Raw genomic sequence first — 56,168 nt, forward strand, 5'->3', positions numbered from 1 at the left:
CTGCGGCTGCCCGGGGTACGGATCGACGCGGTGCCCAACAGCGTGCCCGCGCCGAGCGTGCCGCCCGCCGACCCCGCCTCGAAGGTCGTCGTCGCGGCGGGGCGGCTCACCCCGGTCAAGCGCTACGACGTGCTGGTCGCCGCCTTCGCCGAGGTGGCCGCCGCCCACCCCGACTGGAAGCTGCGGATCTACGGCACCGGCGACCACTTCGGCAACGTGAAGCAGGCGCTGGCCCGGCAGATCGAGAAGCTCGGTCTCGGCGAGAACGTCTTCCTCATGGGCACGGCCAACCCGATGGAGCCGGAGTGGGCCAAGGGCTCGATCGCCGCCGTCACCTCACGGCGCGAGTCCTTCGGCATGACGATCGTCGAGGCGATGCGGTGCGGTCTGCCTGTCGTCTCCACCGACTGCCCGTACGGCCCCCGCGAGATCATCGACGACGGGGTCGACGGCCGCCTCGTGCCCGTCGACGACGTCTCCGCGGTGGCCCGCGCCCTGCTCGAACTCGTCGAGGACGACGAGCTGCGCGCCAAGACCGCGCGGGCCGCCCTCACCGCCTCGGAACGCTTCGACCCGGTCCGGATCGCGGCCCGCCACGAGGAGATCTGGACCGAGCTGGTCGCCCGGGGCGCGAGCGGCCGCACCCACGGCGCGTTCCGCGAGACCCGCCATCGCGCGGTCGGCACGGTGGTCGACGCCGGGTACGAGCTCAAGCGCCGGGTCGGAGTCCTCGTCCGCCGGTTCCGCTGAGCCGTCGAGGACAGTGGCTGTCCGCGACGGCTGGCAGACTCGGAGCCATGTTGGAGACCTCCGCACGCCTGCTCCGCCTGCTCTCGCTGCTGCAGGCCCATCGTGAGTGGTCCGGCACCGACCTCGCGGAACGGCTCGGCGTCACCACCCGGACCGTACGGCGGGACGTCGACCGGCTGCGCGAGCTCGGCTACCCGGTCAACGCCAGCCCCGGCACGGGCGGCGGCTACCAGCTCGGCGCCGGCGCCGAGCTGCCGCCGCTGCTCCTCGACGACGACGAGGCCGTCGCCGTCGCCGTCGGACTGCGCACCGCCGCCGGGCAGGGCGTCGAGGGCATCGGCGAGACCTCCGTACGCGCCCTGGCCAAACTGGAGCAGGTGCTGCCCGGACGGCTGCGGCGCCGGGTCAGTACCCTCAACGCCTTCACCGTGCCGATGCTGCGCACCCCGGCCACCCAGGTCGACCCGGCGGTCCTGACCGAGCTCGCGAACGCCTGCCGGGACAGCGAGCGGCTCCGCTTCGAGTACCGCGACCACGGCGGCTCCACGACGCGGCGCACCGTCGAACCGCACCGGCTGGTGTGCACCGAACGCCGCTGGTACCTGGTCGCCTGGGACGTGGACCGTACCGACTGGCGTACGTTCCGGGTCGACCGGATCGAACCGAAGCCGCCCCACGGACCCCGCTTCCCGCCCCGCGAGCCGCCCGCCGAGGACCTGGCCGCCTATGTGTCCAAGGGCGTCTCCGGGGCCGCGTACGCGGCCGAGGCGACGATCCGGCTGCACGTCCCGCTCGCCGAGGCCGCCACGGTCGTCGGCCCGATGGACGGCGTCCTTGAGCCGGAGGGCGAGGGCACCTGTCTGCTGCGCGCCGGGGCCGGCAGTCTGCAGGGCATGGTCGTCCACGTCCTGATGCTGGGGCTCGAGTTCGAGGTCGTCGCCCCGAGGGAGCTCGACGACCGGGTCAGGGTTCTGAGGGACCGGCTCTCTCGCGCCGTGGAGCGCTCGGGGCGGTGAGCCGCATCCGCTCGTAGGTCACGAACTCCGGATGGTGCAGATCGAAGGCCGGGGCCTCGGAGCGGATCCGCGGAACGGCGTCGAAGTTGTGGCGGGGCGGCGGACAGGAGGTCGCCCACTCCAGGGAGCGGCCGAACCCCCACGGGTCGTCCACCTCGATTTTCGGCGCGTATCTGGCGGTGCGCCAGACGTTGTACAGGAAGGGCAGCGTGGAGGCGCCGAGCAGGAACGCGCCGATGGACGAGACCGTGTTGAGCGCGGTGAACCCGTCGGCCTCCAGATAGTCCGCGTACCGCCGCGGCATGCCCTCCGCGCCGAGCCAGTGCTGCACGAGGAACGTCAGGTGGAAGCCGACGAAGAGCGTCCAGAAATGGATCTTGCCCAGGCGCTCGTCGAGCATTCTCCCGGTGAACTTGGGCCACCAGAAGGTGAAACCGGCGAACGTCGCGAAGACGACCGTGCCGAACACCGTGTAGTGGAAATGGGCGACGACGAAGTACGAGTCGGTGACCGCGAAGTCCATCGGAGGCGAGGCGAGGATGACGCCGGTCAGCCCGCCGAAGAGGAAGGACACCAGAAAGCCGATCGCCCAGAGCATCGGCGTCTCGAACGAGAGCGAGCCCTTGAGCATCGTGCCGGTCCAGTTGAAGAACTTCACCCCGGTCGGCACGGCGATCAGGAACGACAGCAGGGAGAAGAAGGGCAGCAGGACCGCCCCGGTGGCGAACATGTGGTGCGCCCACACCACCACCGAGAGCCCGGTGATGGCCATGGTGGCGGCGATCAGGGTCGTGTAGCCGAAGATCGGCTTGCGGGCGAAGACCGGGATGATCTCGCTGATGATGCCGAAGAACGGCAGCGCGATGATGTAGACCTCGGGATGGCCGAAGAACCAGAAGAGGTGCTGCCACAGCAGCGCCCCGCCGTTCTCCGGCTGGAAGACCAGCGAGCCGAACCGCCGGTCCGACTCCAGGACGAGCAGCGCCGCGGCCAGGACCGGGAAGGCCATCAGGACCAGGATCGTGGTGAAGAGGATGTTCCAGGTGAAGATCGGCATCCGGAACATCGTCATGCCGGGCGCCCGCATCCCGACGATCGTCGCCAGGAAGTTCACCGAGGTGAGGATCGTGCCGAAGCCGGAGAGCGCGAGTCCCATGATCCACAGGTCGGGCCCGATGCCGGGGGAGCGTTCCAGGCTGTTGAGCGGGGCGTAGGCGGTCCAGCCGAAGGCGGCGGGCCCGCTCGGCACGAGCAGCGAGCCGACCACCATCAGGCCGCCGAAGAGGAACAGCCAGTACGAGAACATGTTCAGCCGCGGGAAGGCGACGTCGGGGGCGCCGATCTGGAGCGGCACCAGCTCGTTGGCGAAGCCGGCGAAGGTCGGCGTCGCGAAGAGCAGCAGCATGATCGTGCCGTGCAGCGTGAACGCCTGGTTGAACTGCTGGTTGTCGAGAAGCTGGGTGCCGGGGCGGGCCAGCTCGGCCCGCATCAGCATCGCCATCACCCCGGCGGCCAGGAAGAAGAGGAACGACGTGGCCAGGTAGAGGTGGCCGATCTTCTTGTGGTCGGTCGTGGTGAGCCAGTCGATCAGGACCCGACCATGCCGTTCCCGAGGTGATTCGACGGCCGCGTCCGCGGTGTCGATGCCCATCGATGCCTCCGGTTCCGAATCGTCCGGACATGATGCGCGCACCGGGGGCGGGGACACGGGAGGCGGCCGTACGCACTGCTCCGGTCGGCCGAGCGTGTGCGCGTCATGCGGGGAAATCGTGAATACCGTGAGGGCGTCGTTCGCCTCCGAATTTCCCTGACCAGGGCGTGGAACGGAATTCCGTGACCCCTCGGAGGGGCTGTTTCAACGGGCCTTGAATTACCGGGGAATCGGCTGGAAACTGCCCTTTCGGGTGACGGCGCTCGTGTCAAACATATGTCGAGAAGCTGTGACACAAGCGTGACCGGTAAGGGACTAACGTGAGGCACATGACATCGAAGCCGACGTTCCCCGTACCGCCCGAAGACTATGTGGGGCTCGACCAGGAGCACGCCGAACTGCTCGCCCGCGACCACGGCTGGGACGTGGTCCGCTCGCTGCCTCCGGGCTCGATCATCACGATGGAGTACCTGGAGGGCCGGATCAACTTCGAGGTGACGGACGGCTCCGTCACCCGCTGCTGGCTCGGTTAGCCGCGGACTCGCGCACCGCATGAGGAAGGGCCCCGGCCACGGCCGGGGCCCTTCCTCATGCGGTCGTGCGCTCAGCCGCCGGTGAGCGGCCGTGAGTGCGGCGGGCGGCGGCTGCCGGCCGGGGTGACCGGCGACCGCTCCGAGCGTGGGGCGTGCGCGGTGTGTCCACCGTGCCCGGCGTGCGCCGTGTGCGGACGAGGGGCGGTGAGCGGCGGGGTGAGCCGGCCGTCGCCGCGCGTGCCGGCGGACCGCCCGCTGCGGGCGCCGATGACCTCCCGGACCGGCTCCTCGGTCGCCGCGGGACGCGGCGAGTACATCGCCGGACGCGGCCCACCGGTCGCGACGGGCAGCGACGGGACCAGCCTGCGGCGGGCCCTGAGCTGCTCGCGCAGACGGTCGCGGGCGCTGAGGACCATGGCCTCCACGCGGCTGATCAGCGGCTCGCACCAGGGCAGTGCCAGCAGGATGAGCAGCCCCGCCGCCCAGCCGAGCAGCACATCGCTCAGCCAGTGCGTACCGATGTAGACGGTGGTCAGGCCGACGCCCAGCGCGACCACGGCCGAGAGGGCCGACAGATAGCGCCGGGCCCGCGGGGTGGTCGCCAGATACGCCAGGATTCCCCAGGTCACGACCGCGTTGGCGGTGTGGCCGGACGGAAATATATCGCCGCCGGCGAAGAGCTCGGCAGAGCCGATCTGCGTCGCGTAGTGGGGACCGAGGCGGCCGAGGCCGAGCTTGACCGCGCCGACCGTGACGTTGAGCAGGAGGAGCGCGGCGCCGAGGGTGAGCAGCGGTCGCAGGGTGTGCTGGCGCCAGGAGCGCCAGCCCAGCCAGGCCGCCACCATCACGGCGGTGGGACCGCGCTGGCCGAGGACGACGTAGTAGTCGAGGAAGGCGTGCAGGTCCGGCCACTGCTGATAGGGCCGGAAGAGCATGATCTTCCAGTCGAGGGTCACCAGCCACGTCGAGAGCAGCACGGCCACGACGATGGCGAGATAGAACGCCAGCGTCCCGCCGAAGAGGGCGAGACGCGTGCGGGTCATCCGCGGGACCTCTATCTTCGGCGGTTCCGGCTCCCGGTCCAGCCGGGCAAAGATGTCGGTACGCACCCAATCGACGTTACAGGGAGTGAGTGTCGACCTTGGTCGATCCGGTGTCTTCGTGATGACGATGTGATGTGGAGTAGGTCTCAGACCGGGGTTTATTCCTGGCGTCTGTCGGAGAATCCGATGACCTTCCGCCCTATTGCCGGAGGGTGACTTTCCGGAAGCCTGTTTGTACGTCGGGGAAATCCGTCAAACGGTTGTGCGGCCGGAATTCGAGGAGGCGCGCTGGGTAGGCGGAGTGGCGTACGCCACACCCGGCGGTCCGCCGGGTGAGAGCTGCACCACGCGCTCGGGCCTTGAACTCGCGTACGCTGACGGCTCACTCGCCCGTCGATGCCGGGCCGCCCCGGGAACCCGAACCCCGGCCGGTGCCCGCCGAGCGCGAGAGCTTCACTGGGAGGTACGTACATGCAGCGGACGATCACGGCCGGAGCACGACTCCGCGCCGCCGGCGGCGGCGCCAACCGCTGGGTCGTCCTCGTCGTCCTCTGCGTCAGCCTGCTGCTGGTCGCGCTGGACGCCACCGTTCTCCACGTCGCCGTCCCCTCCCTCACGGAGGACCTGCGCCCCAGCTCCACCGAGCTGCTCTGGATCGTCGACGCCTACCCGCTGATCTGCGCCTCGCTGCTGATCCTCTTCGGCACGCTGGGCGACCGGATCGGCCGGCGCAGAGTGCTCCTCCTCGGTTACGCGCTGTTCGGCGTCGCCTCCGCGGTCGCCGCACTCGCCACCGCGCCAGGTGTCCTGATCGGCGCCCGCGCCCTCCTCGGCGTCGGCGGCGCGATGATCATGCCCGCCACCCTCTCGATCCTCCGGGCGGTCTTCCCCGACCGGCGTGAGCGGGCCACCGCGATCGGCATCTGGACGGCGGTCGCCGCGATCGGCGCCGCCACCGGACCGGTGCTCGGCGGCTTCCTGGTCGAGCACTACTGGTGGGGCTCGGTCTTCCTCATCAACATCCCGCTGATGGCGTTCATCCTGCCGCTCGGCCGCTGGCTGCTGCCCGAGTCCAAGGGGCGTGGCGACGGCCCCTGGGACGTCCTCGGCGCGCTGATGGCCGCTGCCGGAGTGCTTGGCGTGGTCCTCGGGGTGAAGCGGATCGGCGCCGGCGAGAACATCCTCGAGCCGGCGACCGCCGCACCGCTGCTCCTCGGCGCGGCGCTGCTGATCCTCTTCGTACGCCGCCAGCGGCGCCGGGCGCATCCGCTGATCGACATGCGGCTCTTCTCCCGCGCCGCCTTCACCACCTCCGTCGGCTGCATCGTGCTCGCCATGCTGGCCCTGGTCGGCCTGGAGCTGATCGCCGTCCAGTACCTCCAGCTCGTCCTCGGGCTCAGCCCGCTGGAGACCGGGCTGCGACTCCTGCCGCTCACCTTCGCCGCCATGGCGGCCGGTGCCACCGGCTCGTACACCCTGCGCCGGATCGGCCCGCGCCGGATGGTCGGCTGGGGCTTCGTCCTCACCGCCGCGGCCGTGCTGCTGCTCGTCCTGATGGGCCAGAACGACCGGCCGCTGCTGCTCACCTGCGGCTTCGTCCTGCTCGGTTTCGGGCTCCAGACCACCCTCTTCTCGGCGTACGAGTCGATGCTCAGCGAGGCCCCGCCGGAGAGCGCGGGCGGCGCGGCGGCCATCGGCGAGACCTCGTACCAGCTCGGTGCCGGCATGGGCATCGCGCTCCTCGGCAGCGTGATGAACGCGGCGTACGCGCCCGGCCTGGCCGCCGTCCCCGGTGTCCCGGCCGCCGCGAGCGAGGCCGCCGCGAACTCGCTCGGCGAGGCCTACAAGGTCGCCGACCAGCTCGGCGGCACGGCGGGCCCGGCGCTGTACCACGCGGCGCGGCACGCCTTCGTGGGCGGGCTCCACGTCACGCTCTTCGTCAGCGCGGCGCTGCTGCTGCTCGGCGCGCTGATGGCCCTGCGGCTGCCGCGCGTGATGGAGTGCATGGTCGATCCGGAGGACCTGGTGGCCGAGGCCCCCGCGGAGGTACGGGTGCCGGCCACCCGCGAGCCCGTCGAACCGGCCGCCCGTGAGTCCGCCGAACGGGCCACCCGCGAGTCCGCCGAACCGGTCTGCTCGACCCCGGGACATGCCCGGCGGTCGTGAGTCCGTTCGGTGGGACGGGCCGGTCGGAACAACGGGCCGGTGAGCTCCCCGGCGCTGCCGCCGGGAGGCGCTCCCGGCTCAGCTCTGGTTGAAGAAACCGTCCTGCGCACGCCCCGCGGGGTCTCCGCTGATGATCTGCGTGTCGGCGGGGGTCAGCAGGAAGACCCGCGTCGCCACCCGCTCGATGGAGCCGCGAAGACCGAAGGCGAGACCGGCGGCGAAGTCGACCACGCGCTTGGCGTCGGAGGGCTCCATGGCCGTGAGGTTCACGATGACCGGGACGCCGTCCCGGAAGAGTTCGCCGATGCCCCGGGCGTCCCGGAACCCGTCCGGGGAGACGGTCGCGATCCGGCGGCCCTGCTCCTGCGCCGAGTCGGACGCCACCCGGACCCGGGGGTCCGTCACCCAGGCGTCGCCGCTCTCGGCAGTCTCGGCGTACTCGTCGTCGTAGTAGCGCTCGTCGTTGTCCTCGACGAGGCCCAGCCATGCACTCGCCTTGCGCACCGATCCCATGGTCGCCTCCTTTCAGCGCGGTCACTTGTGGTTCCGCATATCCCTATCGTCGTCCATGATGCGGATCGCGCGCCAAGTGGATAGTCGGCGCGCGCGGGTTTCGTGACGGTACTGGTGCAGAACGTGAGGGCCGTTTTCTGGCGAATCGTCAGGAATCTTGCGGTATACGGGGCCTGACGGAGGTTCCGCAGGGGTCGTGGAACTTAAAATATGAATGTCGGTCCAGAAGGGTGACGCCCGGAGCGTCCGGGTGAACGGACCAGGTCGATACGATGCCGCCACACCGCCGCAGACCGCTGCGGCAGCACCTGCGCGCGACTCACGGGGGAGTCTTTTGTTCGGCATAGTCAGGCCCTGCACCCATCGGCTCACCGAGGGCCTCAGGACGGAATGGATGGCCCATCTCTGCGGCCTCTGTCTGGCACTTCGGGCCGACCACGGGCAGTTCGCCCGGGTGGTCACCAACTACGACGGCCTCATCGTCTCGGTTCTGACGGAGGCTCAGACGGGTCTGGTCGACGGAGGGCGCCGGACCGCCGGTCCCTGCCCGCTGCGCCAGATGAGGACCGCACCGGTCGCGAGGGGCGAGGGCGCACGTCTCGCGGCGGCCGTGTCGCTGGTCCTCGCCTCGGCGAAGGTGCGCGACCACGTCGCCGACCGGGACGGGCTGTTGGCGCGCCGCCCGGTCGCCGCCGCGGCCCGCCGGGTCGCCAGGTCCTGGGACCGGGCGGGCGCGCGGACCGGGCGGGCGGTCGGCTTCGACACGGCCGTCCTGGTGGACGCCGTGGACCGGCAGGCCGGGGTCGAGAGCCTCGCCGGGCCCGGTACACCGCTGCTCGTGGTCACCGAGCCGACCGAGACGGCGACGGCCGCGGCCTTCGCGCACACCGCCGTGCTCGCCGGCCGGCCCGGGAACGTCGAGCCACTCGCCGAGGCGGGCCGGCTCTTCGGGCGGCTCGCCCACCTGCTCGACGCCGTGGAGGACCGGGAGGCGGACGCCGCGTCAGGTGCGTGGAACCCGCTCACCGCGACCGGCACCCCGCTCACCGAGGCCCGCCGGCTCGCCGACGACGCGCTCCACGGCATCCGCCTCGCTCTGCGGGACGCGGAGTTCGTGAACGGCCGGCTGGTGCACGTGCTGCTCGCCCACGAGCTGCGCGTCTCGGTCGACCGCGCCTTCGGCACGACGACCTGCGCGCACGGGACCGGTGCTCCGGGGGGAACGCAGCACCAGGCAGGAGCGCACCAGCCGGGGCCGTACCAGCCGGGGCCGTACGGCCCCGGTCCCGTGCCGGGCAACCCGTATGCCCCGGGGCCGGGCGGTCCCGGCGGCCCGCTGCCGCCCGAGCCGCCGAACCGGCGCCGCGGCCTGGTGGCCGGTTGCGCGGTCTGGATGGGCCTGGCGTGTACGTGCCAGCTGTGCTGCGGCACGTACGAGGACCCGTGGAGCCGGGAGCGTCGCGAAGGGTCGTGCAGCAACTGCGACTGCAGCGGCTGCGGCGACTGCTGCTCCTGCTGCAACTGCGGGGACGGGGAAGGGGACGGCAGCTGCTGCGACGGCTGCGACTGCGGGTGTGACTGCGGCTGCTGAGCGACGCTCCCTCGTCATCGTCGGCGCCGGGCCGCGCGGCACCGGGGTGCTGGAGCGCATCGCAGCCAACGCACCCGAGCTGTACGGCGGTCCGGTCCTCGACATCCATCTCGTCGACCCGTACCCGCCGGGCGGCGGGCGGCTCTGGCGCCACGGCCGGTCGCCGCTGCTCTGGATGAACTCGCAGGCCCGGCACGTCACGATGTTCACCGACGACACCGTGGAGATGGCGGGCCCGGTCCTCCCCGGGCCCACCGTGCACGCGTGGGCCGGAGGCGACGGGGACGCCTTCGTCGGCCGCAGCGCCCACGTCGGGTATCTGCGCCGGGTGTACGAGAAGGCCGTGGCCGCCCTGCCGCCCGGCGTCGTCGTCCACCACCACCCGTGCAGGGCGCTGCGCGTCGCCGGAACGCGCACCGGACGCCAGTCGGTCCGGCTGGAAGGCGTCGCCGCGCCGCTCAGCGCCGATGTCGTCGTCCTGTCCCAGGGGCATCTGGACGCCGAACCGGACGCCGAACGACGGCCGCGTCCTCGACCGGTCCGGCGCGCCGCACCCCCGCCGCTTCGCGCTCGGGCCGCACGCCGACGCCCGGGGTGCGGGAGGCTTCGCCCGGCCCGGCGCCGACAGCCTCTCCCTCCGGCAGAACGACGCCACCGCGCGGGCCGCGCCGGCGCTCCTGCGCGACCTGTGAACGCCCGGCGCCCTGCCCCCGCGTGGCCCCGTGCGGCCCGCGTGGCCCCTGCGGGCGTCGCGTCCGGGCTTCCCGACCCCGTATGGAAGGGTTGAACACCATGAGCACGGATCCCCAGCAGGACTGGCAGCACTGGCACGAGCAGCGCACCGCGGCGGTCTCCTCGTCGTACGGGCCGCTCTCCCTCACCGGCACGTACTGGCTCTCCGACTACCCGGAGGGTCGAATTCCGGCCGTTCCCGGGCGGTGGCTGGACGACGGCGACGAGGTGGTCCTCACGGCCGGCGCCGAGGACGCGGTCACCGTCGACGGAAAGCCGCTGATCGGCAGCGTCCGGCTGACCGCCGACCACGCCCCGATCCACGAGTCCCGGGCGGAGTCCGCCGGCCGGCGGCTCGTCGTCCTGCGTCGCGAAGGGCTCTGGGCGGTACGGGACTTCGATCCCGAGTCGGCGGGGCGCCGCGCCTTCCGGGGTATCGAGGCCACGCCGTACGACGAGCGCTGGGCGGTGCCCGGCACCTTCCGCGCGTACGAGGAGTCCCGCAACGTCCGGGTCGAGAACGCCGACGGGAAGGAGCGGGGACTCGGCCTCGCCGGCGAGCTCTCCTTCGAGCTCCGTGGCGTCGAGCACACCCTCCAGGTCGCCGTGGAGGACGACGGCACGCTGTGGGCGGTCTTCGCCGATGCCACCAGCGGCCGCGACAGCTACCGGTTCCGCTTCCTGCGTCCCACCGCTCCCGCCGCGGACGGCTCGGTGACGGTCGACTTCAACCGCGCGCTGCTGCCGCCGTGCGCCTTCGCGGACCATTTCATCTGCCCCTTCCCGCCCCCGGGGAACACCCTCGACACCGGCGTGCCGGCCGGGGAGCGGCGGCTCGTCGAGGCCTGACCCGGTCTTTCCTCCGCTCGGCGGCCGCGGGACGCGCCCCGCGGCCGCACCGGAGGCGGGCACGCTTCGGTCCGTGGTCTTGTGCGCGCGGGCGCCGTGGGACACCATCTCAGCCGTGCGTGTCAGGGACACATCATCCCGCTCATCACGCATGGGCCGTACCCCCAGGCCCCTCCGCTTTTCCCACAAGGAGAGTTCGTGAGGAGACCCGTGAGAATCAAGCCCACCCGAGTGCTCGCCGTCGCGGCCGGACTGGCGGCCGCCACCGCACTCGCCCTGCCCGGCGCCCACGCGGCGCCCGCTCCCGGCCCCGCGGGAGCCGCCCAGCTCGCCCGTGCGGACGCGGCCGTACTCAAGGCCGATGTCGGCGGTACGGCGTGGTACGTCGACCGGGCCGCCGGCCGGGTCGTCGTCACCGCCGACTCCACCGTCTCCGACGCCGAGATCGCCACCATCCGTCGGACCGCAGGCGCCGACGCCGGAGCCCTCGCGGTGCAGCGCACGCCCGGCGTCTTCAAGCCGCTGCTCGGACCGGGCGACGCCATCTACGGCAGCGGTTACCGTTGCTCGCTCGGCTTCAACGTGCGCAGTGGCAGCACGTACTACTTCCTCACCGCCGGGCGCTGCGGCAACGTCGTCAAGACCTGGTACGCCAACTCGGCCCAGTCCACCCTGATCGGCCCCACCACCGGGTCCAGCTTCCCCGGCAACGACTACGCCCTGGTCCGCTACGACAACACATCGCTCGCCCACCCCGGCGGTTACACCGCCGCCGACGCCTATGTCGGCGAGTCCGTCAGGCGCTCCGGCTCCACGACCGGCACGCGGAGCGGCACCGTCACCGGCCTCGACGCCACCGTCCACTACTCCGGCGGCGGCACGGTGCGCGGCATGATCCAGACCAACGTCTGCGCCGAGCCGGGGGACTCCGGCGGCGCGCTCTACGACGGCACCAAGGCCCTCGGAATCACCTCCGGCGGCAGCGGCAACTGCTCGAGCGGCGGCACGACCTTCTACCAGCCGGTGCCCGAAGCCCTCGCCAAGTACCGCGTCAGTCTCTACTGAGCTGCCGTCACATCAACGTCACAGCGGGATAGTTGAGCGTCGTACGGCCGAAAGGCGCCCTTGCGGCGTCCGGTCGGGCGGCCGAGACTCGCCCACAGCGCCGGCCCCTGGCCGCGCCTCACGGGTCCGACCCCCCACGGCGGACCCCCGATTCCCCTCTGGAGGAACGAGAAGTGAGGACCAAGCGCACCACCCCCACGAGATCCGTCCGTCTGCTCGCCGTCGCCACCGGACTCGCCGCCGCGGCCGCCGTCGCGATCCCCACCGCGAGCGCCGACACCGCCCGGACCTTCAGCGCGTCGCAGCTCTCCGCCGCGGGCGACGCCGTACTGGCCGCCGACGTGGCGGGCACCGCCTGGCACGTCGACCAGGCCACGAACACCCTCGTCGTCACCGCCGACTCCACCGTGTCGAAGGCGGAGATAGCCGAGATCAAGCGCCAGGCCGGCGCCAACGCCGGGGCGCTCCGCATCGAGCGGACCCCCGGGAAGTTCAACAAGCTGATCTCCGGCGGCGACGCGATCTATGCGTCCAGCTGGCGCTGCTCCCTGGGCTTCAACGTCCGTGACAGCGCGGGCAACTACTACTTCCTGACCGCCGGGCACTGCACCGACGGCGCGGGCTCCTGGTACTCCAACTCCGGCCGCACGACCGTCCTCGGCTCCACCTCGGGATCCAGCTTCCCGACGAACGACTACGGCATCGTCCGGTACACCAACAGCAGCGTCACCAAGTCCGGCACGGTCGGCAGCGTGGACATCACCAGCGCCGCGAACGCCACGGTCGGCATGTCCGTGACCCGTCGGGGTTCCACCACCGGCACCCACAGCGGCTCCGTCACCGGCCTCAACGCCACCGTCAACTACGGCGGCGGAGACATCGTCTACGGCATGATCCGCACCAACGTCTGCGCCGAACCCGGCGACTCGGGCGGCCCGCTCTACTCCGGCAGCCGCGCCATCGGCCTCACCTCGGGCGGCAGCGGCAACTGCTCCTCGGGCGGCACGACCTTCTTCCAGCCGGTCACCGAGGCGCTGAACGCGTACGGGGTCAACGTGTTCTAGGCCGAAACGACCTAGGCGGAGACCCGCCTTCCGTAGCACCATGATCCCATCGGGCGCCGGGCCCCGGCCGTGACACGGCCGGGGCCCGGCGCGGGGACTCGTGGTGGGGGAGAGCGCGTGACCGTCCAGCCCGGTGGGCCGATACCCGGCGACGCCCAGCGCAGGGTCCGGCGCAGCCGCCTGCTCTACACGGCCCCGATCGTGCTGCTCTGCCTGCTCACCGCCGTCCTGGGCTGGGAGATCGTCCGCGCCAACATGACGGAGGAGGCCAGGACCGACTGGCCGTGGCGGCTGCAGCTCCTCGACATGGAGCCGCTCGGCAGCCTCCTCGCGGTCGCGGCGGCCGCCGTCCTCGCGCGGGCCCAGTACGCCCGTACCGTACGGCCCTACCTGGGCTGGCGGAGCGACTGGACGACGGGCACGCTGCGCGGGAACGCCGCCGAGTGGCGGACCGGCGTCTACAACGGCGGCCAGTACACGGCGGTGGTCGAGAGGTACGACTGCAGAGTCGTGCTCGCGGGGGAGACCGACCCTTCCTCGACCCCGTGGACGGACGTTCCCGGGGCGGTGGCGACCCTGACGGCGGCCGGTCTCGTCGCGGGCGAGGACTTCCAGATCCCCACCTTCGGGACGTTCCCGCTGGTGGGCACCGGGACCTACGAGACCGTTCTGATGGGCGCGTTCTCCCGCCGCTTCGTCGACGAGGTCGACGCCCTCCACATGCGCATGCGGGTCGTGGACACGGTCGGCGACAGCCATGAGCGGGTCATGAACTGCCTCAAGGGCGCCCGTTCCGCCGGCTATCTGCCGCCGCCCTCCTGAGTCCGGATCCACTCGAGCACGGCCGGCAGCGCGTACTGGGCGGCGAAGTGACCGGCGTCCGGCTCCAGGGCGAGCGTGGCTCCGGGGATCCGTCCGGCCAGCCAGCGGGTGTGGGCGGGCGGGGAGAAGGCGTCGTCGAGTCCGTGCCAGAGCAGCGCGGGGACGGCGACGGCGGAGACGTCGAAACCCCAGGGGCGGGTGAAGGCGAGGCAGTCGTCGGTCCAGCCGTGGTGCGAGGCGCCGAGGGCCTCGCGGTAGGTGCGCAGCAGCACGGCGCGTACGGCGGGATCGGAGACGATCGGCAGGTCGTGGTCGGAGAGCTCGGCCCGCAGGTCCTCGACGAGACGCTCGGGGTCACGCCGGATGTCCGCCGCCCGGGCGGCGAGGTCCGCGTCGAGCAGCTCGGGCGACTCGGTCGCAAGGCCGTACTCGCGGACGTTGAACGGGGTCATGCCGGCGAACCAGTCGAGCCCCGCCGCGTCCGGCGGGGCGATGCCCACCAGCGCCGCGACGGCCCGGACCCGGTCGGGCAGCAGGGCCGCGCAGGCGAGCGCGTGCGGCCCGCCGCCGGACCGTCCGACCACGGCGAACCGCCCCACCTCCAGCGCGTCGGCGACGGCCGCCGCGTCCCTGGCCGCGTCGGCGACCCACCGCCCGGGGAGCCGGTCCGAACCCCCGTACCCGGGACGGTCGTAGGCGAAGAACCGGAAGCCGGGGCAGCGGTCGGCGAGATCGGGCAGCGCGGTGCCGAGCCGGCTGCCGGGTGTGCCGTGCAGAAGCAGTACGGGAGTCCCCGAGGGGTTTCCCCATTCCTCGGCCAGCAGCAGGCGGCCGTCGTCGGTGCGCACATGCTTTCCCATGGCCGGACAGCCTAGGGCGCGTCGGGGGCGCAGTCGTAGGGCGTGCCGTACGCGCCGACTTAGGGATCAGAGGGCGCGGGCGAACTCCAGCCGGTCGGCGAAGTTCACGTATCCGGCCCGCTCGAAGGCCTTGGCCATGGCCACGTTCGCGGCGTCGCAGTCCCCTCGGATCTCCGTGGCGCCGGCGGCGACCAGCACCCGCGTGCCCCGGATCACGACGGAGGTGGCGTACCCCTTGCCGCGGTGTGCGGGGGCGACGCCCACGAAGCCGATCACCGGAACGCCGGGGTTCTCGGCCGGCAGGCTGATCACGGCGACGGTGCCGTCGGCGTCGTAACCGAGCTCCCACCACTCGGGCTCGTGCTTCAGCTCGGCCGTCTCCTCGAAGAGCAGCTCGGCCGCGCGCCGTGCGCCGTGCTGCCGTACGTCGTCGGCGAGCCGGGCGTCCGCGGTGTCCGCGAGCAGCTCGGCGAGGACGGCGACGAAGGGCTCGGGGCCGAGCTCGGCGAGCGAGCGGAAGGTCAGGCGGGGGTCGTCGGCGGGCAGCCCACCGGTCTCGCCGGAGGCGGCAGGGGTCCGGAAGCCGAACCGCCGGCCGTCGCGGATCACTGCGAAGCCGGAGCCGCGCAGCAGCTGACCCCGGCGCTCCGGGTTCCGCTGGAACTGCGGTGCCTGGGCGGGGGAGTCGACGACGTGCTCCAGCTTCTTCGCGCCCAGCTCCCCGGCCTTCGCGGCCGCCGCGCCGAGCAGCGCGGACGCGGTCTCCGGGGAGTGCTCCGGCGCCTCGAACAGGACGACGGCGAGCGGGACGTCGTGGCCCGGTATGGTCCACAGCACCACGCTGCCGGTGAGCCGTCCGTCGTCCTCCACGGCGACCAGGCACCACTCGGGCCGGGTGCACGCGCTGTCGAGGAGCTGCGTGAGGTAGGTGCGGGTGGCGGCGTTGCGCTCGGGGTCGCCGGGGTGTTCGACCAGGGCGGGAAGTTCATCGGGACGGGCCGGGCGCACGAAGGTCACGGAGAGCCTTGTCGGTTCGGGGACGGTCGAAGGTGCCCCGCGAACGTAGCGGTCCGCCGGCCGGTGGGCCAGGGATTTCCGGTGCGGGCCGGGCGGGTCGGGCGGGTCGGGTGAGCCGGACGGGCCCGGCGGATCGGGCGGGTCGGGTGAGCCGGGCTCAGGCGGCGGCGCCGCCCGCGGCGCCGAGTTCCTCTGGGGTCGGCTCGGTCCCGGGCCTGCGCTTCAGCGAGGACATCACCAGCGTGATCGCGCTGCCGACGACGGCCCAGGCGGAGAGCACCAGGAGCGAGACGGTGACGTCGTTGCCCTTGAAGTACGCGATCGAGCGCGCCACCCAGGTGCCGGCGCCCGGCGGCAGGGCGGGGCCGATGGCCTTCCAGAACGGTGGCAGCATCGGCAGCGGGAAGGCGCCTCCGGCGCTCGGGTTGCCCGCGACCACGATCAGCAGGATCGCCAGCCCGACGCCGACGATGCCGAAGAGCGACTGCAGGGCGAGCGTGGCGGCGCCGACCGCGAAGACGACGAGGGCGCCCAGGCCCCACAGGGCCGCGACGCTGCCCGGCAGGGCGCCCAGGATCGGGCCGACGATGACCGCGCCGCCCAGGCCGCCGAGGATCGCGTAGAGCGCGAGGGTCCCGAGCCGGATGAAGGCGCGCTGGAGGTTCGCGGGCCGTGCGCCCGCGCTGATGGCGAGGACCGCGGCGCAGATGTAGCCGCCGACGCACCAGCCGACGACGAGGTAGAAGGCGGAGAGGCCGTCGAAGTCCTCCGGGGAGGCGGGGGCGACGTCGACGGTTCGTACGGTGCGCTGGTTGAGCCCCTCGATCCGGGTGAAGAGCGACTCCAGGGCGGAGGCGAGCACGGTGCCGCCGCCGGAGGCGACGAGCAGGGTGTCGGTGTTCCTGGCCGGGTTCACCAGGAGGGCGCCGTCGATCTCCCGGTTCAAGATCTGGTCCCGGGCCTCGGCCTCGTCCGTGACGGTCCGGGGATCGAGCGGTTCGCCGGGGAGCTTCTCCAGCTGCCCCACGAGCTGGGCGGAGACCTGTGGGGGTGCGACCACGCCGAAGGGGACGTCCTTCGGCTTCGGGTCGTGGAGCGCCCCGACGTACGAGGCGATGAACAGCAGCTGGAGGGCGAAGACGCCGACGACGAGCAGGGCGGTTCGGGGGGTGACGGCACTCTTCAGTTCATCGACGAAGCTCATGCCCCCACGCTCAGGGGAGAGGGGTGTCTGTGCAGGTGGGACGGGGCTGAACGGATGAGGTGCGCGGCGTATCGTACGGACGTTCGAAATGGTCTATGGTGAGGAAGTGGGGGGTGGGAACGTACGTGCGAATTGATGTGGGAGGTGTGCATGCCGGGGTTCACGCATCTGCACACCGCATCGGGCTTCTCCCTGCGGTACGGCGCGTCGCACCCTGAGCGGCTGGCGGAGCGGGCGGCGGAGCGGGGTATGGACGCGCTCGCCCTCACGGACCGCGACACGGTCGCGGGCGTGATCCGTTTCGCGAAGGCCTGCGAGGCGGCGGGCGTGCGTCCGCTCTTCGGCGTGGACCTGTCGATCGCCCCGCCCGCCTTGCCCGAGACGGGCGACAGCGGCGCGAGCCGGCGTGTGTACGCCGTGAACGGCTTCGGGCGGGGGGTGTCGGGGCGCGGCGGTGCGGGTGCGGGTGCGTCCGGTACGGGGCCGGGCGGGTCCGGCACCGCCCATCCGGCCGGGCCGCCCCTGCCGGGGGCCGGCCCGGGCTCCGCCCAGGCCGCCGCCACCGATACGGGCCTCCCGGGCGCCGTGCCGTCCGGCGTGGGTGCCGAGGCCCTTGACGCTTCCGCCCCGGCAGGGGCGTCCCGCCCCACCGACGGTTCCCACCCGGCCGGCGCCGCGTCCGGACCGGTGTCCGGCTCCGGTGCGGCGGCCGGTGCCGCGGCCGACCGGCCGGTCTACGGCCCTGTGGCCGGCTCCGGTGCCGTGCCGGGACCGGCGGTCGGTTCCGGGACTGGATCCGGACCTGCGGTCGGACCGCTGTCCGGACCTGCGGTCGGATCCGCGCGTGGCCTCGGTGCCGCGCCTGGGCCGACGGCCGGTTCCGGCGCTGCGGCCGGGCAGGTGTCTGGGCAGGTCTCCGGGTCTGCGTCCGGTTCCGGTTCCGGTGCTGCGCCTGGGCCGGCGGCCGCTTTCGGGCCTGAGTCCGGCTCCCGGGGCGTGTCCGGGCCTGTGGTCGGTTCCGGTGTCGCGTCCCGACCCGTGGCCGGCTCCGGTGTCGCGTCTGGACCTGCGGTCGGTTCCGGTGCCGTGGCCGGACCGGGGTTCGGTGCCGCGTCCGGCTCCCGGGGCGTGTCCGGACCTGCGGTCGGTTCCGGTGCCGCGTCCCGACCCGTGGTCGGTCCCGGTGTCGCGTCTGGACCGGCGGTCGGTTCCGGTGCCGCGGCCGGGCCTGCGGTCGGTTCCGGTGCCGCGGCCGGACCTGCCGTCGGACCGGGGTCCGGTGCCGCGTCCGGCTCCCGAGGCGTGTCCGGGCCTGTGGTCGGTTCCGGTGCTGCGGCCGGACCCGCGCTCGCGGCCGGGGCCGTGGTCGGTTCCGGTGTCGCGGCCGGGACTGCGTCCGGTTCCCGTGTCGCGTCCGGGCGTTCCGGTGTCGGTGATCCGGCCCGTGGGGGCGGTACCCGTGGGGGTGGTGGGTGGCCCGGGCGGGGGGAGGTTTCTGCGCGGCGCGTGCCCGTGCGGGGCGGGGCCTTCGTCGAGGAGTCCGCCTCGCGGGCTGTTTTCCTCGCCCGGTCCCGCGCCGGTTGGGCCGCGATCTGCCGCATGGTCAGCGCCGCGCACGCCCGCGAGACCGGTGGCCCCCTGCTGGCCTGGGACGACAACCACGGCGACGGCCTCGTCGTCCTGCTCGGGCCCGCCTCCGACGTCGGGCAGGCGCTCGCCGCCGGGCGTCCCGACCGGGCCGCCCGGCTCCTCGTGCCCTGGCGTGAGCGATACGGCGACGCCCTCCGTCTGGAGGCCGTCCACCACGGCCGTGCCGGCACCGGGCCCGGCTCGCTGCGGCTCGCCGCCCGTACCGTCGGCTTCGCCGCCGAGCACGGCGTCCGCCCCGTCCTCGGCAACGCCGTCCGCTACGCCGACCCCGGCCAGGGCCCCGTCGCCGACGTCCTCGACTCGGCCCGCCGCCTCGTCCCCGTCGACCCCCGCAAGGAACTCGACAGCGGCGAGGCCTGGCTCAAGGGCGGCGACGGCATGCTGGCCGCCGCCGAGCGGATCGTCGAGGCCGCGGGCTTCCGCCGGGACACCGCGTACCGGCTGCTCGACCAGACCCAGGCGGTCGCCGCCGACTGCCTGGTCGACCCCCAGGACGACCTCGGCATGGGCTCCGCCCACTTCCCCGAGCCGTCCCTCGTCGGCGCCGAACGCCGCACCGCCCAGCGCGTGCTGGCCTCCCGGGCCGCCGCGGGCATGGTGCTGCGCGGGTACGAACGGCGCCGCGACTACTGGGACCGGATGCACCGCGAGCTCGACATCATCGCCCATCACCACTTCGCCACGTACTTCCTGACGGTCGCTCAGGTAGTTGACGACGTGAAGAGGATGGGGATCCGGGTCGCCGCCCGCGGCTCCGGCGCCGGCTCCCTCGTCAACCACCTCCTCGGCATCGCCCACGCCGACCCCGTCGAGCACGGCCTGCTCATGGAGCGCTTCCTCTCCAAGAACCGCACCGCGCTGCCCGACATCGACATCGACGTGGAGTCCGCCCGCCGCCTGGAGGTCTACCGCGCGATCATCGACCGCTTCGGCACCGAGCGGGTCGCCACCGTCTCCATGCCCGAGACCTACCGCGTCCGCCACGCCGTACGGGACGTCGGCGCCGCCCTGTCCATGGACCCGGCCGAGATCGACCGGATCGCCAAGGCGTTCCCGCACATCCGAGCCCGGGACGCCCGCGCCGCCCTCGACGAACTGCCCGAGCTGCGCGAACTGGCCCAGGAGAAGGAGAGGTTCGGAAAGCTCTGGGAGCTGGTCGAGGCCCTCGACGGCCTGCCCCGCGGGATCGCCATGCACCCGTGCGGGGTCCTGCTCTCGGACGCCTCGCTGCTCACCCGTACCCCCGTCGTGCCCACCAGCGGCGAGGGATTCCCCATGTCCCAGTTCGACAAGGAGGACGTGGAGGACCTCGGACTGCTCAAGCTCGACGTCCTCGGGGTGCGGATGCAGTCCGCCATGGCGCACGCCGTCGCCGAGGTGGAGCGGGCCACCGGCACCCGGCCGGACATCGACGCGATCCCGCCCGCCGACCCCGCGACGTACCGGCTCATCCAGTCCACCGAGACCCTCGGCTGCTTCCAGATCGAGTCGCCCGGCCAGCGCGATCTGGTCGGCCGGCTCCAGCCCAGCACCTTCCACGACCTCGTCGTCGACATCTCGCTCTTCCGGCCGGGTCCGGTCGCCGCCGACATGGTCCGCCCGTTCATCGAGGCCCGCCACGGCCGGGCGCCCGTCCGCTACCCGCACCCGGATCTGGAGGACGCGCTGAAGGAGACGTACGGCGTCGTCGTCTTCCACGAGCAGATCATCGAGATCGTACGGATCATGACCGGCTGCGGGCGGGGCGAGGCGGACCAGGCGCGGCGCGGGCTCTCGCACCCCGAGTCGCAGGGCCGGATCAAGGTCTGGTTCGCGCAGCGGGCGGAGGAGCGCGGGTACGGCCCCGAGGTCGTCGCCCGCACCTGGGAGATCGTGGAGGCCTTCGGCTCGTACGGCTTCTGCAAGGCGCACGCCGTCGCCTTCGCCGTACCCACGTACCAGTCGGCCTGGCTCAAGGCGCACCACCCGGCGGCCTTCTACGCCGGGCTGCTCACGCACGACCCGGGGATGTACCCGAAGCGGCTGCTGCTCGCGGACGCCCGGCGGCGCGGGGTGCCGGTGCTGCCGCTGGACGTGAACCGGTCCGCGGCCGCTCATCGAATCGAACTGGTGTCCGGTAATGCGCCGGAGCGGTGGGGGCTGCGGCTCGCCCTCGCGGACGTGCACGGCATCAGCGAGGCCGAGAGCGCGCGGATCGAGGCCGGACAGCCCTACGCCTCGCTGCTCGACTTCTGGGAGCGGGCCCGTCCCCGTAAACCGGTGGCCGAACGGCTCGCCCAGGTCGGCGCGTTGGACGCCTTCGGCGCCAACCGCCGCGATCTGCTGCTGCATGTGACCGAGCTCCACCGCACCCAGCGCGGAGCCGCCTCCTACGGCGGTCAACTCCCCCTCGCCCAGGGCCGGAAGACCGCACCCATCGGCCTGCCCGACCTCGACGAGTCGGAGCGGCTCAGTGCCGAACTCGGGGTCCTCGGCATGGACGCCTCGCGCCACCTCATGGCCGACCACCACGCCTTCCTGCGCGAACTCGGCGTGGTCTCCGCCAAGCGGCTGCGTGAGGCCCGGCACGGAGAGACGGTCCTGGTCGCGGGTGCCAAGGCGGCCACCCAGACCCCGCCGATCCGTTCCGGCAAGCGGGTCATCTTCTCCACGCTCGACGACGGCACCGGCCTGGTCGACCTCGCCTTCTTCGACGACTCCCACGAGGCCTGTGCCCACACCGTCTTCCACTCCTGGCTGCTGCTCGTCCGGGGCGTGGTGCAGCGGCGCGGCCCCCGCAGCCTCAGCGTGGTCGGTTCCGCGGCCTGGAACCTCGCCGAACTGGTGGAGGTGCGTGCCTCCGGCGGCCTGGAGGCGGTGGCGGGACGGCTCGCCGAACAGCCCGAACGCACGGGCGGAACCGACGACGGACGCCGGATCACGATGGAGACCGGATACGAGATGAACCCCTGGGCGGACCTGAAACCGGCCGGCGAAGGGGTTCCCAGTGGAAGGAAGCTGTGGCACCGGAGTCCGGGGAGCGCGGGATGATCCTCTGTGTACGGTTCGGGCTCGATGCCCAGGGGGAGGCGATGCTTCCCCGGCTGGTCGGGCTGGTCGGCGAGTTCACCCCGGTCGTCGAGGCCTGCCCGCCCGACACCCTGCTCGCCGACGTCCGCGGCGCGTTGCGCTACTTCGGCTGGACCCCGACGGAACTCGCCTCGGTGGTGCGGGTCAGAGCGCTCGCCCTGTACGGCGTGGACTGCGTCATCGGGGTCGGGCCGAACCCGATGCTGGCCCGGATGGCGGCCCGCGAGGCGCGCCCCGGTGTCACCCGGGTCGTCGAGGATCCGTCCGTCTTCCTCCGGGACCGCCCGGTCGCCGCGCTCGACGGGGTCGGCCGCACCACCGCCCGTACCCTCTGCTCGTACGGACTCGACTCCGTCGGCCGGGTCGCGGACGCGCCGCTCGCCGTGCTCCAGCGGCTCGTCGGCGCGAAGGCCGGACGTGCACTCGCCGAGCGGGCCCGGGGGATCGACATGTCCGTGGTCGTACCGAACGCGGCCTCCCGGTCACTCGCGGCCGAACGCACCTTTCCATACGACGAGTTGGACCCGACGGCCCAGCGCAGGGCACTGCTCTCGCTCACCGAGGAGCTGGGTGCCCGGATGCGCTCGGAGCGGCAGGTGTGCCGCTCCCTGGCGGTGACCGTGCGGTACGCGGACCGGTCCACCACCACCCGTACGCGCACGCTGGCCGAACCGACCGCGCACTCGGCGGCGCTGGCCGCCCTCGTGTACACGATCCACGGCTCCTTCGGTCTCCAGCGAGCCCGGGTGCGGGGGATCGCGCTGCGCGCGGAGGGGCTCGCGCCCGCGGAGGGGGCCGCGCGGCAGCTGACCTTCGACCCGGCGGACGAGAAGGCGCGACGGCTGGAGGCGGTGGCGGACAGGGCGCGGGCGAAGTTCGGACCCCGTGCGATCGTGCCGGGCTCGCTCGCGGCCTGACGCCGGGTCCGTACGCCCGGTGTGTCCTTCCGTCCTTCGCGTACTCCGTACTGACGAGAAGTCACTTTTTACCGACGCGTAACTTCCCAGCCGAGGCTACCCGTGCGTAGCTTGGCTGGAAGCAGAGCATCCCCACTTGTGGTCCGGGCCGCAGGGCTTACTGCCATCGTTCGTCACAGATTTCCCTTGAGCCGCAAGGAGATCGCACGATGCTGCCCTGGAAACACGCGCTCAGAGCCCTCTCGGTCCTGCTGCTGACCGCCGCCGCGACCCTCGCCCCCACCGCCGCCTCGGCCCAGGCCTCCACCACCTCCAGCAGGGGCTGGAACGACTTCTCCTGCAAGCCCTCGGCCGCCCACCCGCGCCCGGTCGTGCTGGTCCACGGCACGTTCGGGAACTCCATCGACAACTGGCTCGCCCTCGCGCCGTACCTCGTCAACCGAGGCTACTGCGTCTACTCGCTCGACTACGGCCAGCTGCCGAACGTCCCCTTCTTCCACGGCCTCGGCCCCATCGACAAGTCCGCCGAACAGCTCGACGCCTACGTCGACAGGGTTCTCGCGGCGACCGGCGCCGCCGAGGCCGACCTCGTCGGACACTCGCAGGGCGGGATGATGCCGCGGTACTACCTGAAGTTCCTCGGCGGGGCCGGGAAGGTCAACGCGCTCGTCGGGATCGCCCCCGACAACCACGGCACGACCCTCCTCGGCCTCACCAAGCTCCTGCCGTACTTCCCCGGTGTCGAGGACTTCGTCACCGAGAAGACCCCGGGCCTCGCCGACCAGATCGCCGGCTCCCCGTTCATCACCAAGCTGAACGCGGGCGGGGACACGGTCCCGGGCGTCACCTACACCGTCATCGCGACCAAGTACGACGAGGTCGTCACCCCGTACCGCTCGGGATTCCTCGACGGTCCGAACGTCACCAACGTCGTCATCCAGGACAAGTGCGCGCTCGATCTCTCGGAGCACGTGGCGATCGGGACGCTGGACCGGGTCACGTTCCACGAGGTCGAGAACGCCCTCGACCCGGCCCACGCGACCCCGACCACCTGCCTGTCCGTGGTCGGCTAGCGGCGACCGGCGCGGCGGCGCGTCGCACCGAAGAGCACGGCCGCGCCGATCGCCAGGACGGCGGCGCCACCCATCGCCAGGTACGGCGTGGTGGCGTCGCCCCCGGTCTCGGCGAGGCGCTCGCCCGAGTCGGAACCCGCGGCGGCGGGCTGGTTGGGCGCGGCCGGCTCCGTGGCGGCCGGCTCGGCGGTCGCGGACTCGGTGGCCTCGGCCGGCGCGGAGCTCGCGGGCGCGGCGGCCGTCTCCTTCGCCCCGGTCTCGGCATGCTCGTCGCCGTGGCCGCCGTGCTCGACGGAGGACTCGTCCTTCCCGGCCTCGAACTCCTCGTCGGTCGGCGCGGTCGCCGCCGGCGCGGTCGTACCGCCGTCGTCCTTCCCGAACACGACGTCCGAGCAGGTGTAGAACGCCTCGGGGGAGTCGGAGCGCTGCCAGATCGAGTAGATCAGGTGGCGGCCGGACCTGTTCGGGATCGTGCCGTCGAAGACGTAGTCTCCGCTCTCCATCCGCGGGTCGGTGACCGTCGCGAACGGCTTCGCCTCCAGGTCCGACCACTTCAGCGGCTTCGAGGGGTCGTAGCCGTCCTTCGTCACGTACAGCTCGAAGGAACCCCGGTGCGGGGCGGTCCCCTTGTAGCGGAAGGTGTGCTTCCCGGAGGCGAGGGTGCTGGCCGGCCAGTCGGCACGGGCCAGGTCGAGACCGCGGTACTTGTCGTTGCCGGCACTGCACAGCTTGCCGTCCGGGATCAGCTCGCGGTGCTTCCCGGCGGCGTTGGCGATGTTCACTGCGTTCCAGTCGTAGAACGCCTGCGCCCCGCTCGCCGCGACGGCCGCCTTGCAGGCGGCCGACTTCGGGCTCTCCGGCCCCTCCGCGTAACAGGCGGACACCCGGCTCACGGGGTCCGTCATGGACCCGTGCGCGAAGACCGGGCCGGCGGCGAGCCCCGACAGGGCCAGCGCGGCGGTGACGGTCACGGCCGAGGCGGCGGTACGGCGAGAGGTCATGGGGGGACAGCTCCTTCACGAGGGTGGGGCGTGGGGGGACGCTCAGAAAGCTAGCCGCCGGAAACCCCGGAAAAGGCCGTGGAGAGCGGGAGACGCCGATCCTTAGGACGCCTTTAAGGCGGGGGTAAGAGCGGGCTCAGGAAGCACCCGGTGCCCGGCTTCGGGGCGCTGGTCGGAGCAGCCCTTCCGTCCGTGAGCGTCCGTCCGCATCTGAAGGAGCGGGCGTTGTCAGTGCGTCGATCTACGGTGTCGCCATGGCTCCTTCCTCCGTGAGGAGGACTACGAAGCCGCAGAGTGGGAGGGACGCTGTGGGAGACGCGGGCGGGTTCGTGTCCAACGCGAGTGTGCACGCCGAGCTGGACTACGCCGTGCCCGAGGGCCCAGCCGGCTATCGGCGCCTGGTGGAGGACTGGTTCGCCGACGCCGCCCGGACCTTGGGCGGGGATGCGCTGGACCCCTTCGCGAACGGCCTCGATCTCTCGGGCCGTGGAGCGGTGCTCCGGAAGACGGGCGCACGGTACGGCGAGCCCGGGGAGCTGTGGGGCAGTCTGTGGACGGCGAAGATGGCGCGGGGTAATCGCACGCGTTCCGGCCGGGTCTGGTCGCCGAAGGAGTGGGGGGCGTTCCTCGACGGTCTCGAGAAGGAGCCGCTGGAGGTGACGCTCGAACTGGCGCGGCTCGGTAGGGACGGCTATCCCGCGGGCCCGTGGCTGACGGTCACCGCCGAGCGGGACTTCGAGGCTCCCGAGTGGGTGCAGCTCATGGCCAACCGATCGGCCGAGGAGTTCTTCGCCCCGGACCGCTCCGCCGAACTCCAGGGGCGGTGGACGGACTTCCTGCACCGCCGACTGGAATCCGCCGGGCAGACGTGTCTGTTCGGATGCGTCACGGACGACGTCGGCATGACGACGCACCGCACGGCGCTCGAAGAGTGCTTGGGGCTGTTCCAGAACGAGACGATCCCGGAACTCGACACGACCCTGCGCGGCTACGCGTGGACCACGGTGTGCTCTCCCGGTGTCGCGGAGCGTCTCGGCGGCGCGGAGGCGCTGCGTGCCTCAGGGGCGTTCGCGCGGGTCACGGTGCTTGCCGACGGCGGATTGGTGCTGCAGGCGACCGAGGACATGAGGGCGTACACGCCCGACCGGATCGCCCGGGTCTTCCGGCAGCTCCGCCCGGTGTTGCCGCCCGGAAGACCGGTGGGCGGAATCTTCGACACGACTCCCCGGATCGTCTTCGAGGCGCCCTGACCGGACATCATGTCCGGTCAGCAGGAACCGGATGCACGCCCTGCTTCAGTCGGCCGATCCGCACACGATGCCGGTGAGCTCACTCCTCCGGCTCGGCCGCCACGATGCCCAGCAGTCCGGGAAAACACTGCTCGATATCGGCCCGCCGCAGGCTGGCCATCCGGCTGTTGCCCCGGTCGACCTGCCGGATCAATCCGGCCTCGCGCAGTGCGCGGAAGTGGTGCGTGACGGTCGCCTTGGAGACCGGCAGCCCGAAGGAGCTGCACGTCCGCGCCGTGCCGTCGGGTTCGGCTGCCAGCTCACGCACCACGCGGCGGCGCAGCGGATCGGCCAGCGCGGAGAGTACCGGGCCGAGCTCGATCTCCTCGACGCTCGGGTGACCTTCACCGTCGGGCATTCGAAGCATCTCCCTTGAGGTATGAGTTGCATCGTACCTGCCGGATCGGTAGCGTCCGGCAGGTACGAGATTGATTGTACCTATCAGGGAGAGAGCCCCTCATGACCCAGCCGTTCGCACTCGTCGGCACCGCTCGCCCGAAACCCGAACGCGTCGAGGAGCTGAAGCAGCTCCTGCTCTCGTTCGTCGAACCGACCCGGCAGGAGTCCGGCTGCCTGGAGTACCACTTCCACGAAGATCGCGACGACCCCGGTGTGTTCCTCTTCTACGAGGCCTGGCGCTCCCAGGCGGATCTCGACGCCCACCTCGCCCTCCCGCACATGCAGGCCTTCTGGGAGCGGCGCATGGACTACCTGGAGACCGACTTCGACATCCGCTTCCTCGACATGCGCAGCCCCTACCAGGGGGCCGGCGGGGCCGGAGCACACTGAGGCGTTCCCCCCTTCCGGGGTGCGTCACGCCGGTTCGACGGGCAACCACAGCTCGCAGGTCGCGGTCGTGAAGTCGTCCGAGCGCTCGAGGGTGGCGACGATCGAGGGACCCGGGCGCAGCCGCCACGGGTTGGAGGGGAACCAGTCGGTCGCGGTCGCCGCCCACGTCGTCTGCAGGGCCTGCGGGTGCGGTCCGCTGGTACGGAAGACCGCCCACATCCCGTCCGGCACCTCGATGGTGTCGAGGCCGTCCGGGGTCCGGGTGTCCCGCTCCACCGCGACCCCGTGCAGGTACGTCAGTTCGCTGCCCTCCCTCGCGTCGGGGTCGAGCCCGTCGCTGACCTGCAGCAGACCTGCCGGTTCGGTGTCGCCGAGGGCCTTCAGCCGCAGGTGTTCCTCCTGGGGCAGAGCGGCGATGTGCTCCTGGATGTGCGGGTTGACTCCCTCGTGGATGAGCGGGACCCGGGTGGCGTGTCCGACGAGGCGGAACGCGGGTCGGTTGACGAGGCGGGTGTCCATGGGGACGCTCCCTTCGACGGTCAGGCGGAACCTGAGCTGCGGTTGTGTGCGCAAGGGGCCTCCGTCGCGGCGTACATCACCGGGGCCGGCGCCGTGGACCGCCCGGAACGCCCGTCCGAACGCCTCACTCGAGCCGTATCCGTGCCGGACCGCGATGCTCAGCAGATCCCCCTCGCCGCGGACGACGTCGGCGGCGGCGACGGTCATGCGCCGCCGCCGCACGTACTCCGACAGCGGCATGCCGGCCAACGACGAGAACATCCGGCGCAGGTGGTACTCGGTCGTACCGAGTGCCCCCGCCAGCGCCTGGATGTCAGGCTCCTCCGCGAGGTGCTCCTCGACGAGGTCGACGAGCTGGTTGAGTGCCGAGATCACAAGGCCTCCTTTCGACTCCAACCCTGGCAAGGCCCACCCCGGCCCCGCCCGACAGATCCGGACCGATCCGATCATGCGGCCCGGCCCCGTGCGCGCCCCACCGACCCGCGGCTCCCGAGGAGGAGCGCCACGCGATACTCGTTGCATGTGGTTCGAGGAGGCCCGGGAGGCGGAACAGGCCGGGGACTGGGAAAAGGCCGTCGCACTGGTCCGCGCCCGTGCCGAGTGCTACTCCGCCGACCACACCGCGCACGACGCCCATCTGTGGCACATGAGCCTGCTCGTCCGCGCGGAGCGTTTCGCCGAACTGACGGCGCTGGCCTCCACGGACGTTCACGCGCGCCGCGCGCTCAACAGGTCGCTCCACGAGCGGGAGATGGACGGGGCGCTGCGCGACCGTGCCGAATGCGGCGACCGCGACGCCCTGTACCGGCTTGTCGGGATGCTATGCGAGACAGGCCGGGGTGAGGAGGCCTGCCGGGTGGTCGACGTGCTCGGCCCGGAGGACGCGTACGCACTCCGGCTCGTGGCCGGCTCGCGAGGCCCGTCCAGGTGAAGCCCGCCGCGCGTGACCGTGCTCAGCCGCCCAGGCGGCGGTAGCGGCGTTCCGGCCGGCCCGTGCCGCCGTAGCGGAGGGTGACCTCCGCGCGGCCCGTCTCCGCGAAGTACTCCAGGTAGCGGCGCGCGCTGACCCGGGACAGGGAGCCCGCCTCCGCGCACTCGGTCGCCGACAGGCCCTCCGGGTGGGCCCGCAGGATGCCGTCCACCAGCTCCGCGGTGTGGGCGGCGAGGCCCTTCGGGAGTTCGCGCGAGCCCGGCGGGCGGGTGCCGAAGATCTGGTCCACGTCCTCCTGCCGCGCCTCGTCCAGCTCGTCCAGCCGGCTCCGCAGCGAGGCCACGTGCCGCAGCTGCTCCTGGAGCGCCGACTGGTTGAACGGCTTGATCAGATAGTGCAGCGCCCCCGCCCGCAGCGCCGAACGGATCATGCCCGCGTCCCGCGCCGCCGTGATGAACAGGGCGTCGACCGCGAGACCCGCCCCGCGCAGCTCGCGCAGGACCGAGATTCCGTCCATGTCGGGCAGGTAGATGTCGAGCAGGACGAGGTCCGGGCGCAGCCGGTCGGCGAGGCGCAGCGCCTCACCGCCGCTGTGCGCGACCCCGACGACGGAGAAGCCGTCCACGGCCGACACATAACGGCCGTGCAGCTTCGCGACCATGAAGTCGTCGTCCACCACCAGCACCTTCGTCACGCCGACACGCTAGGTCGCGACCACAAGGACCACAACGTCCGTTGATTGCGGAAGAGAGACAGGTTCTTAACGCGCGGGCAACATGTGGGCCACTTCACAAACCTATCGAGAGGCGGCACACGTGCGTCTGCGCACCCCCCTCGCCCTGCTCGGGGCCGCGCTGCTGGTGTTGGTGGGGCCGCCCCTGCTCGCCACCGGCAGCGGCTCCGACACGGGCACCCGGATCCCGGGCCTGCGCTTCATGGTCCCCAACACGCCCGGCGGCGGATACGACATCACCGCCCGCACGGCGGCGAAGAACGCCGAGGACGCCGGTCTCACCACCGGCATCGAGGTCTTCAACCTGCCCGGCGCCGGCGGCACCGTCGGCCTCACCCGGCTCGTCGGCGAGCACGGCAACGGCAGGCTCGCCATGTCCATGGGCCTCGGCGTCGTCGGCGCCGTCCACACCAACAAGACCCCGAAGACCCTCGCCGACACGACCCCGATCGCCCGGCTCACCATGGAGCAGGACATAGTCGTGGTGGGCAAGAACTCCCCGTACAGGACCATCCAGGACCTGCTCACCGCCTGGAGGAAGGACCCCGGCAAGCTGCCCGTGGGCGGTGGCTCCGCGCCCGGCGGGCCCGACCACCTCGCGCCGATGCTGATGGCCAGGGCCGCCGGCATCGCCCCGAAGAGCGTCAACTACATCCCCTTCGACGGCGGCGGCGAGCTCCTCGCCTCCATCCTCGGCGACAAGGTCGCCTTCGGCGTCTCGGGCGTCGGCGAGTACCTCGACCAGATCGAGTCCGGCGAGCTGCGGCTCCTCGCCGTCACCGGCGCGGAGCGGGTCCCCGGCCTGGACGCCCCCACCCTGCGCGAGGCGGGGCTCGACACCGAGTTCATCAACTGGCGCGGCATCGTCGCCCCGCCCGGCCTCTCCGACGCCGAGCGCGACAAGCTCGTCGGCCTGGCGACCGAGCTGCGCGACTCCCCGCAGTGGCGCGAGTCGCTGAGGAAGAACGGGTGGAACGACGCCTTCCTGCCCGGGGAGGAGTTCGGCACCTTCCTCACCGAGGAGAACGCGCAGGTCGCGTCGGTGCTGAAGGAGCTGGGACTGTGACGACGACGACCACCGGCAGACGAGCCTCCTCCTGGCTGCGCGAGCACTCCGAACTCGGCGTCAGCGCCCTCCTCTTCCTCATCGGCGTCCTGGTCCTCACCGACGCCCTCACCATGACCGTCGACATCGCCCAGCGCGGGCCCGTCGGCCCGAAGACCGTCCCCGTCGTCGTCGGCGCCGGTCTGCTCGTCGTCGCCGTCCTCCTCGCGATCGACGTCCTGCGCGGCGGCCGCGGCGAGTCCGAGGGCGGCGAGGACGTCGACCTGTCCGAGCCCGCCGACTGGCGCACGGTCCTGCTCCTCGCCGGGGTCTTCCTCGCCTTCGCCGTCCTCATCGGCCCCGTCGGCTTCCCCGTCTCCGGAGCCCTGCTCTTCTGGGGCGCCGCCTACGCGCTCGGCAGCCGCCACCTCCGGCGCGACCCGCTGATCGCCGCCGGGCTCTCCCTCCTCACCTACGTCGTCTTCGACAGCCTGCTCGGAGTTCCGCTGCCCGGCGGCCCGCTGATGGGAGTGCTCTGACCATGGACTCACTGAACTCCCTGATCGACGGATTCGGTACCGCCCTCACCCCGATGAACCTGCTGTGGGCCGCCATCGGCGTGCTCCTCGGCACCGCCATCGGCGTCCTGCCCGGCATCGGCCCCGCCATGGCCGTCGCCCTGCTGCTCCCGGTGACGTACGGACTGGAACCGACCGGCGCCTTCATCATGTTCGCCGGCATCTACTACGGAGCCATGTTCGGCGGCTCCACCACCTCGATCCTGCTCAACACCCCCGGCGAGAGCGCGGCCGTCGTCGCCGCCCTGGAGGGCAACCCCATGGCCAAGGCGGGACGTGGCGCACAGGCGCTCGCGGCTGCCGCCATAGGCCACTTCACCGGCGGCATGATCGGCACGCTCCTGCTCGTCGCCCTCGCCCCGACCGTCGCCGCGCTCGCCGTCGACATCGGAGCGCCCGACTACTTCGCCATCATGGTCCTCGCGTTCATCGCCGTGACCTCCGTCCTCGGCTCCTCCCGGATCCGCGGCCTCGCCTCGCTCCTCATCGGCCTCACCCTCGGCCTGGTCGGTCTCGACCAGATGACGGGGCAGCAGCGCCTCACCTTCGGATCGCTCCAGCTCGCCGACGGCATCGACGTCGTGATCGTCGCGGTCGGCCTCTTCGCCATCGGCGAGGCACTCTGGGTCGCCGCGCATCTGCGCCGGACGGCGGGGGAGGCCATCCCGGTCGGCCGGCCGTGGCTCGGCAGGGACGACGTGCGGCGCACCTGGAAGTCGTGGCTGCGCGGCCCGGTCATCGGCTTCCCCTTCGGCGCGATCCCGGCCGGCGGCGCCGAGATCCCGACCTTCCTCTCGTACGTCACCGAGAAGCGGTTCTCGAAGCACAAGGACCAGTTCGGCAGGGGCGCCATCGAGGGCGTGGCGGGACCCGAGTCCGCCGCCTCCGCCTCGGCGGCCGGGACGCTCGTCTCGATGCTGACGCTGGGACTGCCGACGACCGCCGTCGCCGCCGTCATGCTCGCCGCTTTCCAGCAGTACGGCATCCAGCCGGGACCGCTGCTCTTCGAGCGCGAACCCGACCTGGTCTGGGGGCTGATCGCCTCGCTCTTCGTCGGCATGGTCCTGCTGCTCGCGCTCAACCTGCCCCTCGCGCCCGTCTGGGCCAAGCTGCTCCGCATCCCGCGCCCCTACCTCTACGCCGGCATCCTCTTCTTCGCCGCCGTCGGCGCGTACGCGGTCGGCGGTGAGGCGCTCGATCTCGTCATCCTGCTGATCGTCGGCCTGATCGGCTTCGGCATGCGGCGCTACGGACTTCCCGTCCTGCCCGCCGTCATCGGCGTCATCCTCGGCCCGGCGGCCGAACAGCAGCTCCGCCGTGCCCTCCAGATCAGCGACGGCTCGCTCACCGGCCTGGTGAACACGCCCTTCTCGGTGGCGGTGTACGCCGTCATCGCCGTCCTCCTGGCCTGGCCGCTGCTGAGGAAGGTGGTCGTCCGCCGTCGTAACGTGTCGGCATGACAGAGATCCGCCGTGCGACGAGCACCGACGTCCCCCGGGTGAAGGCCGTGACCGACACGGCCTATCACCACTACATCGAGCGGATCGGCCTCGTGCCGGGCCCCATGGAGGCGGATCACGCGGCGGACGTCGCCGCCGGGCGGGTGTTCGTGGCGGGCGACCCGGTGGTCGGCCTCGTGGTCCTCAGCGCCGAGGCCGACCACCTGTATCTCGACAACATCGCCGTCCACCCGGACGCCCAGGGCACCGGTCTCGGCCGACGGCTCCTGGCGTTCGTGGAGGACCGCGCCCGCGCACTCGGGCTTCCCGAGGTCCGGCTCCGCACGAACGCGATGATGTGGGAGAACCAGAAGCTTTACGAGCGGTACGGCTACGAGGTCGTCGAGCGGCGACTGGACGGACCGTACGACCGTATTCATTACCGCAAGCGTCTCAACTCGCCCCCGATAGGGTGAGTTTCGGCCACTTCGGGGCTTGATCCGATATCCCTGGCGGGCGATACACCCCCCACCCCGAAGGGATCACCCCCATGCGCATCCGTCTCGCCCTCTCGCTGGGCTCGCTGCTGGTCGCCGCCGCGGCCGGTGCCGCCCACGCGGCCGCCGACGACCTCTCCGTCGACGCGTACGGCACCGTGACCGCCGACGGAACGGTCACCGTCTCCGGCACGTACCGCTGCCTCGACGACAGCGCGGGACCGGTCTTCGTCAGCAGCACGCTGGTCCAGGCGGACCGTTCCGCCGGAATCGGCGGCACCCGCGCCGTCTGCGACGGCCAGGTACGCGACTGGTCCAACACGGCCGTCCTCAAGGAGCCCGGCTACCGGACCGGCGCGGCCCGAGTGAAGGCGACCCTGATGCAGCTCACGCCCTCGGGACCGCTGGGCGTACCCCTGCCCGGCTTCCTGGCCGTGCAGGAGTCGGACGTCATCCTCGGCTGACGCCGAGCAGCCGGACGAGCCCTTCGCGGCCGAGCAGTTCGAGCTCGTCGAGGGCGTCGACGGCGCGGGCCGCCGCCTCCGGGTCGGAGGCGGCGAGGCCGCTCGCCCGGAACTCGTCCTCGTCGAGCCGCAGCACCTCGCTGCCGTCCGCCGACACCCACAGATCCAGGTCCAGGTCCTCGACCACCACCTCCGCCCCCACGACCTCGGCGGGCCGGGTGACGTCGCAGTACCAGCCCTTGAGCGTCCCCTCCGAGGAGCGGACCTCCTTGACCGCGTACCAGCGGTCGCGCCAGTAGTGCTCCACGAACACGTCACCCGGCTCGAACCGTACGAAGCCGAAGTCCCGCACCCCCTCGGCCGCCCACGGGGCGCGGACCGACAGCCGGGTGCCGTCGTCCGAGAGGACCTCGGCGGGGTAGCGGATCTTCGTGCGGCCCGCCTTCACGAGCACGACCTCAACCGAGCGTGCGGGCATGACGTACCTCCGTCGCGCAGATCTCGTACCCGAACCACGTGTTGATCGCCAGCATCGGCCCGTTGCCCGCGTCGTTCCCGGTGAACGCCTCCGTACAACCGGCGGCCCGGGCCCGGTGCAGGGAGTGGTTCTTGGCGAGCTTGGCGAGGCCGCGCCCGCGGAAGGCCGGGTGGGTGCCGGTCATCCCGGAGTGGTACCGTCCCCGGCCGTCGGTCTGGGCGGCGCTGAACGCGGCGGGGCGGCCGTCGACGACCGCGACGGTGGTCAGCTCGGCGTCGAACAGCGGATGGTTCCAGGTGGTCGCCAGCCAGTGCTCGTAGTCCGTCAGCTCGGCGCCGACGTCACCCGGCTCGTCGGCCGTGGTCAGCGCGTCGAGGGTGAACAGCGGACGGGGATCGGCGGCGAACGAGGCGGCACTGCGCAGCTCGACACCGGCCGGCGGCTCGGCGAGCGGCGGCAGCTCGGCGGAGCCGAGGTCGAGGCGGAGGAAGTGCGCGGAACGGCGGGCGGCGTAGCCACGCCGCTCGGCGAAGCCGCGGAACTCCGGTCCGTCCAGCACCCAGCTGAAGGCCGAGGTCGCCCCGCACCGCGCGAGGTGCTCCTCGGCGGCGCGCACGAGCAGCGTGCCGGCGCCGAGCCCCCGCTTCTCCGGGTGGACGTAGATGTTGACCGAGCCGACGCCGGGCTCCGGCGCGTCGTGAACGAGGCCGAGCTGGGCGGTGCCGACGATCTCGCCGCCGATCTCGGCGACGAGCGGCCGGCTGTGCGCGTCGGGATGGGCGTGGGCCCAGTCGAAGGCCACCTGGGCGGCGTTCGTCAGCATGAAGGGGAGAGCGGCGCGCCGGACGCGCGCGAAGTGCTCGGCGTCCTCCGGTCGTACGTCACGGACGATCACAGTCATGGTGCCGCACGGTACGGGCCGATGTGGCGCGGCCGCCTCCCATTTTCCCCCGGGGCGGGGGGAGAATCGGGCCGTGACATTGCGAATCACCGTGGACACGGACTCGTCGACCGCCCCGTACGAACAACTGCGCGCCCAGATCGCGGAGCGCGCCCGCTCCGGCGCGGTGCCGGTCGGCTACAAGCTGCCGACGGTACGCGGCCTGGCGGAGGAGCTGGGCCTCGCGGCGAACACGGTCGCCAAGGCGTACAAGTCGCTGGAGGCGGACGGCGTCATCGAGACCCGGGGCCGGCACGGCACGTTCGTCGCGGCGGCGGGCGACGCGGCGGCCCGCCTGGCGGCGGGCGCGGCGGCGACGTACGCGGGGGAGGCGAGGCGCCTCGGCCTCACCCACGAAGCCGCGTCGGCGGCGGTGGCGGACGCGCTGAGGGCGGCGTACGGAGACTGAGCCGTCCCGGGCGGGGCGTCCGGCAGCGATCGGTCCCGCAGCTCGTCCCGCACGGCGGAGGGCGTACGCACGGCGTGGCGGGCCCTTGCACCGCCCCCGGCGCTCCGGGGCCAGGGCCCGCAGGGGCCCGTCCTACAGGTACAGCCCCGCGTCCGGGATGCGCGGCTCCGGGAGGCCGGGGGCCGAGGTGCCGCGCCGCAGGGCGTACAGCTCCGCCAGAGTCGCGCCGTCGCGGCCCACGCCCTCCTCGCCGCCCAGCCACCCCACCGCCTCGCTCCGGGTCAGCCCGCCGACCTCGATCCGCGCCAGGCAGCGGCCGGGGCGGACCACCGCCGGGTGCAGCCGCTCCAGGTCCTCGTTGGTCGTGACGCCGACGAGGACGTTCCGGCCCTGGCCGAGCAGCCCGTCCGTCAGGTTCAGCAGCCGGGACAGGGCCTGCCCCGCAGTGTGCTTCGCCTCGCCGCGGATCAGCTCGTCGCAGTCCTCCAGGAGCAGCAGCCGCCACCGCCCCTTCGCCGTGCCCTCGTCCTCGCCGATCGCGATGTCCATCAGATAGCCGACGTCGTTGAAGAGGCGCTCCGGGTCCAGGACGCAGTCCACCTGGCACCAGTCCCGCCAGGAGCGGGCGAGGGTGCGCAGCGCCGAGGTCTTCCCGGTGCCGGGCGGCCCGTGGAGCAGCAGCAGCCGGCCCGCGATGTCGTCCGGGGTGACCTTCATCAGCCGGTCCATCGCGTCGGCGACGGGCGCCGTGTAGTTCGGCCGGATCTCCTCCCAGGTCCCGGCGCTGATCTGCCGGGTCGTGCGGTGCGGGCCGCGCCGCGGCGACACGTACCAGAAGCCCATCGTCACGTTCTCGGGCTGCGGTTCGGGCTCGTCCTTCGCCCCGTCCGTCGCCTCCTTGAGGATCCTCTCCGCCAGCTCCGGCGCGGTCGCGGTGACGGTGACGTCCGCGCCGCGGTTCCAGCGGGAGACGAGCAGCGTCCAGCCCTCGCCCTCGGCGAGCAAGGCGGCGCGGTCGTCGTCCTTGGCCGCGCGCACCACCGTCGCCCCGGCGGGAAGGAGCGTCGCGGCGGGCTTCACCCGGTCCAGGGACGTGCTGTGCGAGTGCGGCTGCTCGCCCGTGGCGAAGCGGCCGAGGAAGAGCGCGTCGATGACGTCGGACGGCGAGTCGCTGTCGTCGACGTTGAGTCGGATGGGCAGCGCCCGATGCGGCTCGGACGGCGCGGAACCGTCGGGCGGTAGGGACCCGGGCGGCGTGGAACCCTCGGCTGGCGTGGCAGACATGGCGACCATGATCCGGCAACCGGGCATTCCGTGCACGGTGTTTTGAACGGGACGATCCGGGGCCCGCCACGGCCCCGGATCCTCAGAGCCCGTACCGCCCCGCCGAGCGGAGCGCGGCACGGGTACGGCGTACCAGCGCGTAGCCCTTGGTCAGCGCCCGGTCGGCGGCGAAGGTGCGGGTGATCGCCCGGCCCTCCACGAGGCGTTCGAACTCCTCGATCCCGGTGGACCGCCGGACGGTCAGCCGCTCCAGCGCGTACGGCCCCTGCCGGCGCCGCGCCGCCGCGTTGCCGACCGCGAGCGCCTGGGCGTACCCGGCCGCGCGGACGGTGCGCCGTACACGACGGTCGGAGTAGCCGTACGGGTACGCGAACGACATCGGCGCGCGGCCGAGTTCTTCCCGGACGAGCTCCCTGCAGCGCAGGGTCTCGTACCAGAGACGCCGCTCGTCGACCTGGTCGAGCTGCGGATGGGTGTGGGTGTGGCCCCCGATCTCCGTGCCGGCTGCCGCCAGTTCGCGCACCTGGTCCCAGTCGAGCATGGTGTCCAGGGCCCCGCCCTCCTCGTGCCGGCCCCGGAGCCAGCCCGTCGAGACGAAGAGCGTCGACGCGAAGCCGTGCTTGGCGAGCACGGGCAGCGCGTGCCGGTGCACCCCCTCGTAGCCGTCGTCGAAGGTGATGAGGACCGGACGCGCGGGCAGGCTCCGGCCCGTGCGCCAGGCGTCGGCCAGCTCGGCCGTGGTGAGTGCGGTGGACCCGCGGTCGGCGAGGACCGTCATCTGTGCGGCGAACGCCTCGGGGGAGACGGACAGCCGACGGGTCGCCGGAGCGGGCTCGTGGTCCACCGCGTGGTACATCAGAATCGGTACGGGTTCGTTCACGCGGCCACCTCCGGGGCTTCCCGGCGGTCCGGGATCGGCCCGGACGAGAACGTGGCCCCGTCCCCGCGCGCCCTCAGCGCCCCCCGTACGTAGCCGACGGCCGCCGTCGTCACGCCCGCCACGATGGCGCCCGCCCGGCCCGCGCCGCCCGGGCGGCCGAGCAGCGCGTCGCGCAGTCCGCGGACGACGCCGGCCGGCAGCACCCGGGTGGTGTACCGCCGTTCCGCCTCAAGCCCCCTGCCCGCGCCCACACTCCGGGACACGAGCGCCTTGGAGAGCCCCTCGGCATACGTCCGGGTACGGAAGTAGCCGAAGCGCTCGCGCGCGGACGGGACCTTGTGGTGGATGACGGACCGGTCGTCGATCAGCAGGACGGCGTCGGGGAGGGCCTGCGAGAGCCGGATGCACAGTTCGGTCTCCTCGCAGCCGAGCGGCCGGCGGTCACCGTCCCGCCCGATGCCCGTGGCGAAGCCGCCCGCCGCGTCGAAGGCCGTACGCCGGAACGAGGCGTTGCCGCCCAGCACGTTGCGCACCCGGGCCCGCCCCGGAGGCAGGCCGCGGTACGTGCAGCCGACGACCCAGTCGAACTCCTCGGGGAACCAGTCGGGCCGCCGGCCCGACGCCCAGGCCGGCACGGTCCGCCCGCCGACCGCCATGACCCGGGGGTCGTCGTACGCCTCGGCGAAGAACCGCAGCCAGTCCCGCTCGGCCACGGCGTCGTCGTCGAGGAAGGCCACGAACTCGCCCAGGGCGGCGGCGATTCCGGTGTTGCGTCCGGAGGAGAGGCCGCGGGGGCCCGCGTTGGCGAGCACCCGCACCTCCTCCGTCCGATGCGCCCCGTCCGTGAACCGCGCGGAAAGCCGGGCCCGCAGCCGCTCGTTGTGGTCGACCACGAGCAGGATCTCCCGGGGCGGATGCGACTGGTCCCGCACGGAGTCGACCGCCGCGAGGATGTCCTCCCAGCGGTCCTCCGTGTAGACGCAGATCACGACGGAGAACCGATGGTCGGTCAAGATGTCTCCCCCCGGGGAACGTTGACCGAGAAGGCGTTCGGCTTGCGGCGCGCCGCGCGTCTGACGCCCTTCTCCTTCAGGATGACCTTGAGGACCCGGATGCCGTCGCGTACGGCGTTGAGGTTGCTGACGCCGTGGATGCGCAGGTACTCGTGGCTGGGGACCTCCTGGACCTTGAGGCCGGCCTTGACGACCCGGATGTTGATCAGGGTCTCGATCTCGAAGCCGGTGCAGTCGAGGGTGACCTTGTCGAGGCAGTGGCGCCAGAAGGCGTTGTAGCCGTAGCAGAGGTCGGTGTACCGGGCGCCGAACTTGCGGTTGACCAGGGCGCAGAGGGCCCAGTTGCCCAGCCGGCGGACGGGCGTCATGTCGTCCGTGCCGCCGCCGTTGGCGAAGCGGGAGCCCTTGGCGAAGTCGGCGCCGCCGACCAGCGCGGAGACGTAGGAGACGATCTCCTGTCCGTCGGCGGAGCCGTCCGCGTCGACCATGACGATGATGTCGCCGGTGCAGGCGGCGAACCCGCTGATGAGCGCGTCGCCCTTGCCTTTGCCGACCTGCTTGACGACCTTGACGTCGGGCCGGAGTTCACGCGCCACACGGACGGTGTCGTCGGTGGAGTTTCCGTCGACGAGAACCACTTCGTGGATCCAGTCGGGCAGCGACTTGAAGACGTACGGAAGGTTCTCCGCTTCGTTCATCGCGGGGATGACGACACTCACCGGCGGGGTGATCGCCAAATGCGAGGTGATCGCCTTGTATTGGGCTGCTATTCGGCTCTGGTCCACCGCTTCGTGGTCGACGGCCGGGTGCAGGAATGAACTCATGAGTGGTGTTTCCCTCTCGTCCGGTGGACCGCCCGCCCCCGGGCTGTCCCGTGGTCTGTCCGGTTACGAAAGGGGGGTACTCACCCTGTCCGCACAGCGGACAACCGCAGGACGGCATGGGTGAGTCGGCATCTCAGAACGCGCGGCAACGCGACCCGGCGCACGTATGCGTACACCGGGCACTGCCCCCCCTACCGCGCCCCGTTCCGGACCCTCGCGACGCTGAAGCCCTCCCCTGAGCCGTTGAGCGCGTCGGTCCGATGCGGGTGAGATGTACGACGGTATTGATGAATAGGACTGTATGGCAAGCCCTGGATCTGCGACTCCATATTCTATTGATTGATGCCCTTCGGCGGTCGGATACGGAACCGTCCCGATCGGTTTTTCGCAATCCGCTTGTCTGGTGGTGTTATTGGGACCGAATGAAACTCGTGCGCATTGTCGTGCGAATTCATTTCGGCACAAGATCCATCAGATGGCTTGATCTCGACGCTCCCTGACGGGGCGTCGGCGGCTACTCGCCAAATCTTCTTGGCATGGACACTTCCAGCGGGCCCGGTGCGCTGCTACTACCTAGTAGCGCAGAGATCCTGCTACAGGGAGGTTCCATGAAAAGGTCCCGATTCGTGGCATTCTCGTCCTCGCTCCTGCTCGGTGCCGTCCTCGCCCTCACCGGGGCGGGTACCGCGCAGGCAGCCGAAACCGCAGCTCTCGACTACGTGGCGCTCGGTGACTCCTACTCATCCGGCGTCGGTGCCGGGAGCTACGACAGCGCCAGCGGCGACTGCAAGCGCTCCACCAAGGCCTTCCCCGTCCTCTGGAAGAACGCGAACTCACCCTCGTCCTTCGCGTTCACCGCTTGCTCGGGCGCCCGAACGGGTGATGTCACGAGCGGACAGCTCGGACCCCTCTCCACCGCCACCGACCTGGTCTCCATCACGATCGGAGGAAACGACGCCGGCTTCGCCGACGTCATGACCACCTGTGTCCTCCAGTCGGAAGCCACCTGCATCAACCGCGTGAATCAAGCCAAGGCCTACGTCGACAGCACCCTCCCGGGGAAGCTCGACGCCGTGTATTCGGCCATCAGATCCAAGGCTCCGAACGCCCGGGTCGTCGTCCTCGGCTATCCGCGCTTCTACAAGATCGGCGGCAGCTGCGTCGCCGGTCTGAGCGAGAACGAGCGTCGCGCCATCAACGAAGGGTCCGACATCCTCAACGCGGCCACCGCCAAGCGCGCGGCCGACCACGGCTACACCTTCGCGAGCGTCGTCCCCGCCTTCACCGGACACGAGATCTGCTCCGGCTCGGCCTGGCTGCACAGCGTCAACTGGCTCAACATCGGGGACTCGTACCACCCCACCGCCTCCGGTCAGTCCGGCGGCTACCTGCCCAGCTTCAGGGCTGTGGCCTAGGGCTGTCCCCGGGGTAGGTGACCCCGCCCGTCGGGGTCGCCTGCTCGCAGGTCACCGAGAACGCCACCCAGTCCGAGCTCTTCCCGGCCGGGGAGCGCACCTCCATCCGGATCCGGTCCCGGCGGGTGTCGTCCTCCCGGTGCGTCAGCTCCGTGTGCTCGACGCTCCGCTCCTCCGGTCCGCCGGCCGGGAACTCCAGCCGCCGCCAGCCCTCCTCCGCCGAACTCTCGCCGCTCTCCGTGACCCAGCGGTACTCCACCGACGCGGGTGTGCGGCTCACCGTGAGCGTCGCGGCGAAGGCGGGAGCCCGCTCCGCCGGCGGCGGGCAGGGGCCGCTGTAGCTGTCGCGTACGGCCCGCACGTGGACCAGGACCGTCGGCGCCGGCGGCGCGGTGGTCGGCGTGGCCGTCGTGCGGGTCGGGGTGGGCGTGGTGCTGGGGGGACCGGTCGAGGGAGTCTTCGTCGGCGGTGGACTCGTCGCCGGGGAGCTGCTCGTCGGTCCTCCGCCGGGCCCCGGGTCGCGGTCCCCCTCGTTCCGCAGCAGCGCGTACGTCAGCCCGCCCACGGCCAGCAGCAGAAGGACGATCCCCGCCGTGAGGACGGCGACGGCCCGTCCGGAGCGGTCCGGGGTTCCCGGGTCCGAGGCGGGCGGCGGAACGGGCAGGGGCAGCGGTGGGGTGCGGTCGCCGCTCGCGCCCCGCCGGTCCTGCTCGTACGGCTCCGAGGCTGCCGGCCGCGCAGACCCCGGCCCGCCCGGCGCCGCGAGCCCCGCGCCCGACGCCGCGCTGCCGCCCGCTCCCACGATCCGCAACTGCCGCTCCGCGGCGGCGGCTTGAAGGCGCTCGCGCGGATCCTTGCGCAACAGGCCTTCGATCACCGGCGCGAGCTCCCCGGCCCGGCGCGGCGGCGGCAGTTCCTCGTCCACCACGGCGCGCAGCGTGCTCAGCGGGGTGTCCTGACGGAACGGCGAGTGGCCCTCCACGGCCGCGTAGAGCAGCACGCCGAGCGACCACAGGTCCGAGGCGGGGCCGGGGGTCCGCCCCAACGCCCGCTCGGGCGCCAGGAACTCGGGTGACCCGATGAGCTCTCCCGTCATCGTGAGGGGAGACGTCCCCTGCACCGAAGCGATGCCGAAGTCGGTCAGCACCACCCGGCCGTCGTTGCCCAGCAGGACGTTGCCCGGCTTCACGTCCCGGTGCAGCACCCCCGCCTCGTGCGCCGCCCCCAGGGCCGCCAGCACCTCGGCGCCGACGAGCGCGGCGCGCCGCGGCGGCATCGGGCCCTCCGCGTCCAGGACGTCGGACAGGGTGAGCCCGGGGATCAGCTCCATCACGATCCAGGGGCGGCCGTCCTCGGTGGCCACGTCGTAGACCGTCACCACGTTGCGGTGCGAGATCCGGGCGGCCGCCCAGGCCTCCCGCTCCAGCCGGGCGTACAGCCGGCGCTCGTCGTCCCCGGTCAGGCCCGCCGGGGCCCGGACCTCCTTCACCGCCACGTCACGGCCGAGGACCTCGTCCCTGGCGCGCCAGACGGTGCCCATGCCGCCCTGCCCCAGAACGTCCAGGAGCCGGTACCGCCCCGCGATCACGGTCATGGCGTGTCCCCATCCTTCGACGGCCCCGGTGGAGCATTCCTGCCCCTCGGCCGTGTACTTCGAACACCACGGGGAAAGTGTGGGGTGATCTTGGTGGTGGAGATCACACACCGTCAGATCACCCCGGTGAGGGCCGTGCGTGCAGGATGGTTCGTGGCGGTTCGGCAGGTGTTCGAGCGCTGTCCAACTCGCCCTGGAATCAGATGGATTCGGACAGTAATCGTCAACACCCGTACGAGTGCGGTGAATCCTGCCGTCGGGATACACGGGTGTCACAGCGGGGCGATAGGGTTAACCTGCCCGGGCCGGGTGCCCTCGTCAGGGTGGGGAGTGACATGGAACAGATAGCAATGCGCAGCAGGCCGCGAGTGCCTGCCATCACGTGCGGGAGCAGCGCGACCAGTTCGCGGCTCGACCGTCATCTCGCGGTGCTCGGCGGCCCCGTCGTGCCCCAGCGTGAGGCGGCCGAGGCGACGCTGCTGATGCGAGAGCTGACGTCCCGTGACGTCGCGCACAGCCACCGCAGCAAGAGCGCGCGCGTCTCGCTCTTCGCCCCCCTGCGCCGCCTGCGCCGCAGCCTCTTCGGCAGCCGCGGCTAGACGGCGCCCCTTCGGGGTCGTGGGCATCTGATCCGCAGAGCTTGGGGTCACCCGGGAGAAGCTCTGCGGGAGGATGGACACACCCATGCGACGGCGTCCGCCCACCCCGCGACCCTCAGGCCACGACGCCGTCCTCCCGCAGTGCCTCCCGCTCCGCCGGACCCACGCCCAGCTCACCGAGTACCGCATCCGTGTCCTCCCCCAAAGCCGGGATGCGGCCCATCCGGGCTTCCGGGCCGTCCGGGAAGGTGACGGGAGGCAGCAGGGCCCGCAAGGGCCCGACCGCCGATCCGACGGTCCGCCAGCGGTCCCGCGCCGCCAGCTGCGGATGCTCCGCCAGATCCGCGACCGTGTTCAGCCGTGCGCACGCGATCCCGGCCGCCTCCAGGCGCGCCAGGGCCTCCGCAGCCGTCAGCGGCGCCAGCGCCTCCGCCACCGCCGCGTCCGTACGCGTACGCCCGGCCACCCGCGCGGTGTTGGTCGCGAACTCCGGATCGTCCGCCAGATCCGGCCGCTCCAGCACCTGTTCGGCCAGCCGGCGCCACTCGCGGTCGTTCTGGACCGACAGCAGCACCAGGCTCCCGTCGACCGTCGGGTAGGCGTCGTAGGGCGCGATGACGGCGTGCGCCAGACCGGTGCGCGCCGGTGCCGTGCCCCCGTGCATCCCGTGGTGCAGCGGATGCCCCATCCACTCGGCCAGCGAGTCGAGCAGCGACACCTCCACCGGCCCGCCCCGGCCGGTCGTCCCGCGACGCACCAGCGCGGCGAGGACGCCCGCGTACGCGTACATCCCCGCCGCGATGTCCGCCGCGGGGATACCCGACTTGACCGGCTGTTCCTCCGTCCCGGTCACCGACACCAGGCCCGCCTCGCACTGCACGAGCATGTCGTAGGCCCGCTTGTGCGCGTACGGTCCGCCCGGGCCGTACCCCGAGACGTCGACCGCGATCAGCCGCGGGTGCGCGGCGCAGAGGGTGGCCGCGTCCAGGCCGAGCCGGGCCGCCGCCCCCTGCGCCAGGTTCTGTACGAAGACGTCGGCACCGGCGACCAGCCGGCGGACCAGGTCGAGACCCCGCCCGTCCTTGAGGTCGACCGCCACCGACTCCTTGCCGCGGTTGCACCACACGAAGTGCGAGGCGAGCCCGCGCGCCGCCGTGTCGTACCCGCGTGCGAAGTCACCGCCGTCCGGGCGCTCGATCTTGATGACACGGGCGCCCAGATCGGCGAGCTGACGGGTGGCGAAGGGGGCGGCGACGGCCTGCTCGACCGCGACGACCGTGATCCCGTCCAGGGGGAGTGGCTGCATGCTCATCAGCCCTCCCTACCCTCTGGCCACCGCCGTTGTCACCGTCACCCTCGTCACCCGTCGGCCGCCCGTGTCACCCCCGGGCGTAGCGGCGCACGGCCGCCGGGGCGAAGGCGGCGATCAGCGCGAGCGACCAGAGCAGCGAGCCGGCCACCGGATGCGTCACCGGCCAGGCCGCGTCGGCCGGGACGGACGCGTTGCCGAAGAGGTCCCGTACCGCGGTCGTGACGGCGGAGATCGGGTTCCACTCGGCGATCGTCCGCAGCCAGCCCGCCATGTTCTCGGTCGGGATGTACGCGTTCGAGAGCAGCGGCAGCATGAACGTGGCGCTGCCCAGCTGACCGGCGGCCTCCTCGCTCCGCGAGGCGAGGCCCAGCAGGATCCCCACCCAGGTCGCGGCGAACCGGAAGAGCAGCAGCAGGCCGAACGCGCCGAGCGCCTCCGCGGCGGAGCCCTCGATCCGCCAGCCCATGGCGAGCCCGACGAGGATCATCGGGACCATGCCGACCGCGCTGACCGCGAGATCGGCGAGCGCCTGCCCGAGCGGGACGGCGGCGCGGCTGACCGGCATCGTCCGGAAGCGGTCCATGACGCCCCGGTGCGAGTCCTGGGCGGCCTGGAACATCCCCGTCATGACGCCGCCCGCCGCCGTCGCCACGAGCAGGCCGGGCACCAGGTAGGCGCGGTACTCGGTGCCAGGCATGGCGAGCGCGCTGCCGAAGACGTACCCGAAGAAGAGCAGGAAGACGATCGGCATCGTCTGCGTCATGACGACGATCGCCGGGGCCCGCCGCACCTTCGTCAGATGGCGGCCCAGCACCGCGGTTCCGTCGTGGACGAGCGCGCTCATGCCGCGAGCTCCTTCCGGTCGGTGAGGCGCAGGAACACCTCGTCGAGGGTGGGCGGACGCAGGGACGCGTCGACGATCAGGACCCCGGCCGCGTCGATCTCGCGGACGATCCGGGGGAGCGTGAGCGTGGTGTCCGTGGTGACCGCGCCGACCGTGCGGCGCTCGGCGTCGAGGACCGGCGCGGAGCCGGTCAGCCGGTCGAGCACGGCCGCCGCCGCCTCCAGCAGGGCGGGGTCGGCGACCACGACCTCCGCCCGGCTGCCGATCGTCGCCTTGAGTTCGGCCGGGGTGCCGCGGTGCGCGGCCCGGCCCCGGTCGATCAGCACGATGTCGTCGGCGAGCCGGTCGGCCTCCTCCAGGTACTGCGTGGTGAGCAGCACGGTCGTGCCCTGGGACGCCAACCCCCGTACGGCGTCCCAGATCTCGTTCCGGCTGTGCGGGTCGAGCCCGGTCGTCGGCTCGTCGAGGAAGAGCACCCGCGGCGGCACGAGCAGGCTCGCCGCCAGGTCGAGCCGGCGCCGCATCCCGCCCGAGTAGGTACGGGCGGGACGGTCGGCGGCCTCCGTGAGGCCGAACCGCTCCAGGAGCTCGTCGGCCCGGGCGCGCGGGGCGCGCAGCAGCCTCGCGAACAGTCGCAGGTTCTCGGCGCCGGAGAGGTCGCCGTCCACCGAGGCGTACTGGCCGGTGACCGCGATGTGCCTGCGCACCCCGGCCGGGTCGCGCACCACGTCGCACCCCGCGACCCTTGCGCTGCCCGCGTCGGGTGCGACCAGTGTGGTCAGCACGCGGACGGCGGTCGTCTTGCCCGCTCCGTTGGGGCCGAGGACACCGCAGACCGTGCCTTCGGGGACGGCCAGATCGAGTCCGCGCAGTGCGCGGACCTCACCGTAACGCTTCGCCAGTCCCTCACTAAGTACAGCGTACGTAGTAGTCATGGTCCGACCGTACCTCACTACGTACGCCGTACGTAACTACGATGGTGGCGAGGTGATGATCGATGGCGGGCCGAGCGGCCGAACCGGAAGTGATCTGGGCGCGCCCCGAGCGCACGGGCCGTGGCCCGAAACCGGCGTACACCAGGGCCGACATCGTGGCCGCGGCGGTCCGCATCGCCGACGCGGACGGCATCGACGGGCTCTCCATGCGACGGATCGCGGCCGACATCGGCTGCGGCACGATGTCGCTCTACAACTACGTGCCGCGCAAGGAGGACCTGTACGAGCTGATGGTCGACGCCGTCAGCGGTGAGTACGACCTTCCGGAGCCCCCGAGCGGCGACTGGCGCGCGGACATGTTCCGGGTGGCCCGCGAGGCCCGGGGCATCCTGCGCCGCCACCCCTGGGTGATCCGGCTGATGACGACCGGGTACGCCTTCGGGCCCAACGCGCTGCGCTTCCTCGAAGGGAGCCTGGCCTGCCTGGACGGCCTCGACCTGCCCGGCGGCACCAAGATGGAGCTGATCGCGACGGTCAACGGCACCGTGATGACGATCGTCGCCAACGAACTCGCGCTCGCCGAGCGCGCCCGCGGACTGCCCTGGTCCGAGGAGCAGGAGCAGGCGGTGCGCGGGGCCTACCTCATGGAGCGGCTCGCGGGCGGCGCCTATCCCCGGCTCGCCGCCGTGTTCGGTGCCGCCGGCGCCGAACGCCCCGATCCCGAGGAGATCTTCGACCGGACGCTGGCGCGGGTCCTCGACTCCTTCGCCCCGGGGTGACCCGGGAAGCGCGCTAGAGCAGCGCGAACTGGCCCTCCGGGCCCTCCTCCTGATGGTCCAGTACGGAGGCGGGGCGGCGGGCCGTGTCCGGTACGGGCAGGACGCCCGCGTCCCGGAGCGCGGCCGCGGAAAGCCACGGCCCCTCCGCGAGGAGCGCGGCGCGCGCCCGGTCCCGCTCGGCGAGCAGCGCGAGGACGGTGACGAGCTCCAGCAGCTCCGAGGTCCACTCCTGCGGCCAGGCCGCCGGACCGATGGCCTCCAGGCTGCCGGGTTCGGCGGGTGCGGTCCGGTGCGCGAACCACTGCTCCAGCATCCGTACGCCTCCGACCTGGAACTCCCACGCCTCGGCGGGTACGGGCGAGATCCGGCCGTCGTCGAGGCTCAGGGTCTCCTCCCCGGGCTCGTACGCAAGCGTGCCCGGCCGTGCCGGGATCGGCGCGCGCACATAAGGGCGCCGGCCCCCGGGCAGACGGGGCCGTTCGCCGCCTCGGACGCCCCTCAGCTGGATGTCCGTGAGCCCCCTGCCCAGTTCCACACCCGTGGACCAGACGTCCGGGCGGGCCGGGAGCGGGACACGGCAGCCGGCGGGCGACGGACGGGCGGCCGCTACGGCCCAGGCCAGGACTTCATGGGCGGTGACCCGGCAGCGGTACCGCTCGCCCAGCAGAGGCAGCAGCCCGGGCGCGACGTTCGGCTCCTCGGCCCCGGGGCGACGGAACAGCGGGCGGATCCGGCCCGGGCGCCCGGCCGGGGAGCGTCCCGCGGGGAGCGCCGCCGTCACCAGCAGCGCGGGACCGGCCGCGCCCGGCACGTACCCCTGCTCGACGGCGAAGAGCTGCCGCTCGTCGGCGACCCGCCAGAGCTCGGGACGGGCGGTGTCGATGAGGCGGTGGTCGGGGAGCAGCCACTGTTCGTCGAACGGGCCGTGGGCGAGCCGTACCGGTTCGGGGCAGGTCCCGGACTCGCGGGCGAACCGGACGGTGCCGGTCCGCTGCCCCGGCAGCGCCGCCACGGAGCTCGACGGCGTCCGCGCCCGGCTGGGCCGGAACAGTTCCTCGCGTTCGGCGCCCTCCGCCCCGACCAGCCGGTCCCAGCGAGCCCGCAGCGTGCGGGCGTCGGGTGCCACGATCCAGGACCGCCCGAGTCGCAGCGGCGCGACGGACCAGGGCATCAGCTCGTCCAGGAGGGGCGCGTCGTCCAGCGGTACGTCTTCGGTCACGCCCCGGATGCTAGCGAGCGGGCTCAGTGCGCCTCCACCGTCACCGTGAAGGAGAACCGGTCGCCCCGGTACCGGATCCGGGCCACGTCCACCACCCGGCCGTCCCCGTCGTAGGTGACGCCCGTGTAGTGCAGGATCGGCGAGAGCAGCGGCACCTGGAGCAGCGCCGCCGTCTCCGGGTCGGCGAGCCGTGCCTCGACCGTGTCCGTGATCCGGCTGATCCGGACCCCCATCACGTCCCGCAGCACCTTCGTCATCGGCCAGCGCTCCAGGTCGGCCGGGTCGAGACCGGCCGCGACCTCCGGCCGTACCGCGTTCTCCGCCCAGTTGGTGGGCTCGCCGCTCTCCCCGTCCCGCCGCAGCCGCTTGTAGGCGACCACCTCCGTGACGTCGGGGAAGAACTCGGCGAGGTCGCCCGGCACCGGCTCGGTGCCGTGGCCGAGGACGGTGGTCCGCTCGCCGGACTGCTGGGCCACGATCGCGTCGATCGAGCCGAGCAGCCGGCGCGGGGTGGAGCGCCGCGCGCCGGGCTCGATGAACGTGCCCCGCCGCCGGTGTCTGCTGATCAGGCCCTCCTCCTCCAGCTCCTTGAGGGCCTGGCGCATCGTCAGCACGCTCACGCCGTAGTGCGCGGCGAGCTGCTCCTCGGTGGGCAGCCGCAGCGAGGCGTCGGGCGTGCGGCCCAGTATGGAGGCGCGCAGCGACTGCGAGACCTGATACCAGAGCGGCAGCTTGCGGTTCAGGACCAGCGAGTCGGGGGCGAAGGCGGTCACGGCGTTCTCCGTACGACGACAACGAGGCTCGGGGACGGCGAGGCTCGGGGACGACGAGACTCTACGGCCGGAAGTGGCGCTCAAGACCCTGCCATACGTCGTCGTAGCCCTTCTGCAGGTGGTCGGCCGAGGCCGCCTGCTCGGTGGCGGTGACCGGCCAGCGGGTCTCGAACATGAACGCCAGGCCGTCGTCGATCTTCTGCGGCTTCAGTTCGGCGGCGCTGGCCTTGTCGAACGTCTCCCGGTCCGGGCCGTGCGCGGACATCATGTTGTGCAGCGAGCCGCCTCCCGGGACGAAGCCCTCGGCCTTGGCGTCGTACGCGCCCTCGATCAGGCCCATGTACTCGCTCATCACGTTCCGGTGGAAGTACGGCGGACGGAAGGTGTCCTCGCCGACCAGCCAGCGCGGCGCGAAGACCACGAAGTCGACGCCCGCGAGCCCGGGGGTGTCGGTCGGGGAGGTGAGGACCGTGAAGATCGACGGGTCCGGGTGGTCGTACGAGATCGTCCCGATGACGTTGAAGCGGTGCAGGTCGTAGACGTACGGGGTGTGGTTGCCGTGCCAGGCGACGACGTCGAGCGGGGAGTGGCCGTAGGTCGCGGACCAGAGGTTGCCGCAGTACTTGTTGACGACCTCGACCGGACCCTCGACGTCCTCGTAGGCGGCGACGGGGGCGCGGAAGTCGCGGGCGTTGGCGAGGCCGTTGGCGCCGATCGGGCCGAGGTCGGGGAGCTGGAACGGCGCCCCGTAGTTCTCGCAGACGTAGCCGCGGGCGCTGTCGTCCAGGAGCTCGACGCGGAAGCGGACACCACGCGGGATCAGCGCGATCTCGCCGGGGTGGACGGCGAGCAGGCCGAGTTCGGTACGGAGGAGCAGGCCGCCGCGCTCGGGAACGATCAGCAGCTCGCCGTCCGCGTCGCTGAAGACCCGCTCCATCGGGGCGTTCGCGTGGTACAGGTGCACGGCCATGCCGATGCGCTGGGCCGCGTCGCCGTTGCCGCCGAGCGTCCAGAGACCGGCGAGCCAGTCCGTGCCCGGCGCCGGCTCGGGCAGCGGGTTCCAGCGCAGCCGGTTGGGGTCGGCCACGGTCTCGGTGAACGGCGCGGAACGGACGGCGCCGTTGTCGATCCGGGTGAACGGGGGGTGCGCGGCCGAGGGGCGGACGCGGTAGAGCCACGAGCGGCGGTTGTGGGCGCGCGGCTCGGTGAAGGCGCTGCCGCTCAGCTGCTCCGCGTAGAGGCCGAGGGGTGCGCGCTGCGGCGAGTTGCGTCCGTGCGGCAGTGCTCCCGGTACGGCCTCCGAACCGTGCTCGTTCCCGAAGCCGGTGGAGTACTGGAGTCCGTCGGCCGTCTTTCTCGCCCGCTCGGTGTTCTCCGTGGTCATCGCACGCTCCTGTCCTGACGCCCGAAACAATCCTATGCATGACCGTAGGATTCCGCGCCCGCTCGCGTCAACGGGGTCCGGCGAGGTCTCGGTTCGACGTGATGCGTGCACGAGGGGTTCCAAAAGATGAACATTGCTCTACTCTCACGCCCATGTCGTGGACCCACAGGCTCCTTGTCGCGCTCTCGGCCGTTCTCGCGGCGCTCGCCGCCGCCCTGGTCACCGCCCCCGGGGCCCAGGCCCACGAAGAGCGGCCCGTCACCTTCCCCGACGGCTCCGGCAGCGTGCCGGTGCTCCGCACCGGGGAGCCCGATCTGCTGGTCTGCAAGACCGACCGGGCCGACTTCACCCGCCGTGTCTCCGGTTTCCCGGCGGAGCTGAAGGACCGGAACCTGGCCCTGTTCGACCGGTGCACGCGGAGCGGCTTCCGCCATCTCCAGCAGGCCGTCGACGCCGTCGACCGGCCCGGCATGACCATCGCCGTCCTGCCCGGTCTCTACGAGGAGGAGCCCTCGCAGCCCGCCCCCACCGGCGCGTGCGCCGCGCTGAAGGCTCCCGAATCGGCACTCGGCTACCAGATCCTGTCGTACGAGCAGCAGAAGCAGTGCCCGCACAACCAGAACCTGGTCGCCATCCTCGGCAAGAAGGACCTCCAGATCGAGGGCACCGGAGCCTCCCGCCTGGACGTGGTCATCGACGCGAAGTACACGAAGCTCAACGCCCTGCGGGCCGACGGCTCCGACGGCGTCTACTTCCGCAACTTCACCGCCCAGCGGACCACCTTCAACTCGCTGTACGTGCTGGCGGCCGACGGCTTCGTCATCGACGACGTGCTCACCCGGTGGAACGACGAGTACGGCTTCCTCACCTTCGCCTCCGACCACGGCCTCTACAAGAACTGCGAGTCGTACGGCAACGGGGACTCCGGCATCTACCCCGGCTCGGCCTCCGACATCAACGACGGCCGCGGCTACGACGTCCCGCGCTACTCCATCGAGATCACCGGCTGCCGCAGCCACCACAACATGGTCGGCTACAGCGGCACGGCCGGTGACTCCGTCTACGTCCACGACAACGAGTTCGACCACAACATGGGCGGCGCGTCCATGGACTCCGCCTTCCCCGGCCACCCCGGGCTCCCGCAGAACCACGCGCGGTTCGAACGGAACCTGATCCACGACAACAACCAGAACTACTACCGGTACGTCGCCGACGGCACCTGCGCCAAGCCGCCCGTCGAGCGCGGCTACGAGCAGGGTGTCGTCTGCCCGCAGATCTCCATGCCGCCGGGCACGGGCATCATCACGGCGGGCGGCAACTGGAACCTGTACGAGGACAACTGGGTGTACGGCCACCAGCGCGCCGCCTTCTTCCTCAGCGCCGTCCCCGCCTTCATCCGGGGCGAGTCCGCCTGGGGCAAGCAGAGCGACACCTCGCACCACAACCGGTACGCGGGCAACCACCTGGGCGTGGACAAGGCGGGCGCCTCCCGGCCCAACCGCACGGACGTGTGGTGGGACGGCCAGGGCGGCGGCAACTGCTGGCAGTCCGAGGGCGGGGCGTCCGGGGCGTCGACCCCCGGCGCCCTGCCCGAGTGCGGGAAGCGCCGGGGCGAGGTCTCCGGGAACACGGACCGGCTCGTCGGCGAACCGGCCAAGCTGGCCCACCTCCTGGTGTGCGCCGACTACAACGTGCAGGCGCGCCGGCTGCCCGCGGGGTGCGACTGGTACGGCGCGCGGGGCATCCAGCGCGTCGAGACCCAGCTCGCTCTGGGGACCGCCGTCGTGCTCGCCCTCGTCGGGGGCGGCCTGTGGTGGCGCAGGCTCCGCGGCAGCCGTGCGGCGGGCGTGGCGACCGCCCTGGGCCTCGCGGGCCTGGTCCTGGACGTGGCCGGCTCGACGCTGGGTCTCGCCCCCGGCCCCCTCCCGGCCGTGGCGCTCCTGCTGATCGGCGTCTGGTGGACGGTGGTGGGCCTCACCCTTCGCCCCACCCGCCCCGCCTTCGCCTGGACCACCCTCGCCCTGGGTGCCCTCACCCTTCTCGACGCCTTCGACAAGGCCGTCCTGATGATCCCCTGGATCCCCCTCAGCCCCGCCTGGCTGCGCGGCCTCCTCGCCGTGGTGTGGGTGCTGTGGGCGGTGGTGGTCGCGGGCCGGCGCGCTCCCGGGGAAGCGGGCGACCAGGAACCCACCCCTGACCCCGGACCTCCGCCGGTCACCGCGACCGCGCGCGGGGGCCGTGAGAGCCGTGAGAGCCATGACGGGTCCGAGGGCCGCGAGGGCCGCGACGGCCGTGACGGGTACGGCGCCCGCGACGGGGGTGCGTCGTGAGGCGGCGCCGGCCTGCCACGGCGACCACCCCGCGCCGGCCGTCCACCCCGCGCCGCCGGTCCACCCCGCGCCGCCGGTCCACCCCGCGCCGCCGGGCCGCCGCCCTCGCGGGCGTCGTCCTGGCCGTTGCTCTGGCCGCCACCGGGTGCGGAGGGCGGGCCACCACCCACCACAAGCCCGGCACCAGCCATCAGGAGGCCACCGCGGGCAGCGGCACGCTGCTCACGGCGAAGGACGAGGGCGGGCACCGGCTCCGGGAGGTGCCGGCCGAGGGCGCGCCCTCCGTCCGGGTCGAGTCGCGGTCCGACACCGAGGGCGGCTGGAACATCCACCTCGCCGTGGAGAGGTTCCGATTCACCCCGGAGAGCGTCGGCGGCGCGGCCATCCCCGGTCGCGGCTACGCCCGTCTCCTCGTCGACGGCAAGGAGACCGACCGGGTCTACGGCCCCTGGCACCACGTCCCTCCCGGCGCCCGCACCCTGACCGTCCGCCTGCACGCGGACGACCACACCGCCTGGGCGGTCGCGGGCAGACCGGTCGAGACCACCGTCGCCCTCTCCGCCGCCCCCGCCTCGACCGCCCCTGCCCCGACCGCCCCCGCGACCGGCCGGACCGTCGAGATCACCGTCGACGGATCGTCCGTACAGCCACCCCCCTCCCGCATCGAGCTGAAGAAGGGCGAGCGGCTCACCCTCCGTGTCACCGGCGACCGCGCCGACACCCTCCATGTCCACGGCTACGACCGTGAACTGCCCCTCGCCCCCGGCACTCCCGGCTCGCTCACGCTCACCCTCGACCGCACCGGCCTCTTCGAGGTCGAGACCCACGACTCGGGGCTCCTCCTGACCCAACTCGTCGTCCGATGACCACTCCCGTCCGCCTTCTCGCCCACGGCATCGGCTCCCAGCACGACCTCCCGCTCGCGCCCTTCTACGCCTACGCGGGCGCCTTCGCCGCGCTCTTCGTCTCCTTCCTCGCCCTGGGCCTGCTCTGGCCCACGTCCCGCTTCCGCGGAGACCGGGCGGGCCGACCGCTGCCCGCCGCCGTCCAGCGCCTCGCCGACGCCCCGGCCACCCGCACCGCCCTTCGCGCGGCCGGAGCGGCCGCGGCCCTCACCGTCGTGCTCCACCTCCTCCTCAGTCCCGACGACCCCGACCGCAACCCCGCGCCCGGTGCCGTCTACGTCCTCCTCTGGGTGGGGCTCGTCCCCGCCTCCCTCCTCCTCGGCCCCGTCTGGCGCCTCCTCAACCCCCTGCGCGCCCTCCACGCCGTGCTCCCGGCCGCACGCGACCCCCGCCCCCTGCCTCCGGGCCTCGGCATCCGGCCCGCCGCCGCCGGACTCCTCCTGTTCGCCTGGCTCGAACTCGTCGCCCCCGACCCCGCGTCCTCCACCACCCTTCTGGCCTTCCTCGCCATCCTCACGGCGCTCGGGCTCCTCGGCGCGGCCCGCCACGGCCCCGACTGGTTCGCCCACGCCGACCCCTTCGAGGTCTACTCCTCCCTCCTCGCCCGGCTCTCCCCGCTCGGCCGCCGCGCCGACGGCCGGCTCGTCGTGCGCTCGCCCTTCGACAGCCTCGACTCCACGCCGCAGACCCCCGGACTCGTCGCCACCGTCTGCGTCCTGCTCGGCTCCACCGCCTACGACGGCTTCTCGGACAACCCCCGCTGGATCACCACCCTCCAGACCTCACCCCTCGGTCCGACCGTCACCGCCACCCTCGGCCTCCTCGCCGCCGTCGCCCTCGTCGCCGCCCTCTACGCCCTCTGCGCCGGCACCCTGCGCCTGATGTCCCGTGAACTCGCCACACCTCTCACCTCCTTCGCCCACTCCCTCCTCCCCATCGCCCTCGGCTATCTCGTCGCCCACTACTTCACACTCTTCGTGACGGAGGGGCCACTTACCGTCATGATGGCAGCGGGCACTGACAACGCCCCCGCGCCCGCCCCGCCCCTGGGCCCGGGCGCCCTCGCCACCCTCCAGGTCGCCGCGATCGTCACCGGGCACGTCCTCGGCGTCGTCGCCGCGCACGACCGCTCCGTGCGGCTCTTCCCGCCCGCCCGCGCCGTGGCCGGGCAACTGCCCCTGTTCGCGCTGATGATCGCGTACACCCTCGGAGGCATCGGACTGCTCATCGCCTGACCCGACCAGGAGCGGAGCGGCATCATGGACCCCGTGCCCCAGCCTTCCCTCCGCCGCACCCCCGTCCAGCAGCGCAGCGCCGAGCGCCTCGCCCGGATCCTCGACGCCTGTGCCGAACTCCTCGACGAGACCGGCTACGAGCAGCTGAGTACGCGTGCCGTCGCCGCCCGCGCGGGCGTCCCGATCGGATCCGTCTACCGCTTCTTCGGCAACAAGCGCGCGATGGCCGACGCTCTGGCCCACCGCAACCTCGACCGCTACGCCGAGCGGATCGGCGCGCGCCTCGCCGGGGCGGGCAAGGCCGACGCGTACAGCGCGATCGACAGCGTCCTGGACGAGTACATCGCGATGAAGCGCACCGTTCCCGGCTTCGCGCTCGTCGACTTCGGAGTCCCCGCCCCGACCACCACCGCCACTGCCGCCGCCTCAGCCACGGACACGGGCGGTGGGCTCCCGGGCGGAGAGGGTGACGCGGGCCAGACCGAGGACGCCAACCACCTCGTCGCCGACCGTCTCTGCGGCCTCCTCGCCACCCACCTCGACCGCACCGCCGACGACGCCCTGCGCCGCAAGGTCCTGGTCGGCGTCGAGGCCGCCGACGCGCTGCTCCAGCTCGCCTTCCGTACCGCCCCGTCCGGCGACCCCGCGCTCATCGCCGAAACCCGCGAGCTCCTCTACGCCTACCTCGCACCCTCGCTGAGCTGACCCCTCCCCACCGTGCGTACCGGTCGGTATGCTCGCGGGTGCCCGCGCGTCACCGCCGTCGCCCCAGGGAGCCGTCATGTCCACCGCCCTGCGTATCTGCCCGCTCTGCGAAGCCACCTGTGGGCTGACCCTCACCCTCGACGGCACCCGGATCACCGGCGCCCGCGGAGACCGCGACGACGTCTTCAGCCAGGGGTTCATCTGCCCCAAGGGCGCCTCCTTCGGCGAGGTCGACGCCGACCCCGACCGGCTCACCGGGCCCCTCGTCCGCAAGGACGGCACCCTCCAGGAGGCCACCTGGGAGGAGGCGTTCGACACGATCGCCGCCCGGATCCGACCGCTGATCGAGACGTACGGACCGAACGCGGTGGGCCTCGTGCTCGGCAACCCGAACGTCCACACCATGGCCGGCGGCCTCTACCCGCCCCTGCTGATCGGCGCCCTGCGGACCCGGAACCTCTTCACCGCCTCCACCCTCGACCAGATGCCCAAGCACGTCTCCAGCGGGCTGCTCTTCGGCGACCCCTTCGCCATCCCCGTCCCGGACCTGGACCGCACCGACCATCTCCTGATGCTCGGCGCCAACCCCCTGGACTCCAACGGCAGCCTCTGCACCGCCCCCGACTTCCCCGGCAGGCTCAAGGCGCTGCGCAGGCGCGGCGGCACCCTCACCGTCGTCGACCCGCGCCGCACCCGTACCGCCCGGCTCGCCGACCGTCATGTCGCCATCCACCCCGGCACCGACGCCCTCTTCCTCGCCGCGCTGGTCCACACCCTCTTCGCGGAGGGCCTCGCCGACCCCGGCGTCCCGCTCGCCGACCTGGTCGAGGGCGTGGAGGACGTACGAGAGGCGGTAAGGGAGTTCACGCCGGAGGCCGTCGCCGCCGCCTGCGACCTGGAGGCCGCCACCATCCGTACCGTCGCCCGGGAACTCGCGGCCGCGCCCACCGCCGCCGTCTACGGCCGGATGGGCAGCTCCACGGTCACCCACGGCACGCTCGGCAACTGGCTCGTCGACGTCCTGAACGTCCTCACAGGCAACCTCGACCGCCCCGGCGGTGCGCTCTTCCCGCTCGCCGCGACCGCTCCCGCGCCCCGGCCGGCGGGCCCCGGCAAGGGCTTCGCGCTCGGCCGCTGGAGCAGCAGGGTCTCCGGCCACCCCGAGGCCAAGGGCGAACTCCCCATGGCCGCGCTCGCCGAGGAGATCGAGACGGCGGGGGAGGAACGTATCCGCGCGGTGATCACCATCGCCGCCAACCCCGTCCTCTCGGCGCCCGACGGGCTGCGCCTCGACCGGGCGCTCGGCTCCCTCGACCTGATGGTGGCCGTCGATCCGTACCTCAACGAGACCACCCGCCACGCCGATGTCGTCCTGCCTCCGCCGCCGCCCTCGCGGAGCGCCCACTTCGACTTCTCCTTCAACGGTCTCGCCGTCCGCAAC

Annotated in this window: 52 protein-coding genes and 2 pseudogenes (2 of these 54 cut by a window edge); 31 read left to right on the forward strand and 23 right to left on the reverse strand. The window is 72.5% G+C overall.

The window, feature by feature from the left end; all coding sequences use genetic code 11:
- Together ACF1G2_RS19750 and ACF1G2_RS19755 are read left to right on the forward strand one after the other, a co-directional pair.
- Positions 1-750, forward strand: the 3' portion of a protein-coding gene (locus ACF1G2_RS19750) for a glycosyltransferase (protein WP_391799509.1). 528 nt of this gene lie to the left of the window's left edge; only the last 750 of its 1,278 coding nucleotides appear in the window; its start codon lies off the left edge, out of view; its stop codon occupies positions 748-750.
- Between the two features lie 47 nt (positions 751-797).
- Positions 798-1,766, forward strand: a complete 969-nt coding sequence (locus tag ACF1G2_RS19755) for a helix-turn-helix transcriptional regulator (RefSeq protein ID WP_391799510.1) — start codon at positions 798-800, stop codon at positions 1,764-1,766.
- On the opposite strand, the gene ctaD is transcribed toward ACF1G2_RS19755, so the two are convergent.
- Positions 1,714-3,417, reverse strand: coding sequence for a cytochrome c oxidase subunit I (gene ctaD / locus ACF1G2_RS19760; protein ID WP_391799511.1), 1,704 nt, complete (start codon positions 3,415-3,417; stop codon positions 1,714-1,716). The genes ACF1G2_RS19755 and ctaD overlap by 53 nt on opposite strands.
- Before the next feature lie 329 nt (positions 3,418-3,746).
- Here ctaD and ACF1G2_RS19765 point away from each other — a divergent pair, with 329 nt between their 5' ends.
- Positions 3,747-3,950 (forward strand): I78 family peptidase inhibitor, encoded by a 204-nt coding sequence (locus ACF1G2_RS19765; RefSeq protein WP_391799512.1) that lies wholly within the window; start codon positions 3,747-3,749, stop codon positions 3,948-3,950.
- Positions 3,951-4,021: 71 nt separating this feature from the next.
- On the opposite strand, the gene ACF1G2_RS19770 is transcribed toward ACF1G2_RS19765, so the two are convergent.
- Positions 4,022-5,059: a phosphatase PAP2 family protein gene (locus ACF1G2_RS19770; RefSeq protein ID WP_391799513.1), complete on the reverse strand. Its 1,038-nt coding sequence runs from the start codon at positions 5,057-5,059 to the stop codon at positions 4,022-4,024.
- Positions 5,060-5,464: 405 nt separating this feature from the next.
- Between ACF1G2_RS19770 and ACF1G2_RS19775 the strand changes: the two genes are divergently transcribed.
- Complete coding sequence (locus ACF1G2_RS19775) at positions 5,465-7,159, forward strand: MFS transporter (RefSeq protein ID WP_391799514.1); 1,695 nt, start codon at positions 5,465-5,467, stop codon at positions 7,157-7,159.
- Between the two features lie 78 nt (positions 7,160-7,237).
- Here the strand turns inward: ACF1G2_RS19775 and ACF1G2_RS19780 are convergent, their stop codons facing one another.
- Positions 7,238-7,672 (reverse strand): cell division protein SepF, encoded by a 435-nt coding sequence (locus ACF1G2_RS19780; protein ID WP_383226299.1) that lies wholly within the window; start codon positions 7,670-7,672, stop codon positions 7,238-7,240.
- A gap of 334 nt (positions 7,673-8,006) precedes the next feature.
- On the opposite strand from ACF1G2_RS19780, the gene ACF1G2_RS19785 reads away from it, so the two are divergent.
- The 6 genes and pseudogenes from ACF1G2_RS19785 (at position 8,007) to ACF1G2_RS19810 (ending at position 13,795) form a co-directional block, all read left to right on the forward strand.
- On the forward strand, positions 8,007-9,263 hold the full coding sequence (locus ACF1G2_RS19785) for a DUF5685 family protein (RefSeq protein WP_391799515.1): 1,257 nt from the start codon (positions 8,007-8,009) through the stop codon (positions 9,261-9,263).
- A pseudogene (locus tag ACF1G2_RS19790) lies at positions 9,247-9,786 on the forward strand (FAD/NAD(P)-binding protein); the annotation flags it as partial. The gene ACF1G2_RS19785 and the pseudogene ACF1G2_RS19790, both read left to right, overlap by 17 nt.
- A gap of 269 nt (positions 9,787-10,055) precedes the next feature.
- The gene (locus tag ACF1G2_RS19795; protein ID WP_391799516.1) at positions 10,056-10,844 is read left to right on the forward strand and encodes a DUF1684 domain-containing protein; all 789 of its coding nucleotides are present in this window, start codon (positions 10,056-10,058) and stop codon (positions 10,842-10,844) included.
- Between the two features lie 210 nt (positions 10,845-11,054).
- Entirely contained in the window at positions 11,055-11,909 is an 855-nt protein-coding gene (locus ACF1G2_RS19800; protein WP_391799517.1) for a S1 family peptidase, read from the forward strand.
- Positions 11,910-12,082: 173 nt separating this feature from the next.
- The gene (locus ACF1G2_RS19805) at positions 12,083-12,973 is read left to right on the forward strand and encodes a S1 family peptidase (RefSeq protein WP_391799518.1); all 891 of its coding nucleotides are present in this window, start codon (positions 12,083-12,085) and stop codon (positions 12,971-12,973) included.
- 117 nt (positions 12,974-13,090) lie between these two features.
- The gene (locus ACF1G2_RS19810; protein WP_391799519.1) at positions 13,091-13,795 is read left to right on the forward strand and encodes a hypothetical protein; all 705 of its coding nucleotides are present in this window, start codon (positions 13,091-13,093) and stop codon (positions 13,793-13,795) included.
- On the opposite strand, the gene ACF1G2_RS19815 is transcribed toward ACF1G2_RS19810, so the two are convergent.
- From ACF1G2_RS19815 to ACF1G2_RS19825, 3 genes are all read right to left on the reverse strand, one after another.
- Entirely contained in the window at positions 13,774-14,655 is an 882-nt protein-coding gene (locus ACF1G2_RS19815) for an alpha/beta fold hydrolase (protein WP_391799520.1), read from the reverse strand. The two genes, ACF1G2_RS19810 and ACF1G2_RS19815, sit on opposite strands and share 22 nt — an antisense overlap.
- A gap of 66 nt (positions 14,656-14,721) precedes the next feature.
- Positions 14,722-15,672, reverse strand: a complete 951-nt coding sequence (locus tag ACF1G2_RS19820) for a GNAT family N-acetyltransferase (RefSeq protein WP_391799521.1) — start codon at positions 15,670-15,672, stop codon at positions 14,722-14,724.
- Positions 15,673-15,829: 157 nt separating this feature from the next.
- Complete coding sequence (locus ACF1G2_RS19825; protein WP_391799522.1) at positions 15,830-16,876, reverse strand: DUF3533 domain-containing protein; 1,047 nt, start codon at positions 16,874-16,876, stop codon at positions 15,830-15,832.
- A 150-nt stretch (positions 16,877-17,026) separates the two neighbouring features.
- Between ACF1G2_RS19825 and ACF1G2_RS19830 the strand changes: the two are divergent.
- The 4 genes and pseudogenes from ACF1G2_RS19830 to ACF1G2_RS19845 all read left to right on the forward strand — a co-directional run.
- Positions 17,027-17,240: pseudogene (locus tag ACF1G2_RS19830) on the forward strand (PHP domain-containing protein); the annotation flags it as partial.
- A gap of 938 nt (positions 17,241-18,178) precedes the next feature.
- Complete coding sequence (locus ACF1G2_RS19835) at positions 18,179-21,556, forward strand: DNA polymerase III subunit alpha (protein WP_391799838.1); 3,378 nt, start codon at positions 18,179-18,181, stop codon at positions 21,554-21,556.
- Positions 21,553-22,512, forward strand: a complete 960-nt coding sequence (locus ACF1G2_RS19840; RefSeq protein WP_391799523.1) for a hypothetical protein — start codon at positions 21,553-21,555, stop codon at positions 22,510-22,512. Before ACF1G2_RS19835 ends, ACF1G2_RS19840 begins: the two co-directional genes overlap by 4 nt.
- Positions 22,513-22,721: 209 nt before the next feature.
- Positions 22,722-23,585, forward strand: coding sequence for an esterase/lipase family protein (locus ACF1G2_RS19845; RefSeq protein WP_391799524.1), 864 nt, complete (start codon positions 22,722-22,724; stop codon positions 23,583-23,585).
- Here ACF1G2_RS19845 and ACF1G2_RS19850 read toward each other — a convergent pair.
- Positions 23,582-24,586, reverse strand: coding sequence for a lytic polysaccharide monooxygenase (locus tag ACF1G2_RS19850; RefSeq protein WP_391799525.1), 1,005 nt, complete (start codon positions 24,584-24,586; stop codon positions 23,582-23,584). The genes ACF1G2_RS19845 and ACF1G2_RS19850 overlap by 4 nt on opposite strands.
- 329 nt (positions 24,587-24,915) lie before the next feature.
- Here ACF1G2_RS19850 and ACF1G2_RS19855 point away from each other — a divergent pair, with 329 nt between their 5' ends.
- The gene (locus tag ACF1G2_RS19855; protein ID WP_391799526.1) at positions 24,916-25,836 is read left to right on the forward strand and encodes a hypothetical protein; all 921 of its coding nucleotides are present in this window, start codon (positions 24,916-24,918) and stop codon (positions 25,834-25,836) included.
- A gap of 79 nt (positions 25,837-25,915) precedes the next feature.
- Here ACF1G2_RS19855 and ACF1G2_RS19860 read toward each other — a convergent pair whose 3' ends face one another.
- Entirely contained in the window at positions 25,916-26,233 is a 318-nt protein-coding gene (locus tag ACF1G2_RS19860; RefSeq protein WP_391799527.1) for an ArsR/SmtB family transcription factor, read from the reverse strand.
- 101 nt (positions 26,234-26,334) lie between these two features.
- On the opposite strand from ACF1G2_RS19860, the gene ACF1G2_RS19865 reads away from it, so the two are divergent.
- Positions 26,335-26,664 (forward strand): putative quinol monooxygenase, encoded by a 330-nt coding sequence (locus tag ACF1G2_RS19865; RefSeq protein ID WP_391799528.1) that lies wholly within the window; start codon positions 26,335-26,337, stop codon positions 26,662-26,664.
- Between the two features lie 24 nt (positions 26,665-26,688).
- Here the strand turns inward: ACF1G2_RS19865 and ACF1G2_RS19870 are convergent, their stop codons facing one another.
- Positions 26,689-27,558 (reverse strand): GyrI-like domain-containing protein, encoded by an 870-nt coding sequence (locus ACF1G2_RS19870; protein ID WP_391799529.1) that lies wholly within the window; start codon positions 27,556-27,558, stop codon positions 26,689-26,691.
- A gap of 145 nt (positions 27,559-27,703) precedes the next feature.
- Between ACF1G2_RS19870 and ACF1G2_RS19875 the strand changes: the two genes are divergently transcribed.
- Positions 27,704-28,114, forward strand: a complete 411-nt coding sequence (locus ACF1G2_RS19875; RefSeq protein ID WP_391799530.1) for a hypothetical protein — start codon at positions 27,704-27,706, stop codon at positions 28,112-28,114.
- 22 nt (positions 28,115-28,136) lie between these two features.
- Here ACF1G2_RS19875 and ACF1G2_RS19880 read toward each other — a convergent pair whose 3' ends face one another.
- Entirely contained in the window at positions 28,137-28,808 is a 672-nt protein-coding gene (locus tag ACF1G2_RS19880; protein ID WP_391799531.1) for a response regulator, read from the reverse strand.
- 121 nt (positions 28,809-28,929) lie between these two features.
- Here ACF1G2_RS19880 and ACF1G2_RS19885 point away from each other — a divergent pair, with 121 nt between their 5' ends.
- The 5 genes from ACF1G2_RS19885 (at position 28,930) to ACF1G2_RS19905 (ending at position 32,870) form a co-directional block, all read left to right on the forward strand.
- The gene (locus ACF1G2_RS19885; RefSeq protein WP_391799532.1) at positions 28,930-29,913 is read left to right on the forward strand and encodes a Bug family tripartite tricarboxylate transporter substrate binding protein; all 984 of its coding nucleotides are present in this window, start codon (positions 28,930-28,932) and stop codon (positions 29,911-29,913) included.
- The gene (locus ACF1G2_RS19890; protein WP_391799533.1) at positions 29,910-30,431 is read left to right on the forward strand and encodes a tripartite tricarboxylate transporter TctB family protein; all 522 of its coding nucleotides are present in this window, start codon (positions 29,910-29,912) and stop codon (positions 30,429-30,431) included. Before ACF1G2_RS19885 ends, ACF1G2_RS19890 begins: the two co-directional genes overlap by 4 nt.
- Before the next feature lie 2 nt (positions 30,432-30,433).
- Positions 30,434-31,930, forward strand: coding sequence for a tripartite tricarboxylate transporter permease (locus ACF1G2_RS19895; protein ID WP_391799534.1), 1,497 nt, complete (start codon positions 30,434-30,436; stop codon positions 31,928-31,930).
- Entirely contained in the window at positions 31,927-32,385 is a 459-nt protein-coding gene (locus tag ACF1G2_RS19900) for a GNAT family N-acetyltransferase (protein WP_391799535.1), read from the forward strand. The genes ACF1G2_RS19895 and ACF1G2_RS19900 overlap by 4 nt, the downstream gene beginning before the upstream one ends.
- A gap of 74 nt (positions 32,386-32,459) precedes the next feature.
- Complete coding sequence (locus ACF1G2_RS19905) at positions 32,460-32,870, forward strand: DUF6299 family protein (protein WP_391799536.1); 411 nt, start codon at positions 32,460-32,462, stop codon at positions 32,868-32,870.
- Here ACF1G2_RS19905 and ACF1G2_RS19910 read toward each other — a convergent pair.
- Positions 32,857-33,348 carry a DUF402 domain-containing protein gene (locus ACF1G2_RS19910; RefSeq protein WP_391799537.1) on the reverse strand — a complete coding sequence of 164 codons (492 nt, stop codon included), beginning with the start codon at positions 33,346-33,348 and terminating at the stop codon, positions 32,857-32,859. The genes ACF1G2_RS19905 and ACF1G2_RS19910 overlap by 14 nt on opposite strands.
- Positions 33,329-34,249, reverse strand: a complete 921-nt coding sequence (locus ACF1G2_RS19915; RefSeq protein ID WP_391799538.1) for a GNAT family N-acetyltransferase — start codon at positions 34,247-34,249, stop codon at positions 33,329-33,331. Before ACF1G2_RS19915 ends, ACF1G2_RS19910 begins: the two co-directional genes overlap by 20 nt.
- Before the next feature lie 73 nt (positions 34,250-34,322).
- Between ACF1G2_RS19915 and ACF1G2_RS19920 the strand changes: the two genes are divergently transcribed.
- Positions 34,323-34,697, forward strand: a complete 375-nt coding sequence (locus ACF1G2_RS19920) for a GntR family transcriptional regulator (protein ID WP_352189921.1) — start codon at positions 34,323-34,325, stop codon at positions 34,695-34,697.
- A gap of 132 nt (positions 34,698-34,829) precedes the next feature.
- On the opposite strand, the gene ACF1G2_RS19925 is transcribed toward ACF1G2_RS19920, so the two are convergent.
- The 4 genes from ACF1G2_RS19925 to ACF1G2_RS19940 all read right to left on the reverse strand — a co-directional run bounded on the left by ACF1G2_RS19925 (position 34,830) and on the right by ACF1G2_RS19940 (position 38,698).
- Positions 34,830-35,990 carry a DUF5925 domain-containing protein gene (locus tag ACF1G2_RS19925; RefSeq protein ID WP_391799539.1) on the reverse strand — a complete coding sequence of 387 codons (1,161 nt, stop codon included), beginning with the start codon at positions 35,988-35,990 and terminating at the stop codon, positions 34,830-34,832.
- Between the two features lie 73 nt (positions 35,991-36,063).
- Positions 36,064-36,837 (reverse strand): polysaccharide deacetylase family protein, encoded by a 774-nt coding sequence (locus ACF1G2_RS19930; protein ID WP_391799839.1) that lies wholly within the window; start codon positions 36,835-36,837, stop codon positions 36,064-36,066.
- A gap of 20 nt (positions 36,838-36,857) precedes the next feature.
- The gene (locus tag ACF1G2_RS19935) at positions 36,858-37,874 is read right to left on the reverse strand and encodes a glycosyltransferase family 2 protein (protein WP_391799540.1); all 1,017 of its coding nucleotides are present in this window, start codon (positions 37,872-37,874) and stop codon (positions 36,858-36,860) included.
- Positions 37,871-38,698, reverse strand: a complete 828-nt coding sequence (locus ACF1G2_RS19940) for a glycosyltransferase family 2 protein (RefSeq protein ID WP_391799541.1) — start codon at positions 38,696-38,698, stop codon at positions 37,871-37,873. Before ACF1G2_RS19940 ends, ACF1G2_RS19935 begins: the two co-directional genes overlap by 4 nt.
- A gap of 608 nt (positions 38,699-39,306) precedes the next feature.
- On the opposite strand from ACF1G2_RS19940, the gene ACF1G2_RS19945 reads away from it, so the two are divergent.
- Complete coding sequence (locus tag ACF1G2_RS19945) at positions 39,307-40,113, forward strand: SGNH/GDSL hydrolase family protein (RefSeq protein WP_391799542.1); 807 nt, start codon at positions 39,307-39,309, stop codon at positions 40,111-40,113.
- Here the strand turns inward: ACF1G2_RS19945 and ACF1G2_RS19950 are convergent.
- Positions 40,097-41,707: a serine/threonine-protein kinase gene (locus ACF1G2_RS19950; protein WP_391799543.1), complete on the reverse strand. Its 1,611-nt coding sequence runs from the start codon at positions 41,705-41,707 to the stop codon at positions 40,097-40,099. The genes ACF1G2_RS19945 and ACF1G2_RS19950 overlap by 17 nt on opposite strands.
- 335 nt (positions 41,708-42,042) lie before the next feature.
- On the opposite strand from ACF1G2_RS19950, the gene ACF1G2_RS19955 reads away from it, so the two are divergent.
- Complete coding sequence (locus ACF1G2_RS19955) at positions 42,043-42,306, forward strand: hypothetical protein (protein WP_391799544.1); 264 nt, start codon at positions 42,043-42,045, stop codon at positions 42,304-42,306.
- 115 nt (positions 42,307-42,421) lie between these two features.
- Here ACF1G2_RS19955 and ACF1G2_RS19960 read toward each other — a convergent pair whose 3' ends face one another.
- The 3 genes from ACF1G2_RS19960 to ACF1G2_RS19970 all read right to left on the reverse strand — a co-directional run bounded on the left by ACF1G2_RS19960 (position 42,422) and on the right by ACF1G2_RS19970 (position 45,397).
- Entirely contained in the window at positions 42,422-43,618 is a 1,197-nt protein-coding gene (locus tag ACF1G2_RS19960; protein WP_391799545.1) for a CaiB/BaiF CoA transferase family protein, read from the reverse strand.
- 67 nt (positions 43,619-43,685) lie between these two features.
- Positions 43,686-44,462, reverse strand: coding sequence for an ABC transporter permease (locus tag ACF1G2_RS19965; RefSeq protein WP_391799546.1), 777 nt, complete (start codon positions 44,460-44,462; stop codon positions 43,686-43,688).
- Positions 44,459-45,397, reverse strand: coding sequence for an ATP-binding cassette domain-containing protein (locus ACF1G2_RS19970; protein WP_391799547.1), 939 nt, complete (start codon positions 45,395-45,397; stop codon positions 44,459-44,461). The genes ACF1G2_RS19965 and ACF1G2_RS19970 overlap by 4 nt, the downstream gene beginning before the upstream one ends.
- A 62-nt stretch (positions 45,398-45,459) precedes the next feature.
- On the opposite strand from ACF1G2_RS19970, the gene ACF1G2_RS19975 reads away from it, so the two are divergent.
- Complete coding sequence (locus ACF1G2_RS19975; protein ID WP_391799548.1) at positions 45,460-46,176, forward strand: TetR/AcrR family transcriptional regulator; 717 nt, start codon at positions 45,460-45,462, stop codon at positions 46,174-46,176.
- 13 nt (positions 46,177-46,189) lie between these two features.
- Here ACF1G2_RS19975 and ACF1G2_RS19980 read toward each other — a convergent pair whose 3' ends face one another.
- The 3 genes from ACF1G2_RS19980 to hmgA all read right to left on the reverse strand — a co-directional run bounded on the left by ACF1G2_RS19980 (position 46,190) and on the right by hmgA (position 49,552).
- Positions 46,190-47,404, reverse strand: a complete 1,215-nt coding sequence (locus ACF1G2_RS19980) for a type ISP restriction/modification enzyme (protein WP_391799840.1) — start codon at positions 47,402-47,404, stop codon at positions 46,190-46,192.
- Between the two features lie 14 nt (positions 47,405-47,418).
- A complete protein-coding gene (locus ACF1G2_RS19985) occupies positions 47,419-48,168 on the reverse strand; it encodes a GntR family transcriptional regulator (protein WP_391799549.1) in 750 nt (249 codons plus the stop codon).
- 61 nt (positions 48,169-48,229) lie between these two features.
- Complete coding sequence (gene hmgA, locus ACF1G2_RS19990) at positions 48,230-49,552, reverse strand: homogentisate 1,2-dioxygenase (protein WP_391799550.1); 1,323 nt, start codon at positions 49,550-49,552, stop codon at positions 48,230-48,232.
- A gap of 152 nt (positions 49,553-49,704) precedes the next feature.
- On the opposite strand from hmgA, the gene ACF1G2_RS19995 reads away from it, so the two are divergent.
- From ACF1G2_RS19995 to ACF1G2_RS20015, 5 genes are all read left to right on the forward strand, one after another.
- Entirely contained in the window at positions 49,705-51,882 is a 2,178-nt protein-coding gene (locus tag ACF1G2_RS19995; protein ID WP_391799551.1) for a right-handed parallel beta-helix repeat-containing protein, read from the forward strand.
- Positions 51,883-52,001: 119 nt separating this feature from the next.
- Positions 52,002-52,748 (forward strand): hypothetical protein, encoded by a 747-nt coding sequence (locus ACF1G2_RS20000; protein WP_391799841.1) that lies wholly within the window; start codon positions 52,002-52,004, stop codon positions 52,746-52,748.
- A complete protein-coding gene (locus tag ACF1G2_RS20005; protein ID WP_391799552.1) occupies positions 52,745-54,022 on the forward strand; it encodes a hypothetical protein in 1,278 nt (425 codons plus the stop codon). Before ACF1G2_RS20000 ends, ACF1G2_RS20005 begins: the two co-directional genes overlap by 4 nt.
- A 24-nt stretch (positions 54,023-54,046) precedes the next feature.
- Positions 54,047-54,727, forward strand: coding sequence for a TetR family transcriptional regulator (locus ACF1G2_RS20010; protein WP_391799553.1), 681 nt, complete (start codon positions 54,047-54,049; stop codon positions 54,725-54,727).
- A gap of 76 nt (positions 54,728-54,803) precedes the next feature.
- On the forward strand, positions 54,804-56,168 hold the 5' portion of the coding sequence (locus tag ACF1G2_RS20015; protein WP_391799554.1) for a molybdopterin oxidoreductase family protein. Its footprint extends 834 nt past the window's final position; only the first 1,365 of its 2,199 coding nucleotides appear in the window; the start codon lies at positions 54,804-54,806; its stop codon lies beyond the right edge, outside the window.

Origin of the sequence: Streptomyces sp. NPDC013457, assembly GCF_043089925.1 — a bacterium.
GTDB lineage: Bacteria > Actinomycetota > Actinomycetes > Streptomycetales > Streptomycetaceae > Streptomyces.

Coding starts and splice junctions, on each gene's coding strand:
- ACF1G2_RS19860 (WP_391799527.1), bottom strand. CDS start 26,233: ATGCCCGACGGTGAAGGTCACCCGAGCGTCGAGGAGATCGAGCTCGGC.
- ACF1G2_RS19780 (WP_383226299.1), bottom strand. CDS start 7,672: ATGGGATCGGTGCGCAAGGCGAGTGCATGGCTGGGCCTCGTCGAGGAC.
- ACF1G2_RS19850 (WP_391799525.1), bottom strand. CDS start 24,586: ATGACCTCTCGCCGTACCGCCGCCTCGGCCGTGACCGTCACCGCCGCG.
- ACF1G2_RS19915 (WP_391799538.1), bottom strand. CDS start 34,249: ATGACTGTGATCGTCCGTGACGTACGACCGGAGGACGCCGAGCACTTC.
- ACF1G2_RS19945 (WP_391799542.1), top strand. CDS start 39,307: ATGAAAAGGTCCCGATTCGTGGCATTCTCGTCCTCGCTCCTGCTCGGT.
- ACF1G2_RS19900 (WP_391799535.1), top strand. CDS start 31,927: ATGACAGAGATCCGCCGTGCGACGAGCACCGACGTCCCCCGGGTGAAG.
- ACF1G2_RS19875 (WP_391799530.1), top strand. CDS start 27,704: ATGTGGTTCGAGGAGGCCCGGGAGGCGGAACAGGCCGGGGACTGGGAA.
- ACF1G2_RS19940 (WP_391799541.1), bottom strand. CDS start 38,698: ATGAGTTCATTCCTGCACCCGGCCGTCGACCACGAAGCGGTGGACCAG.
- ACF1G2_RS19815 (WP_391799520.1), bottom strand. CDS start 14,655: ATGGGAAAGCATGTGCGCACCGACGACGGCCGCCTGCTGCTGGCCGAG.
- ACF1G2_RS19840 (WP_391799523.1), top strand. CDS start 21,553: ATGATCCTCTGTGTACGGTTCGGGCTCGATGCCCAGGGGGAGGCGATG.
- ACF1G2_RS20010 (WP_391799553.1), top strand. CDS start 54,047: ATGGACCCCGTGCCCCAGCCTTCCCTCCGCCGCACCCCCGTCCAGCAG.
- ACF1G2_RS19895 (WP_391799534.1), top strand. CDS start 30,434: ATGGACTCACTGAACTCCCTGATCGACGGATTCGGTACCGCCCTCACC.
- ACF1G2_RS19765 (WP_391799512.1), top strand. CDS start 3,747: ATGACATCGAAGCCGACGTTCCCCGTACCGCCCGAAGACTATGTGGGG.
- ACF1G2_RS19930 (WP_391799839.1), bottom strand. CDS start 36,837: ATGTACCACGCGGTGGACCACGAGCCCGCTCCGGCGACCCGTCGGCTG.
- ACF1G2_RS19975 (WP_391799548.1), top strand. CDS start 45,460: ATGGCGGGCCGAGCGGCCGAACCGGAAGTGATCTGGGCGCGCCCCGAG.
- ACF1G2_RS19965 (WP_391799546.1), bottom strand. CDS start 44,462: ATGAGCGCGCTCGTCCACGACGGAACCGCGGTGCTGGGCCGCCATCTG.
- ACF1G2_RS19775 (WP_391799514.1), top strand. CDS start 5,465: ATGCAGCGGACGATCACGGCCGGAGCACGACTCCGCGCCGCCGGCGGC.
- ACF1G2_RS19950 (WP_391799543.1), bottom strand. CDS start 41,707: ATGACCGTGATCGCGGGGCGGTACCGGCTCCTGGACGTTCTGGGGCAG.
- ACF1G2_RS19905 (WP_391799536.1), top strand. CDS start 32,460: ATGCGCATCCGTCTCGCCCTCTCGCTGGGCTCGCTGCTGGTCGCCGCC.
- ACF1G2_RS19960 (WP_391799545.1), bottom strand. CDS start 43,618: ATGAGCATGCAGCCACTCCCCCTGGACGGGATCACGGTCGTCGCGGTC.
- ACF1G2_RS19925 (WP_391799539.1), bottom strand. CDS start 35,990: ATGGTCGCCATGTCTGCCACGCCAGCCGAGGGTTCCACGCCGCCCGGG.
- ACF1G2_RS19795 (WP_391799516.1), top strand. CDS start 10,056: ATGAGCACGGATCCCCAGCAGGACTGGCAGCACTGGCACGAGCAGCGC.
- ACF1G2_RS19865 (WP_391799528.1), top strand. CDS start 26,335: ATGACCCAGCCGTTCGCACTCGTCGGCACCGCTCGCCCGAAACCCGAA.
- ctaD (WP_391799511.1), bottom strand. CDS start 3,417: ATGGGCATCGACACCGCGGACGCGGCCGTCGAATCACCTCGGGAACGG.
- ACF1G2_RS19995 (WP_391799551.1), top strand. CDS start 49,705: ATGTCGTGGACCCACAGGCTCCTTGTCGCGCTCTCGGCCGTTCTCGCG.
- ACF1G2_RS20005 (WP_391799552.1), top strand. CDS start 52,745: ATGACCACTCCCGTCCGCCTTCTCGCCCACGGCATCGGCTCCCAGCAC.
- ACF1G2_RS19970 (WP_391799547.1), bottom strand. CDS start 45,397: ATGACTACTACGTACGCTGTACTTAGTGAGGGACTGGCGAAGCGTTAC.
- ACF1G2_RS19755 (WP_391799510.1), top strand. CDS start 798: ATGTTGGAGACCTCCGCACGCCTGCTCCGCCTGCTCTCGCTGCTGCAG.
- ACF1G2_RS19825 (WP_391799522.1), bottom strand. CDS start 16,876: ATGAGCTTCGTCGATGAACTGAAGAGTGCCGTCACCCCCCGAACCGCC.
- ACF1G2_RS19845 (WP_391799524.1), top strand. CDS start 22,722: ATGCTGCCCTGGAAACACGCGCTCAGAGCCCTCTCGGTCCTGCTGCTG.
- ACF1G2_RS19910 (WP_391799537.1), bottom strand. CDS start 33,348: ATGCCCGCACGCTCGGTTGAGGTCGTGCTCGTGAAGGCGGGCCGCACG.
- hmgA (WP_391799550.1), bottom strand. CDS start 49,552: ATGACCACGGAGAACACCGAGCGGGCGAGAAAGACGGCCGACGGACTC.
- ACF1G2_RS19955 (WP_391799544.1), top strand. CDS start 42,043: ATGGAACAGATAGCAATGCGCAGCAGGCCGCGAGTGCCTGCCATCACG.